Origin of the sequence: Neobacillus niacini NBRC 15566 (genome assembly GCF_001591505.1) — a bacterium.
GTDB classification, from domain to species: domain Bacteria; phylum Bacillota; class Bacilli; order Bacillales; family Cytobacillaceae; genus Neobacillus; species Neobacillus niacini.
In genome coordinates this window covers 1-57,671 of record NZ_BCVA01000010.1, presented here as the reverse complement: position 1 = coordinate 57,671, position 57,671 = coordinate 1, and the positions used below count along the sequence as shown (strand labels likewise).

The 57,671-nt window shown below is 37.6% G+C and carries 50 protein-coding genes and 1 riboswitch (1 of these 51 running past the window's edge); of the genes, 33 read left to right on the top strand and 17 right to left on the bottom strand.

The genetic code is table 11. From position 1 onward, the window contains the following. The 3 genes from BANA01_RS10765 to BANA01_RS10755 all read left to right on the top strand — a co-directional run. On the top strand, window positions 1-1,600 hold the 3' portion of the coding sequence (locus BANA01_RS10765; RefSeq protein WP_063253123.1) for an FTR1 family iron permease. The gene continues 146 nt to the left of window position 1, outside the view; only the last 1,600 of its 1,746 coding nucleotides appear in the window; the start codon falls outside the window, past its left edge; its stop codon occupies window positions 1,598-1,600. Between the two features lie 109 nt (window positions 1,601-1,709). Further along, entirely contained in the window at window positions 1,710-3,038 is a 1,329-nt protein-coding gene (locus BANA01_RS10760; RefSeq protein ID WP_063253122.1) for an oligosaccharide flippase family protein, read from the top strand. Between the two features lie 85 nt (window positions 3,039-3,123). Then, entirely contained in the window at window positions 3,124-3,642 is a 519-nt protein-coding gene (locus BANA01_RS10755) for an RNA polymerase sigma factor (protein WP_063253121.1), read from the top strand. Between the two features lie 34 nt (window positions 3,643-3,676). Here BANA01_RS10755 and BANA01_RS10750 read toward each other — a convergent pair whose 3' ends face one another. The 4 genes from BANA01_RS10750 to BANA01_RS10735 all read right to left on the bottom strand — a co-directional run bounded on the left by BANA01_RS10750 (window position 3,677) and on the right by BANA01_RS10735 (window position 7,693). Further along, complete coding sequence (locus BANA01_RS10750) at window positions 3,677-4,285, bottom strand: Bax inhibitor-1/YccA family protein (RefSeq protein ID WP_157411764.1); 609 nt, start codon at window positions 4,283-4,285, stop codon at window positions 3,677-3,679. A gap of 90 nt (window positions 4,286-4,375) precedes the next feature. After that, window positions 4,376-4,750 (bottom strand): large conductance mechanosensitive channel protein MscL, encoded by a 375-nt coding sequence (gene mscL / locus BANA01_RS10745; RefSeq protein ID WP_063253119.1) that lies wholly within the window; start codon window positions 4,748-4,750, stop codon window positions 4,376-4,378. Between the two features lie 79 nt (window positions 4,751-4,829). After that, window positions 4,830-6,062: an aminopeptidase gene (locus tag BANA01_RS10740; protein WP_063253118.1), complete on the bottom strand. Its 1,233-nt coding sequence runs from the start codon at window positions 6,060-6,062 to the stop codon at window positions 4,830-4,832. Window positions 6,063-6,421: 359 nt separating this feature from the next. Further along, window positions 6,422-7,693 (bottom strand): MDR family MFS transporter, encoded by a 1,272-nt coding sequence (locus BANA01_RS10735; RefSeq protein WP_063253117.1) that lies wholly within the window; start codon window positions 7,691-7,693, stop codon window positions 6,422-6,424. A 240-nt stretch (window positions 7,694-7,933) separates the two neighbouring features. Here BANA01_RS10735 and BANA01_RS10730 point away from each other — a divergent pair, with 240 nt between their 5' ends. Together BANA01_RS10730 and hutH are read left to right on the top strand one after the other, a co-directional pair. Beyond that, window positions 7,934-10,123, top strand: coding sequence for a DNA topoisomerase III (locus BANA01_RS10730; protein ID WP_063253116.1), 2,190 nt, complete (start codon window positions 7,934-7,936; stop codon window positions 10,121-10,123). Window positions 10,124-10,846: 723 nt separating this feature from the next. Then, the gene (hutH, locus tag BANA01_RS10725; RefSeq protein WP_063253115.1) at window positions 10,847-12,364 is read left to right on the top strand and encodes a histidine ammonia-lyase; all 1,518 of its coding nucleotides are present in this window, start codon (window positions 10,847-10,849) and stop codon (window positions 12,362-12,364) included. 26 nt (window positions 12,365-12,390) lie between these two features. Here the strand turns inward: hutH and BANA01_RS29895 are convergent, their stop codons facing one another. Further along, window positions 12,391-12,555, bottom strand: coding sequence for a hypothetical protein (locus tag BANA01_RS29895; RefSeq protein ID WP_169803681.1), 165 nt, complete (start codon window positions 12,553-12,555; stop codon window positions 12,391-12,393). Window positions 12,556-13,164: 609 nt separating this feature from the next. After that, window positions 13,165-13,252: riboswitch (cyclic di-GMP riboswitch) on the top strand. 32 nt (window positions 13,253-13,284) lie between these two features. Here BANA01_RS29895 and BANA01_RS29095 point away from each other — a divergent pair. Then, complete coding sequence (locus BANA01_RS29095; protein WP_082799481.1) at window positions 13,285-13,434, top strand: anti-repressor SinI family protein; 150 nt, start codon at window positions 13,285-13,287, stop codon at window positions 13,432-13,434. A 56-nt stretch (window positions 13,435-13,490) separates the two neighbouring features. Here BANA01_RS29095 and BANA01_RS10720 read toward each other — a convergent pair whose 3' ends face one another. Then, window positions 13,491-13,820, bottom strand: coding sequence for a helix-turn-helix domain-containing protein (locus BANA01_RS10720; RefSeq protein ID WP_063253114.1), 330 nt, complete (start codon window positions 13,818-13,820; stop codon window positions 13,491-13,493). A gap of 206 nt (window positions 13,821-14,026) precedes the next feature. On the opposite strand from BANA01_RS10720, the gene map reads away from it, so the two are divergent. After that, window positions 14,027-14,779 (top strand): type I methionyl aminopeptidase, encoded by a 753-nt coding sequence (gene map, locus BANA01_RS10715; RefSeq protein ID WP_034676341.1) that lies wholly within the window; start codon window positions 14,027-14,029, stop codon window positions 14,777-14,779. Between the two features lie 24 nt (window positions 14,780-14,803). Here the strand turns inward: map and BANA01_RS10710 are convergent, their stop codons facing one another. Continuing rightward, window positions 14,804-15,031, bottom strand: coding sequence for a DUF1128 domain-containing protein (locus BANA01_RS10710; protein ID WP_034676343.1), 228 nt, complete (start codon window positions 15,029-15,031; stop codon window positions 14,804-14,806). 216 nt (window positions 15,032-15,247) lie between these two features. On the opposite strand from BANA01_RS10710, the gene BANA01_RS10705 reads away from it, so the two are divergent. Further along, window positions 15,248-15,631, top strand: a complete 384-nt coding sequence (locus BANA01_RS10705; RefSeq protein WP_034676345.1) for a YtxH domain-containing protein — start codon at window positions 15,248-15,250, stop codon at window positions 15,629-15,631. 30 nt (window positions 15,632-15,661) lie between these two features. Further along, the gene (locus BANA01_RS10700; RefSeq protein WP_034676347.1) at window positions 15,662-16,498 is read left to right on the top strand and encodes a YihY/virulence factor BrkB family protein; all 837 of its coding nucleotides are present in this window, start codon (window positions 15,662-15,664) and stop codon (window positions 16,496-16,498) included. 206 nt (window positions 16,499-16,704) lie between these two features. Here the strand turns inward: BANA01_RS10700 and BANA01_RS10695 are convergent, their stop codons facing one another. Together BANA01_RS10695 and BANA01_RS10690 are read right to left on the bottom strand one after the other, a co-directional pair. Continuing rightward, on the bottom strand, window positions 16,705-18,621 hold the full coding sequence (locus tag BANA01_RS10695) for a heavy metal translocating P-type ATPase (protein WP_034676351.1): 1,917 nt from the start codon (window positions 18,619-18,621) through the stop codon (window positions 16,705-16,707). Between the two features lie 354 nt (window positions 18,622-18,975). Further along, entirely contained in the window at window positions 18,976-20,154 is a 1,179-nt protein-coding gene (locus BANA01_RS10690; protein WP_034676353.1) for an MFS transporter, read from the bottom strand. A 189-nt stretch (window positions 20,155-20,343) separates the two neighbouring features. On the opposite strand from BANA01_RS10690, the gene cax reads away from it, so the two are divergent. The 11 genes from cax to BANA01_RS10635 all read left to right on the top strand — a co-directional run bounded on the left by cax (window position 20,344) and on the right by BANA01_RS10635 (window position 34,058). After that, on the top strand, window positions 20,344-21,399 hold the full coding sequence (gene cax, locus BANA01_RS10685) for a calcium/proton exchanger (RefSeq protein WP_034676355.1): 1,056 nt from the start codon (window positions 20,344-20,346) through the stop codon (window positions 21,397-21,399). 343 nt (window positions 21,400-21,742) lie between these two features. After that, a complete protein-coding gene (locus BANA01_RS10680) occupies window positions 21,743-22,372 on the top strand; it encodes a YczE/YyaS/YitT family protein (RefSeq protein WP_034676358.1) in 630 nt (209 codons plus the stop codon). Window positions 22,373-22,513: 141 nt separating this feature from the next. Beyond that, complete coding sequence (locus BANA01_RS10675) at window positions 22,514-23,272, top strand: YfkD famly protein (protein WP_174524418.1); 759 nt, start codon at window positions 22,514-22,516, stop codon at window positions 23,270-23,272. Window positions 23,273-23,371: 99 nt separating this feature from the next. Continuing rightward, on the top strand, window positions 23,372-23,569 hold the full coding sequence (locus BANA01_RS10670) for an SE1561 family protein (RefSeq protein ID WP_034676362.1): 198 nt from the start codon (window positions 23,372-23,374) through the stop codon (window positions 23,567-23,569). A gap of 129 nt (window positions 23,570-23,698) precedes the next feature. Beyond that, window positions 23,699-25,243 (top strand): fumarate hydratase, encoded by a 1,545-nt coding sequence (locus tag BANA01_RS10665; RefSeq protein ID WP_034676365.1) that lies wholly within the window; start codon window positions 23,699-23,701, stop codon window positions 25,241-25,243. A gap of 464 nt (window positions 25,244-25,707) precedes the next feature. Continuing rightward, complete coding sequence (locus tag BANA01_RS10660) at window positions 25,708-26,673, top strand: nuclease-related domain-containing protein (protein ID WP_034676367.1); 966 nt, start codon at window positions 25,708-25,710, stop codon at window positions 26,671-26,673. A gap of 63 nt (window positions 26,674-26,736) precedes the next feature. Beyond that, window positions 26,737-27,543, top strand: coding sequence for a delta-lactam-biosynthetic de-N-acetylase (gene pdaA / locus BANA01_RS10655; RefSeq protein WP_034676370.1), 807 nt, complete (start codon window positions 26,737-26,739; stop codon window positions 27,541-27,543). A gap of 100 nt (window positions 27,544-27,643) precedes the next feature. After that, the gene (gene rlmD / locus BANA01_RS10650) at window positions 27,644-29,023 is read left to right on the top strand and encodes a 23S rRNA (uracil(1939)-C(5))-methyltransferase RlmD (protein WP_034676372.1); all 1,380 of its coding nucleotides are present in this window, start codon (window positions 27,644-27,646) and stop codon (window positions 29,021-29,023) included. A 207-nt stretch (window positions 29,024-29,230) separates the two neighbouring features. Next, window positions 29,231-31,153 carry an FUSC family protein gene (locus tag BANA01_RS10645; RefSeq protein ID WP_034676374.1) on the top strand — a complete coding sequence of 641 codons (1,923 nt, stop codon included), beginning with the start codon at window positions 29,231-29,233 and terminating at the stop codon, window positions 31,151-31,153. A gap of 235 nt (window positions 31,154-31,388) precedes the next feature. Beyond that, a complete protein-coding gene (locus tag BANA01_RS10640) occupies window positions 31,389-32,255 on the top strand; it encodes a GGDEF domain-containing protein (protein ID WP_052106411.1) in 867 nt (288 codons plus the stop codon). Window positions 32,256-32,597: 342 nt separating this feature from the next. Further along, a complete protein-coding gene (locus BANA01_RS10635; RefSeq protein ID WP_034676376.1) occupies window positions 32,598-34,058 on the top strand; it encodes an alanine/glycine:cation symporter family protein in 1,461 nt (486 codons plus the stop codon). Between the two features lie 114 nt (window positions 34,059-34,172). Here BANA01_RS10635 and BANA01_RS10630 read toward each other — a convergent pair whose 3' ends face one another. Then, complete coding sequence (locus BANA01_RS10630; RefSeq protein WP_034676379.1) at window positions 34,173-34,682, bottom strand: ferritin; 510 nt, start codon at window positions 34,680-34,682, stop codon at window positions 34,173-34,175. 340 nt (window positions 34,683-35,022) lie between these two features. Between BANA01_RS10630 and BANA01_RS10625 the strand changes: the two genes are divergently transcribed. The 6 genes from BANA01_RS10625 to BANA01_RS10600 all read left to right on the top strand — a co-directional run bounded on the left by BANA01_RS10625 (window position 35,023) and on the right by BANA01_RS10600 (window position 40,850). After that, complete coding sequence (locus tag BANA01_RS10625) at window positions 35,023-35,988, top strand: tRNA dihydrouridine synthase (protein WP_034676381.1); 966 nt, start codon at window positions 35,023-35,025, stop codon at window positions 35,986-35,988. Between the two features lie 315 nt (window positions 35,989-36,303). Beyond that, on the top strand, window positions 36,304-37,401 hold the full coding sequence (locus tag BANA01_RS10620) for an ABC transporter ATP-binding protein (protein ID WP_034676383.1): 1,098 nt from the start codon (window positions 36,304-36,306) through the stop codon (window positions 37,399-37,401). Further along, window positions 37,391-38,194 carry an ABC transporter permease gene (locus BANA01_RS10615; RefSeq protein WP_034676385.1) on the top strand — a complete coding sequence of 268 codons (804 nt, stop codon included), beginning with the start codon at window positions 37,391-37,393 and terminating at the stop codon, window positions 38,192-38,194. The genes BANA01_RS10620 and BANA01_RS10615 overlap by 11 nt, the downstream gene beginning before the upstream one ends. Then, window positions 38,195-38,995 carry an ABC transporter permease gene (locus tag BANA01_RS10610; RefSeq protein ID WP_063253113.1) on the top strand — a complete coding sequence of 267 codons (801 nt, stop codon included), beginning with the start codon at window positions 38,195-38,197 and terminating at the stop codon, window positions 38,993-38,995. Continuing rightward, window positions 38,992-40,068 (top strand): ABC transporter substrate-binding protein, encoded by a 1,077-nt coding sequence (locus BANA01_RS10605; protein ID WP_063253112.1) that lies wholly within the window; start codon window positions 38,992-38,994, stop codon window positions 40,066-40,068. The genes BANA01_RS10610 and BANA01_RS10605 overlap by 4 nt, the downstream gene beginning before the upstream one ends. 452 nt (window positions 40,069-40,520) lie before the next feature. Next, window positions 40,521-40,850, top strand: coding sequence for a hypothetical protein (locus tag BANA01_RS10600; RefSeq protein WP_063253111.1), 330 nt, complete (start codon window positions 40,521-40,523; stop codon window positions 40,848-40,850). A 383-nt stretch (window positions 40,851-41,233) separates the two neighbouring features. Here the strand turns inward: BANA01_RS10600 and pstB are convergent, their stop codons facing one another. From pstB to BANA01_RS10580, 4 genes are read right to left on the bottom strand one after another with little or no spacing between them, the layout of a single operon-like run. After that, entirely contained in the window at window positions 41,234-42,019 is a 786-nt protein-coding gene (gene pstB / locus BANA01_RS10595) for a phosphate ABC transporter ATP-binding protein PstB (RefSeq protein WP_063253162.1), read from the bottom strand. A 41-nt stretch (window positions 42,020-42,060) separates the two neighbouring features. Continuing rightward, a complete protein-coding gene (gene pstA, locus BANA01_RS10590; protein WP_063253110.1) occupies window positions 42,061-42,885 on the bottom strand; it encodes a phosphate ABC transporter permease PstA in 825 nt (274 codons plus the stop codon). Between the two features lies 1 nt (window position 42,886). After that, window positions 42,887-43,786: a phosphate ABC transporter permease subunit PstC gene (gene pstC, locus BANA01_RS10585; protein ID WP_235847109.1), complete on the bottom strand. Its 900-nt coding sequence runs from the start codon at window positions 43,784-43,786 to the stop codon at window positions 42,887-42,889. 54 nt (window positions 43,787-43,840) lie between these two features. Next, window positions 43,841-44,680: a phosphate ABC transporter substrate-binding protein gene (locus tag BANA01_RS10580; protein WP_063253108.1), complete on the bottom strand. Its 840-nt coding sequence runs from the start codon at window positions 44,678-44,680 to the stop codon at window positions 43,841-43,843. A 380-nt stretch (window positions 44,681-45,060) separates the two neighbouring features. Between BANA01_RS10580 and BANA01_RS10575 the strand changes: the two genes are divergently transcribed. After that, complete coding sequence (locus tag BANA01_RS10575) at window positions 45,061-46,737, top strand: M4 family metallopeptidase (protein ID WP_063253161.1); 1,677 nt, start codon at window positions 45,061-45,063, stop codon at window positions 46,735-46,737. Between the two features lie 134 nt (window positions 46,738-46,871). Beyond that, the gene (locus BANA01_RS10570) at window positions 46,872-47,822 is read left to right on the top strand and encodes a carbohydrate kinase family protein (protein WP_063253107.1); all 951 of its coding nucleotides are present in this window, start codon (window positions 46,872-46,874) and stop codon (window positions 47,820-47,822) included. A gap of 244 nt (window positions 47,823-48,066) precedes the next feature. Here BANA01_RS10570 and BANA01_RS10565 read toward each other — a convergent pair whose 3' ends face one another. The 3 genes from BANA01_RS10565 to BANA01_RS10555 all read right to left on the bottom strand — a co-directional run bounded on the left by BANA01_RS10565 (window position 48,067) and on the right by BANA01_RS10555 (window position 49,616). Then, entirely contained in the window at window positions 48,067-48,306 is a 240-nt protein-coding gene (locus tag BANA01_RS10565) for a hypothetical protein (protein WP_063253106.1), read from the bottom strand. 80 nt (window positions 48,307-48,386) lie between these two features. Next, on the bottom strand, window positions 48,387-49,094 hold the full coding sequence (locus BANA01_RS10560) for a DUF421 domain-containing protein (protein ID WP_063253105.1): 708 nt from the start codon (window positions 49,092-49,094) through the stop codon (window positions 48,387-48,389). A gap of 183 nt (window positions 49,095-49,277) precedes the next feature. Continuing rightward, a complete protein-coding gene (locus tag BANA01_RS10555) occupies window positions 49,278-49,616 on the bottom strand; it encodes a YmaF family protein (protein ID WP_063253104.1) in 339 nt (112 codons plus the stop codon). Between the two features lie 655 nt (window positions 49,617-50,271). Between BANA01_RS10555 and BANA01_RS10550 the strand changes: the two genes are divergently transcribed. From BANA01_RS10550 to BANA01_RS10530, 5 genes are all read left to right on the top strand, one after another. Continuing rightward, the gene (locus BANA01_RS10550; protein ID WP_063253103.1) at window positions 50,272-50,667 is read left to right on the top strand and encodes a VOC family protein; all 396 of its coding nucleotides are present in this window, start codon (window positions 50,272-50,274) and stop codon (window positions 50,665-50,667) included. 300 nt (window positions 50,668-50,967) lie between these two features. Beyond that, a complete protein-coding gene (locus BANA01_RS10545; RefSeq protein ID WP_063253102.1) occupies window positions 50,968-52,128 on the top strand; it encodes a C40 family peptidase in 1,161 nt (386 codons plus the stop codon). A gap of 160 nt (window positions 52,129-52,288) precedes the next feature. Next, window positions 52,289-53,554, top strand: a complete 1,266-nt coding sequence (locus BANA01_RS10540; protein WP_063253101.1) for an MFS transporter — start codon at window positions 52,289-52,291, stop codon at window positions 53,552-53,554. Window positions 53,555-54,023: 469 nt separating this feature from the next. Then, entirely contained in the window at window positions 54,024-55,934 is a 1,911-nt protein-coding gene (gene abc-f / locus BANA01_RS10535; RefSeq protein WP_063253100.1) for a ribosomal protection-like ABC-F family protein, read from the top strand. Window positions 55,935-56,033: 99 nt separating this feature from the next. Further along, window positions 56,034-57,512 carry a protein adenylyltransferase SelO gene (locus tag BANA01_RS10530; RefSeq protein ID WP_411833982.1) on the top strand — a complete coding sequence of 493 codons (1,479 nt, stop codon included), beginning with the start codon at window positions 56,034-56,036 and terminating at the stop codon, window positions 57,510-57,512. Window positions 57,513-57,671: the final 159 nt, after the last annotated feature.

The following is a 57,671-nucleotide window of genomic DNA, read 5'->3' as shown; positions in this document are numbered from 1 at the left end:
GGAAACCGTTTCGAATAACATAGAACAGTTTTCTAAGGAATGGGATAAAATCAAGAATATTAATAGTGAACAGGCAAAATTGGTTGATCAAAATTTAGTAAAGGTTCAAAGTATACTAGCAAAAGGGGAAATAGAAAAAGAGAAACTCTCTAGTAGTCTCTCAGCATTATCAAGTTCTCTGGTAAAGTATGATGCAGAACAAAACCCTATAGATCGCACAGAACAAACCGTCAAAGTAAAAAAAATGCTCCCGCTTCTAGAGAATTTGAAAGCAGCTATTTTGGATGGGAATGTAGCGGATATAAAGATTCAGTATCAAAATCTAATGGATCAATGGAATGCTTCTGAGAAAATCGTTCATGATGAAAGTATTGCTTCTTACGGAAATATTGAAAAATACATGGCTTTAATTCGAATTTCAATTACGCAAAACCCTGTGGATTTAAACAAGGCCGAGACGAATGTAGATCAATTAAAACAAGAAGTGGACAACTTTTTAGCCGGTAAATTTTCAAACCAGGTTAAAGGTGATTTTTCTTTAACTGACCTTTCGACACTATTAAAGAAAACTGAAAAAGAGATAGCCAATAAGGAGTATAAGAATTCTATTCAGCATTTAAATGAAATCCTCAACATTTGGCCAATCGTTGAAGGGGAAGTACAAACGAGAGACAGTAAGTTATATAGTGAAATGGAAACAAAAATTCCAACAGCGATCAGTATTCTAAGTTCTGATAAGGTGAATGGTTCAAAGGCATTGGCTATCGTTAAGGAATTAAATGCGAATTTAGAACCATTAATTAGTAAAACCAATTATTCTTTTTGGGATTCTGCACTTATTCTATTAAGGGAAGGGCTAGAGGGATTATTAATCATTGCTACCTTACTTGCCTTTTTAAAGAAAATGGGCCAGTCTTCTCAACAAAAATGGATTTGGACAGGCGTGGCAGGGGGGATCTTAGCAAGTGCCTTCCTAGCAGTTTTTATCAATATAATCTTTTCCAAGATAACTGCAGCATCCAGTCGAGAATATATTGAAGGAATAACTGGTATATTGGCTGTGGTTATGATGCTATCTGTTGGAGCATGGCTTCATAAAAAATCTAGTATTGACAATTGGAATAAGTATGTAAAGCAACAGATGCAGCAGGCGATTGCAAAAGGAAGCCTCTTTTCATTTGCCGTCATCAGTTTTCTTTCAATTTTTCGTGAAGGGGCCGAGACGATTATTTTTTACACCGGAATAACACCGTATATAAGCATGCAGCAACTTGTACTAGGGATTGTTCTAGCAGTAATCATTTTAGTGATTTTCGGCTTTGCCATTATTTACTACAGTGTAAAAATTCCCATTCATGTATTTTTTAAAGTGGCAACATTTGTGATTTATTTCCTAGCGTTTAAAATGCTCGGAATTAGTATCCACGCTTTACAGATTTCTAAGGTCTTTTCGACGAGCACAGTGATTAACTTCCCGTTTGTTGATTGGATTGGATTGTACCCAACCTGGGAAACCACTGTCCCCCAATTATTGTTAGTGGTTATCATCCTCTTTATGACTTGGGCAGTTAGAAAACAGACGATAGCAAAAAATGTTTAGAAAGGGCAAAGAGCCCTTTTTTTTTATGCTTTTTTTATTTCTCTCTACTATTCAAAGAACTTGTCTCATAGCTTATTAAAAGTGAGATTGTTTTAAAGGGGAGTTCGTGATGGCTATCTTTTACAAAGGAATATTATTTTTAGCTCTATCCGCCTTTTTAGGGGAAGGTGTGGAGTTCTTAGTTAATCTAATACTAGCAAAAGAACTGGGCAAGCATGGATTAGGTTTATATATGTCTATTCTTCCATCGATTTATTTGTTAGTTCTGTTGTCGAGTTTTGAACTGCCGGTTTCCATATCAAAATTTGTTGCTGAGAAAGAGGAAAAGTTTCATCGGAATATTCTTTATCATGCGATTACGATTACCATTATTTTTACTTGTATCCTCTTTTTGGTTGCTATGGTCCTCCTTCCATTTATTTCAGTTTTTAATGGATACCATCCATATACACGCTGGCTGATTATTCTGTTAGTTCCTGTCATTTCTTTTACCTCTGTAGCGCGAGGCTATTTCATGGGAAGGCATCACATGGGTAAGATCGCCATTGCTAATTTCATAAGAAAGTCTATTCAGCTAGTCTTGTTATTTGCTTTATTTCGTTTTTTCCAATTTGACTCAGAAACCGCAGTATTAATTGCGATTGCCTCTTTTATTGGCAGTGAAATAGCTGTATTTCTTTATTTATGTTACATGTTAATCATTCACTTCCAACAATTAAAACGTATGCCCTTTTCAAATTTGAATCGAAAGGCTGTCCGTAAAAATTTAATGGCTGTCTCGGTACCCACAACAGGATTGCGTTTATTCTCAGCATTAACTGGGGCAATACAACCCTTTTTAATCAAGGCAGCATTGGTTAAATCTGGACTCTCTGAAACCATTGCTACTGAACATTTTGGCATGCTTATGGGGGTTGCTGCTTCAATTGGTTTTTTCCCAGCATTTATTGCTCATTCCTTAATGACGGTCTTAATACCCGCAGTTTCTAAAACCTATTCCATGAGAGATTATTCCACACTGCAAAAAATGCTAACACAGGTAATGAGCCTGACATTCTTGTATGGAGTTCCAGCGGTAGTACTCTTCTATCTTTTTGCTCAGCCGCTTACTTCCATTTTCTTTAGTTCATCAATTGCTGCTGTTTACTTACAAATGCTATGGCCGTTCTTTTTATTTCACTTTTTTGTCATGCCCATGCAGGCATTTTTAATTGGTTTAGGACTGATCAAGGAAACGTTTATTCATGGAATTTGGTCGACAATTGTTTCCTTTTCTATTATTATCCTTCTTGCCTCGCGTCCCGAATGGAGGATGGACGGCGTAATTATTGCGATGAATACAGGATCAGTGTTATTGGCACTAATGCATTACTTAAGTATTTGTAAAAAAATCGGCGTATCTATTTTTATGAGGGGCTTAATTCAAAAAAATAATTAAAAAGGTGAGAGTAGAGTGTAGGGGTTAGGCAGTTTTCTTCCGTCTATTAATATGATAAGTGTTAATAGGAAAGAAGGTTTAAAAAATGCGGGATAGATTGACTGATTCTTTTGAATGGATGGTAAAAGAACATGGGAATGCCATCTTTAACTATATATTTTCGTTAGTTAAACAAAAGGAACTTACAGAGGACCTATACCAGGAGGTTTTGATTTCTGCCTATTTAGCGTTTCATAGTATTAAGGAACCATCAAGACTAAAAGGCTGGCTATTTACCATAGCAAGAAATAAGTGTCGGGATTATTGGCGGAAGGAAAATAAAACAAAACAGTTTTGGAAGGAAGATGTGTATTCTTATTCTGCTGCAGTAGAAGTGCCTCCACTTCCGGATGAAGTGTTTTTACATAAAGATTCAGCGGAAAAAATGGCGGAAAGTGTCAAGACGTTACCTGAGATTTATCAGTCTGCTATTTTTTTATATTATTTTGAAGACCTTACATTAATGGAGATATCAGTAAGAAGTAATATCCCAATATCCACAGTGAAAACGAGGATGAAAAGGGGAAAAGAGCACCTTAGACCGAAACTCCAATCCTTTGCATAAGAAAAAGCCGGGAGAGGACTCCCGGCTTCTATTATCAATCCCTAGATGAAAGAATTCCAAAAATCCGCAAAATGCTTACGAATAGATTGATAAAGTCTAAGTATAAGTTTAATGCCATTAAAGGAACCTCTTCAGCACTTACACCATACTGCTTCATCCGATTGAAATCGAATAATACATATCCACTAAAAACTAATACTCCTATGAAAGAGAATGCAAGCATACCAGTTGAGCTTAACGGCATGAAGATATTAAAAATAGAAATGGCAACTAAAGCAAGTAACGCTGCTAATAGGAATCCGCCTAAAAAAGAGAAGTTTCGTTTTGATACCGTTGCATAGATGGCTACGCCCGTAAACACGACTGTAGTACTTCCAAAAGCCATTAACACCACGTTTGCTCCGGCAGTCATTGCATAATAAGAAACAATTGGGTACAACGTAATCCCTGAAATAAAAGTGAAGATATAGAGGAACGTATAAGAAATTGCTTTTTTGCGTCTAAAGAAAAAGGCAATCATCAACAAAACGAATTCAAGAATGGCTAATGGTAGAAATAGTGCCGGCGGTACAAAGGTTCCTATCATAGTCCCAACGAAGGCGATGGCTAGAGAAAGCGCGAATGTCCTAATGACAGATGGCATAAATTCAGTAGATGTTTGAGTATACAATTTACTTCACCTCGAAAATAGTTTATATCTAGAATATACGAAGAAAAGGTCAAGATGTTTCATTTATCTAGAAAAATCTTTTTCTGCTTTTAATAAATCTCGTATTTCAGCAAGAAGTTCTTCTTTCTTATCAATTTGGACCACCACTTTAACTTCTTCTTCCTTCCTTTTAAAACGAGAAAGGAATTTAATAAACATAAATATAGAAAAAGCAATAATTAAGAAATCGATTATTGATTGTAGAAATACCCCATATTTTACTTCTCCAAACGCTAGGTCCGCGACACTAACTCTTCCCACGAGCATCGCAACAATTGGCATAATAATATCTGCAACCAGTGAGGAAACGATTTTACCGAATGCTCCGCCAATCACTACCCCGACAGCGAGATCAATCACATTGCCTCTCATGGCAAACTTCTTAAACTCATTTAACATGAATAAAACCTCCAATTTTTAATTTGAATAATCAGCAAAGAGCAGCTCCTATTCAGAAGCTGCTCCTGTTATTATACCATTAAAATGCCCAATTGCCTTTTCTAAATACTGGTTCGCTTGTTCCATCTGCTTTAATGCCGTCAATGTTCATGTCCTGTGAACCAATCATGAAATCAACATGTGTAATACTGTCATTAAGACCATTTTCTTTTAGTTCTTCAGAAGACATTTGCTTACCGCCTTCAATACAGAAAGCATAAGCGCTTCCGATAGCTAAGTGGTTTGAAGCATTCTCATCAAACAAAGTATTATAGAATAATACGTTAGATTGTGAAATTGGAGAATTGAAAGGAACTAGTGCTACTTCGCCAAGGTAATGTGAGCCTTCATCTGTTTCCACTAAACGCTTTAAGAACTCCTCACCTTCTTCGGCCTTATAATCAACAATTCTTCCGTTTTCAAAAGTCACAGAGAAGCGGTCAATAATATTTCCACCGTAGCTTAATGGCTTCGTACTTGCAACTGTCCCATTTACACCATCACGGTGAGGCACGGTGAAGACTTCTTCCGTTGGCATATTCGCCATAAATTCAAAACCATTTTCATTTATACTGCCTGCTCCAACCCAAAGATGGTTATGTGGAAGTTCGATGGTTAAATCTGTTCCTGGTGCTGTATAGTGAAGCTTTTGATAGCGTCTTTCATTTAAATAGTTAACCTTTTCATGTAGGGTTTCATCGTGCTTCTTCCAAGCTTCCACAGGATTTTCAGTATCAACACGAACAGCTTTGAAGATGGCGTCCCAAAGTAATGAAACTTGTTGTTCACTTGGTGCATCAGGGAAAACCTTTGCAGCCCAATCTGGAGATGGAGCGGCAATCACTGTCCAGCTCACTTTATCAGATTGTGCAGCTTGACGGTATTTAGCCAGCGCCGTTCCAGCAGCCTTTTGGAAGTTAGAAATACGTTCAGGATTAACTCCTTTTAATAAGTCAGGGGTGGAAGAAACAATCGCCATAAAAGCTGCCCCTTGGTCAACAAAGTCTTCCATTTCCTTTGCACGCCAAACAGGATATGTAGTAAAAGCTTCATCCGGTGCTAAATCATATTTTGTTCTAGATACTACATCGTCAGTCCAGTTAACTACCACGTTATCTGCACCTGCAGTATATGCATTTTTCACAACAAGACGGACAAATTCTGCTGCGTCTATAGTAGTATTTATCACCAAAGTTTGACCCTTTTGAATATTTACACCAACCTTCACGGCAAGCTCTGCATATTTCTCAAGGTTTCTTAGAAAATCACTCATCATATAATCTCCCTTTTTTCAAAATCTTCCTTTTTTATTTTAGCCCTTTTAATAGGAAAAAGAAACTGATAGCAGTTTAATACGGGCACTCTAAAATTAGAAAAAAAATCAGTAGGGATGTGAATCTCTACTGTAATTTGCTTCCATAAACTTTTATATTAAAATAAACACCTGCTGAAAATAATACGAGAAATGTAACAATTCCAGACAATGATGTAGGAGACATAAATTGGGACAATTCCATCAAAAACAACCTCCTTATAGTAGAAAACGATTTCAAATTAATTATAAATCTAAACCGCTAAAATGTGTACATTTTAGCACAATTTATTGACATTTTTTTGAACAAAAAAAGGATCCTAATGAGGATCCAATGCGGTTTTCTTTTCAAATGAATAAAACATGAGCCAATATAGCCCTGCGCTTGCAAGTGCTAGAAGGCATAATACAAAAAATGTCCACTCATACCCTATCAAAACCGTCAATGGTATAGATAATGGAGCAATGGTACGGCTGATGGTGAATCGTAAACTGGCAGCAGCAAAATATTGGCCTCTCATATGCTCAGGAGCTAGCTTCGAAACAAAACTTTGTTGAATGCCTGCCCCCATTAACTCTGCAAAAGTAAACACCGCCATCGCGATGATAAATCCCCAAATCCAATTAGTTTGACTAAAGAGGAAAATCGAAATCGCATATATAACAGAAGACAACACAAACACATTTCGTTCTTTATAGCTTCCCATCCATTTCGTAATGACTACCGTTAGCAAAGCAACAAGGAAGCCATTTTCAGCAAGCACAATTCCAAATGCCTGCTCCCCTTTAACGGTAAATGACCAGTCTCCTATTGAAAACAGAGTTTGAAGGTCGATTACATCTTTCATGTAAACAGGAAATAATAAATCCAATTGCATAAAAGTTTGACCAGCTAAGACACCCGCAATGATAAAAAGCAGGAAGGTTTTATCTTTTATGATTAAGGTGTAATCCTTCAGCTGGTTTTGGAGGAAATAGTACCACTTTCGCTCAGCTTTCAATGGATCCACTTTTTGCAACGGTGCTGTTTCCCTTGTCCATTTTGCTAAGATTAACCCAAGCAACATACAAACAATACCGGCAAAGAGCAACGTTTCAAAACGATAGTTCACATAAAAAATTGCCCCTAAAATAGGACCAATTACCACGGCGATATTAATGGAAGTGTAGAAAATGGCAAATACATTACTTCTATCTTTTTCATTAACGACATCTGCTACCATTGCTTGACTGGCAGGCCAATAAAACGAACCAAAAACACCAGCAATAGCGAATGCGATAAATCCCAGCCAAGGTGATTGAAGCCAAGGAGAACTTGCCATAGCAAAAGCTAAGAAAGAAAGACCTTGGCCAAAAGCAGAAAGAACCATCATCCTTTTACGCCCGAAGCGATCGGCACAGTATCCGCCCATTAAGTTCGCGATAACAGAAAATATCTGTGAAAATACCAATAATAAACCTGCTTTGCTTTTACCAAATTCTTCTGCGAAATAGATCGTCAGAAAAGGAAAGAACATCCAAAATGTAATGTTCATCATGGCTTCGCTAAATAAGCGAACCTTTAAATTCGGATCCCAATCTCTAATCCTCATGTTGTACCCCCGAAACCAATATGTATGATAGCGCTTTTTCATCATACTATCCATAAAGAGATAATTACAAGAAAAAAGTAGGTACATAGATATGTAACCTACCCACAAAGGTACAAACCAATGAACCTAATGGTATTTAGCCCTAATCTTTCAAAGCTTGTTTTAAACAGTGCTATTCTGTAAATGAGGTTAAAATATGCTATATTATTAATCAATGGTTCACCGAAAGGATGTTTATAAATGAAAAAAAGTGTAGTTATAGCCGAAAAGCCTTCTGTCGCTCGTGATATAGCACGAGTATTGAATTGTCATAAGAAAGGAAACGGTTTTTTAGAAGGAGATAAATATATTGTTACATGGGCACTAGGACATTTAGTTACCCTTGCAGATCCGGAAGTGTATGACGATAAATATAAATCCTGGAAATTAGAAGATTTACCGATGCTGCCAAACGAGCTAAAGCTTGTTGTCATTAAGCAAACCGGTAAACAGTTTCATGCGGTGAAAAGCCAACTACAACGCTCTGATGTCGGAGAGATTATTATTGCAACAGATAGTGGCCGTGAAGGGGAGCTGGTTGCACGATGGATACTCGATAAGGCAAAGGTTAATAAACCACTAAAACGTCTGTGGATATCCTCAGTTACAGATAAAGCAATTAAAGATGGCTTTGCCAACTTGAAGCCAGGCAAATCCTATGAAAATTTATATTCATCTGCTGTTGCACGGTCGGAGGCGGATTGGTATATCGGTCTTAATGCAACCCGTGCATTAACAACCCGTTTTAATGCCCAGCTAAACTGTGGCCGGGTTCAGACACCAACGGTTGCAATCATTGCGGCGCGGGAAGATGAAATTAAAAACTTCAAACCTCTAAACTTTTACGGGATCGAAGCACAAACAACAGAGAATTTAAAATTGACTTGGCAGGATACAAAAGGAAATAGCCGAAGCTTTGATAAAGAGAAAATCGAAGCAATAGTGAAAAAACTGGGCAAACAAAACGCCATTGTAAAGGAAATTGAGAAAAAGCAGAAAAAATCCTTTTCTCCCGGGCTTTATGATTTAACCGAATTGCAGCGCGACGCGAACAAGATCTTTGGTTATTCTGCAAAGGAAACGTTAAATATTATGCAAAAGCTCTACGAGCAGCATAAAGTCTTAACCTATCCTCGTACAGACTCTCGTTACCTTTCTTCTGATATTGTAGGAACGCTTCCAGAACGCTTGAGAGCATGTGGAGTAGGAGAGTATCGTCCGTTAACCAATAAGATCTTAAGCAAGCAAATAAAAGTATCGAAGGCATTTGTAGACGACAGCAAGGTTTCCGATCACCATGCGATTATTCCTACAGAAAGTTATGTGAACTTCTCAGCCTTCACAGATAAAGAGCGGAAAATTTATGACCTAGTGGTGAAACGATTCCTAGCCGTATTATTCCCAGCCTTTGAGTATGAACAGTTAACTCTTCGTGCAAAAATTGGTGAAGAGAACTTTGTTGCAAGGGGGAAAACCATTTTATCGACAGGGTGGAAAGAAGTGTATGAGAACCGCTTTGAAGACGAGGACGCAGCTGACGACTTAAAGGAACAGATATTGCCTCGGATTGAAAAAGGCGATACCCTTAACGTGAAGTTAATCGTTCAAACAGCAGGGCAAACCAGCCCGCCTGCCCGTTTTAATGAGGCGACATTATTATCAGCAATGGAAAACCCTGGTAAGTACATGGAAACCAATAATAAACAGCTGGCAGAAACGTTAAAATCGACTGGTGGATTAGGAACTGTAGCTACACGTGCGGATATTATTGAAAAGCTTTTTAATTCCTTTTTAATTGAAAAGCGTGGTAAGGACATTCACCTTACTTCGAAAGGACGTCAATTGCTGGATTTAGTGCCTGAAGAACTAAAATCTCCTGCATTAACTGCCGAGTGGGAACAGAAGCTTGAACAAATTGCTCATGGAAAGTTGAAAAAAGACGTTTTTATCAGCGAAATGAAAAAGTATACAAAAGAAATTGTTACAGAAATTAAAGCAAGTAATAAAAAGTATAAGCACGATAATATCTCTACAAAAAATTGTCCAGACTGTGGAAAACCTATGCTTGAGGTAAATGGAAAAAAGGGTAAAATGCTTGTTTGCCAAGACCGTGAGTGTGGACATCGCAAAAATGTTTCGCGCGTCACTAATGCGCGCTGCCCACAATGCAAAAAGAAGCTGGAGCTTCGCGGCGAAGGGGAAGGACAAATTTTCGTTTGTAAATGCGGGCACAGAGAGAAACTAACTGCTTTTGAAGCACGCCGTAAAAAAGAATCGACCGGAAAAGTGGATAAACGTACGGTGCAAAAGTATTTGAAGAACCAAAACAAGGAAGAAGAGCCCATTAATACAGCTTTGGCGGATGCCTTAAAGAAGTTGAATCTGAAGTAAGGAAAATCAATAAAAATATTTTTTAGAAAATGAGGCTTTATATACTAATTTGTATATAAAGCCTATATTGTAAAGCGAACTGTTTTCGGGTGAATTCTTATCACTTATCGGTTGGAGATCAAGTTGAATACCTGAGTCATTAAATAGGCGGAGAAATTCCGCTTAATTCGAAATTAGTAGTAAAAAAGGCATGAATAGACGGAGAAATTCCGCCTATGGGCTCTGAAAATTTGAAAATGAGGGATTTTCCTTGACTTAAGCGGAAAACCTCCGCTTATTAGCCACGTAACGAGCTCCATTCTGCACTTAACCGGAAAGTCTCCGCTTATTTTACCTTTCCTGCTTACTCGATTAAGGATTAGAAAGCTTAAAAAAATCTTATTTTTGTGCATACCGGTGAACCGTATTCCTTCGGCAAGTATTTTTAAGAATAGCACCTCAGAAAGGAACCCTTTAAATTGTAAATAGCAGCAGCCTTTCCTATATTATCTCACTAAAGTGATATCGTGCTAAAATTCTGACAATTCTATTGACAATCAAGCTTTATATCACATACAATAATTATTAATCTAATAGAATTTTAGAATGGAATGATAATTATGAGGCACCACAAAACAAAATTATATCAAAATATGTTTATAAAAGAGGCTGGACTCCAAATCTAACTGAGATGGAATCCAGCCTCTTTCTTTATTCTAATAAAGTGGTAGAGGAGCGAGAAATATGATTATGCTAACAGGCCAAAGTTTAACAATGGACCAAATGAAAGAAGTTTTATATCGAAAAGAGAAGGTTTTGGCTTCGGAAAAAAGTATGGAACTTGTAAATAGGAGCCGTGAAGCCGTAGAGAAGATCGTTTCAGAGCGCAAAGTAGTTTACGGTATTAATACTGGATTTGGAAAGTTTAGTGATGTATTAATCAATAAAGAGCACGTTAGAGATTTACAGCTTAATTTAATTCGCTCACATGCGTGTGGTGTTGGAGAACCCTTTCCGGAAATTGTTTCAAAAGCAATGGTTCTGTTACGTGCTAATGCGCTTTTAAAAGGGTATTCAGGGGTCCGACCGATCGTCATTGAAAAATTATTAGAGTTGGTTAATAAAGAAATCATCCCAGTTATTCCTCAGCAGGGGTCACTGGGTGCGAGCGGTGATTTGGCTCCTCTCTCCCATTTAGCTTTAGTACTTATTGGAGAAGGGGAGGTCTTTTACAAAGGTAATCGATTGGAATCAATCCACGCGCTTCAAATGGAGGGCATTCTTCCCATAAATTTAGAGGCAAAAGAGGGTCTTGCATTAATTAATGGTACACAGGCGATGACCGCCATGGGAGTTGTTGGCTATCTTGAAGCGGAACAGCTGGCGTTTGAAAGTGAACTCATTGCTGCTATGACAATGGAAGGGTTAAATGGAATCATGGATGCATTCGCAGAGGAAGTTCATATAGCACGGGGTTATCAGCAGCAGATAGATACAGCAGCAAGAATCCGTGGTTACTTAAGTGATAGTTTATTAACCAGCGTTCAAGGAGAATACCGTGTTCAAGATGCTTATTCCCTACGGTGTATTCCACAAGTACATGGAGCATCCTGGCAGGCTCTTGATTATGTAAAAGAAAAATTGGAAATTGAAATGAATGCTGCTACAGACAATCCACTCATATTCGATGATGGGGAAAAGGTTATTTCTGGCGGGAATTTCCATGGGCAGCCAATCGCTTTTGCGATGGACTTTATGAAAATCGCAGTTGCCGAGCTTGCGAATATTTCCGAAAGACGGATTGAAAGATTAGTAAATCCACAGTTGAACGATTTGCCGCCTTTCTTAAGCCCTGAGCCTGGTTTGCAGTCTGGAGCGATGATTATGCAATACGCTGCGGCTTCGTTGGTATCAGAAAATAAAACACTAGCACACCCAGCAAGTGTCGATTCCATTCCATCTTCTGCAAATCAAGAAGACCATGTAAGTATGGGAACGATTGCCTCTAGACATGCCTATCAAATTATTCAAAATGCCCGAAGAGTGCTGGCGATTGAACTAATTTGTGCCATGCAGGCGGTTGAAATTCGCGGAATAGAAAAAATGGCCAGCCAGACCAAGAAGGTGTACGAGATAGGAAGGGAACTGGTTCCTTCGATAAAGAAGGATCGGATTTTTTCTAAAGATATCGAAATGGCTGCGGCAGGTCTAAAAGAATGGAACTTAAGGAAGCTCCTTCAAAAAGCTGATAATGTAAAATAAGTAAAAAAGGCGTGAAATTCACGCCTTTATTCTACGTCTTTCGTTTCCACTCTATTCTTAAATGCTTCTTGAACTACAATAAACTCCTCATCCCCAATGGCATCCTTAGAATGTTTTTCAACTAAGTTATCTTTAGGCAAATTTCCAGGATGACCTTTCTTTTTATGGTTAAAATGTTCTCCACGTGCCAAATGAAACACTCCTTTCGTCTTCGAATGTATCATTCCCAAACGAAGGAAATTTATTAGTGAAGATAGAAGGAGAGAGGATTATTTATCTTCTATTTTTCATCAGACTTTGCAGGCTTGCACATACGATCTAGAAGGTAACCAAAAAACACCATAAAGGCAATTGGAATAGCGTAATTCAACACATGAATGGTTGTCATTGATCTGGATCACCACCATTATTTGAATATTTGTAATATTTAGTATATTTTAAAGGTAATAATAGAAGTTGTCAATTGTCACAAAGTAGACAAATTTCACTGTGTTTTCTTTTGTAGCATTTTAAATAAACTTCATATAGGTACAATAACCTAATTTCGACTGTAGGCCCTTCCTTTTTCCAATAAACTTCCATCTGATTAGTTGAAGTTAGAACGTATGGGAAATTTTTAATGGATTTTTTGTAGAAAATTGAATTATTTTGTGTTAAAAAATGATTAGAAAAATTGAAATATCTGACAAAAAACAACAATATACTATAAAAGTACTATATATAATAAATAAAGTAATGATGAATTAGGAATACTTGTCTATTTAATATACTGAATAATCAATGATTTATGTGTAATATGAAACAGAAAAGGGCAAACCTATTGAAAAATTGGGACGCAAAGCCGAGGATCTAAGGTATAACTTTTACTATGATGGCCGGGCTGCCTGGAATACGAATATGTATTTTGGGAGTGAGCGAGAGTGGCAATAGCTGATAGTATCAACAATGGAATGGACGCAGAATGGTTAGCTCTTATTTTAGAAGCAAAGGAGCTAGGAATATCAAAGGAGACAATTCTTAATTTCCTCCATCAGAACGAAGTCAGAGAGGGCGTACTTAAGAATCGCTGATTTACATAAAAAAAACAAAGCATACTACAAAAAAATAAGTAGTATGCTTTGTTTTATTATTCGTTATTGTTTTGACCAATTCGCCACTTATTGAATTCAATAAAATCACGGAATTGTTCCTTTGAAACACCTGATTCCATCGCTTCTTTTACAATGTTCATCCAATCACTATCTAATTCTTCTTTATTAATGTGTTCATTTATTAAATGATCAACTGGAACGTTTAATACAGAAGAAATTTTTTCAAGGAATTGAATAGATGGATTTCTTTGCAGGTTTCTTTCAAGAGAGCTTAAATAAGATTTAGCAACTCCAGCCTGCTCCGCAAGTTCTGATAATGACATCCTTTTTTCTAACCGTAGTTTTTTAACACGATCACCTATCATTGGGCTCACACACCTATTTTTATTATGGCTGTAATAATTTTATCAGAAAAGCTGAGAAAGTTCCATATTAAGAACAAGTTATTTGTACAAAAATACCCCTCAATATCGAAAACTTTTTGAAAAAATGTTAGCTTAGCGATAATATTAAAGTGTGTTTCCAATTCTATAAGAATACATAAAAATAATATAAAAAGGTTGGGAAGATCATGATTGTTCTTAAATCACAGCGAGAAATTGAGGCAATGAAAAAAGCAGGGGAAATTCTATCTTCATGCCATAAAGAAATTGCCAAACGAATAAAACCTGGTATTACAACATGGGAAATTGATGAATTTGTTGATGATTACCTTTTAAAGCATGATGCTACCCCACAGCAAAAGGGATATAAAGGCTATAAATATGCCACTTGTGCGAGCATTAACGACGAAGTATGTCATGGGTTTCCAAGAAAGGAACCATTAAAAGAAGGCGATATCGTGACCATAGATATGGTTGTCAATTATAACGGAGGGTTAGCCGACTCAGCATGGTCATATGCTGTAGGGAATGTCTCTAAGGAAACAGAGCATTTATTAAAGGTTACCAAAGAGGCACTTTATAAAGGAATTGAGCAGTCTGTTCCTGGAAATAGGATTGGGGATATTGGTCATGCTATTCAAACCTATGTAGAAGGGGAGGGTTTATCGGTTGTTCGTGATTTTATTGGTCATGGAATTGGGGCAGTTATTCATGAAAAACCCGATGTACCCCATTACGGGCTGCCTGGAAAAGGGCCAAGAATTAAAGAAGGGATGGTATTTACCATTGAGCCAATGGTTAATATCGGCATGTACCAAACAAAGATGGATAATAATGGATGGACTGCTAGAACGATTGATGGTAAATATTCTGCCCAATATGAACACACCATTGCCATCACCAAGAATGGTCCAATTATTTTAACTGAACAGGAAAAATAAAAAAACAGATCCTAGAGATCTGTTTTACTTATTTTTTCGAAGGCTTCCTAATTCCTCGACCAACGCTTGCATTTCGTTAGGGCTAAAAGAAGGTTTTTTCATAACCATCTCGTAAATTTCCTTTAATTCCTCATACATGTCTTCATCAAAGTGTGAAGGTTTTATGGCTCCGAGATTTAATACCTTTAATTTCTCTTTTATTTGTTCAATCATATACTCTACATTTTCAATTGTCTTCTCTGATAAATTCATCCCGTCACCCTTTCAGTATTGGTAACTTTATCTTTCCATTTTCATTCGTAGATGTCAATCTAAACTTGTTTTAATACATCTAATGATGGGTAATAAAATAATAGACGCTTGCATTTGGCCGCACGCATAAAGCAATATATATAGTGGAGTATATTGGTATTTTTTTCTTAGTGATGAAAACAATGATAAAAACATGTTTGAGGGAGAGGTTAAAAAATGGGTAAAAATTTATTTTTGAAGGGCATATTCTATGGTGCCTTAGCAGGTGGAGCTCTTAGTTTATTAGATAAAAAAACACGACAGGAAATGAAAATAAATGTGAAAAAAGTGTACGAGCAAGTTTCTTATGTAGTTCATCATCCAGAGGAAATTACCGAAAATGTTAAGGAAACTGCTGAAAAAATTAGGAACACGATTGAGCAGGTAAGCGAGGATATCTCTTACATTATCAGTAAAGTGGACGAACTCCGAGAGTTAACCCCGCAAGTAAAAGAAGTGGTCAAGGAAACGAAAAGTACTTTCTCAAAGAATGAAGATTCAGTACTTGTCGAAGAGTTATTAAAAGAAGTTGTTGTAGAAGAACCAATAGAGAAAAAGTAACATTAGATTGAATAAAAGGAGAGTGAGAAAATGGAGAAGGTAGTAGATGTCCGAAAATCCTTATTAAGACTGTTATGGCACCGGATTGAAGAAGATGATATACCAGGTTTATCAGCTCAACTCGCCTATTTTTTTCTACTTTCACTGTTTCCACTTCTTATTTTCATTTTTACGTTACTGCCATATCTCCCTATTCCATACCCTGATATTTTAGGCAGTATCAGAGAGTTTGCACCTCCACAAACAATGGATTTAATTGAAAAAAATGTTAACCATGTGATGAATAATCGCAATGGAGGATTACTGTCCTTTGGGATTATTGGTACAATTTGGTCTGCGTCCAATGGTATTCATGCATTGGTAAGGGCTTTTAACAAAGCTTACGACGTAAAAGAAAGCCGCTCTTTTATTGTTTCTAGAGGTATGGCAATCCTAATGACGGCAGGGATGATTTTTGTCTTTATCGTTGCTGTATTACTTCCAATATTCGGAAGGGAAATTGGAATTTTTCTTTTCTCCTATTTAGGTTTTAAAATGGAATTCCTTCGTATTTGGGAAATGTTAAGATTAGTCGTGAGTGCGTTAATATTATTTCTAATATTTACTGGATTGTATTGGATTGCCCCTAATGTTAAATTACGGTGTAAAAGTGCTTTCCCAGGAGCAGGCTTTGCGACTGTTGGCTGGATTCTTTCCTCCTATGGGTTATCTTTTTACGTAAGTAAATTTAACAACTTTTCACTGACCTATGGAAGTATTGGAGCCATTATCGTGTTACTCATATGGTTATACATATCCGGGTTTATCATCATTATCGGCGGAGAGATAAATGCTTTCTATAGTGAGAAATATAAATCAAACTGTTAAAAATTCTCTTTATGAAAAATTCTCAATTGCAAACAATATAGATGGGGAACAGATCATAAATAGGGGGGCTTATCATGACTAAACATACAAAAAAAGATGGCGGTACAAAACAAAAGGGTAAAGGCAGTAAAGGAAATAAAACTTCAGGATCTGCAAACGGAAGCAATGGATATCATTAAATAAAACCGGGCATAAAGCCCGGTTCTTTAATTTTTTAGCAGCCTTAAACTGTTTAGAATCACAAGAATTGTGCTGCCTTCGTGCCCAATTACACCAAATGGCAGATCAAGCAATTGAAAAAAGTTAGAGGCAATTAACACCATGATTACCGTGATGGAGAAGATAACATTTTGTTTAATAATACGATTCATTCGTTTTGAAAGATCAATGGCATCGGCAATCCTTGGTAAATCATTTTTCATGAGAACCACATCCGCCGTTTCAAGTGCTACATCAGAACCTTCCCCCATGGCAATTCCAACATTTGCAGTCGCTAATGCCGGGGCATCGTTAATGCCATCCCCCACCATCGCAATGGTTTTATATTTCTCCTTCAACTTTCTAAGGTGCTCCACTTTTTCTTCAGGCAGACATTCTGCAAAGTACTGATCCACATGACTTTCTTTTGCAATCGCATTTGCCGTCTTCTCACTATCACCAGTGAGCATAACCGTATAGATACCTTGCTTTTTTAAATGATCGATAGCAAGTTTTGTTTCTTGTCTAACGACATCTTTTAAGGCTATCATCGCAGCTAAACAATCGTTTACTTGCACAAATACAAGTGTATTTCCCTGACTAGCAAGGTCAGCTGCTTTGCCGTTAGCGAATGTTAGGGCAGCCTCTCTCCCAACAAAATCAGCCTTTCCTATTTTCCACTGTTCTCCAGATATTTCTGCCTTTAAGCCCCATCCAGATACATCTTCAAGTTTTTCTGGCTGAAGAAGGTCACGTTCAAAATTAGCTTTCACATATTTGACAATCGATTGTGCAAGAGGATGATTAGATTGATTTTCAATCGAAGCTGTTTTCCATAATAGATCTGCTTCAACAAAGTTCTCATTGATGATAATTTCGGTAACCTCAGGTTTTCCTTTCGTAAGCGTACCAGTTTTGTCGAAGGCAATAGCTTCCAAGTGGCTTAGATTCTCTAAGTGTACACCGCCTTTTACTAAAATCCCGCGTTTTGCACCATTTGAAATGGCCGACAAAGTTGCTGGCATAATAGAAGCAACAAGGGCACAAGGGGAAGCAACAACTAGTAAAATCATGGCACGATAAAAGGATTCATTCCAGGTCCAATCAAGTAAGAAATAGGGCAGGAACATCATCAATAAAACAACAACTAATACGGTTTTTACATAGGTGCCTTCAAAGCGTTCAATAAACAGTTGTGAAGGAGACTTTTCACTTTGAGCAGATTGTACAAGCTCAATGATCTTGTGAAAAAGTGTTTCATTACTAGCTTTTGTGGTTTGGACAGTAATAGCGCCTGTTAAATTTACTGTCCCTGCAAAAACTTCCTTCTCTAGCCCTTTTGAGACAGGCATTGATTCACCTGTAATAGCAGCTTCATCAATGTTTGTATGACCCTTCATAATAACGCCATCTGAAGGAATTCTTTCACCAGGCTTAACAAGAATGTGGTCGCCGACTGTTAACTCGGACACAGGTACTCGCCGTTCCACCCCGTTGTTAATTAGAAGAGCTTCTTCAGGCTGAAGTTTCATTAGTGAGGAAATCTCTTTATGACTTTTGTTCATTGTATATGTCTCTAAGGCCCCACTAACAGCAAAAATAAAGATGAGAATGGCGCCTTCTGTCCAGTAGCCGATAATCGCAGACCCAATTGCAGCAAAAATCATTAGCATTTCTACGTTTAACTGTTTGTTTTCATACGTTGCTTCAATTCCTTCCTTGGCTTTCGCAAAGCCGCCAATCATAAAAGCCAATAAATAAAAGATAATAGAAGCCACCTGATCATTCGTTTTGTCCGTAATCCATCCTGCTGCAATGAAAACGCCGCTTAAACCAGCAGCAATTAGTTCTGCATGCGGTTTAATTTTTTCCAACATGCCTACCTTTGGCAGCCCTTTTGATAATCTCTTAGCATCTGTGCTCATTTTCAGTTCCCTCCCCCTGTCTAGCTACAGCGCCTAGGAGCTCTGGTCATAAGCCAATCCGTCAAGAAGGTTAAAGAACAACCTTCTCGCCGGCTCGTCTTATGCCTGTCGCCCCTGTGCACTAAGGAAAGCTCCTTAGATTAATCCTCGCAGGAACAAGCTGTGCTTGTTCCGAAGGCGCTTCCGCTTTTCTACTAATTGAGAAAAATAATCAAAATCATTACCCCTAAAAAACACGAAAGCTGTCATCAATTAAGATGACAGCAGTATTCCAAAAACAATTATTAGATTAATTTATTTCTATTTTATCATATACTTTATGTTTAATATATATAAATGCTCCAAATTTATAAGTTAAGATTGGTGTTGCTCAGCTATAGAAAATGTCTTTTTCCCAAAGACATAAATGACGATGGATAAGAATAACAGCATGGTACTGATAATATAAAAGAAACTTATTCTTTCAAAAAATTGAATGAAAAGACCCCCGATAATCGGACCGCTTAAACTTCCTAAGCTAAAAAAGATCCCGCATAATAAATTTCCGGTCGCCAACAAATTCTTAGGCACTAAGTCCGTCATATAACTGATTCCAAGAGAAAAGGTTGATCCCACCACCATACCTGATAAAAGCACGGTGACAAATAAACCTATAAAAGATTGTTCGAATATACTTGCGGCTGAAAAGGTTAAGAATCCCAGTAGTAATACAATCATTAAAATATTTCTTCTCCCATATTGATCGCTTAGGACACCTAATGGCAGCTGGGTGATAATACTTCCAATGGCAAAGGCAGTTAACACTAAGGATACACTGGTTACGTCGATATCACTTCTTAAAGCATATACAGGAAAGCTGCCGTTTAAAGAGGATTCCAAAAAACCGTAGCAGAAAGGTGGTAAAAAAGCGACCCAGCCATATTTCATCGTTTTTCTAAAACGCTTGATCGTGTTGAAAAAAGAATTAATTTCTACTTCCTGTTCTGGAAACTCGTTCTTTAAGGTAAATACAAACACCCAGCCAACCAAACATAATATAGATGAAACGATAAATGGCAATGCCTGATTAATATCTACTAAAGGTGTCATCAAAGGCCCGCTGGCAAAGCCAATTCCAAAAAATAATCCATACAGGGAAATATTACGTCCTCTTTTTTCGCTTGGAGAGGAGGAAGTAATCCATGTTTGTGTGGCAAAGTGTAAGGCGTGGTCACCAATCCCGATAAGAGCCCGTAAACAAAACCAGAACCAAAAGGATTTCCACAAAGGAAACAATGCCAGTGCACAAACCACAATCCCGCCGCCGATAATAATCGTTGGTTTATAGCCATACTTTCGCAGTGGTGCTTCCATAAAAGGAGAGACGAGCAGGATACCCATATAAAGTGCAGTAGCATTTAATCCATTAAGGGAGGAAGAAACTCCGCCTTTTTCAAATATGACGGCAATGAGAGGAAGAAGCATTCCTTGTGAAAAACCAGAAATTGCAACGATGGTGACAAGGACCCAAAACCGAAAGTTATTATTATTCATACATAAACCTCGTTAGTTTTGTTTAGTATTCGATACCCATTCGATGGTATCGGGAAAATAAACCATTTGCAAGAAAAATATCTTTCAATCATGTTAGATAGAAGAAAAATAGGGAATTCTCATAACGAGAGGAATTTTTATACACTTATATCATATTTATTTGCTATGTTAGCATTTAGGAGGAAAACAATGGGAAAAATATTTATGCTGCTCACTTTTATTGGAGTCCCGCTTTCAGTAATTGGGACATTAATGCATTGGCCAACCATGATCCTCTTTATTGTTTACTGTATTACCATTATCGCTCTGGCTAGTTATATGGGAAGGGCAACTGAAAGTTTGGCGATTGTTGCCGGACCGCGAATTGGCGGACTACTTAACGCAACATTCGGTAATGCAGTAGAATTAATTATTTCCATTTTTGCTTTAAAAGCTGGATTAGTTGGAGTGGTTCTTGCTTCCTTAACAGGATCCGTACTGGGAAATCTGCTTCTTGTTGCAGGTTTATCGTTCTTTATTGGCGGCCTCAAATTTAAACGGCAGGCATTTAACGTCCATGATGCACGACATAATTCAGGACTCCTAATGTTTGCTGTTATTGTTGCTTTCGTGATTCCGGAAGTGTTTTCAATGGAAATGAATGATACGAAAACCTTAACGTTAAGTATAGGGATTTCAGTAATTCTCATCCTGCTTTATCTTGCAGCACTGTTCTTTAAACTGGTCACTCATCGCGGCGTTTATCAAAGTGAGAAGTCTGGTACCGCTCATCAGGAAGAAGAACCAGAATGGGGCAAGGGAAAGGCTATTGGTGTCTTATTGGCTGCAACACTAGCCGTTGCATATATTTCAGAGAATCTTGTTCATACGTTTGAATATGTAGCAGAATCATTTGGGTGGTCGGAATTATTTATTGGGATCATCATTGTAGCTATTGTTGGTAATGCAGCAGAACATGCCTCTGCTATTCTAATGGCCTATAAAAATAAAATGGATATCGCGGTCGAAATTGCCATCGGTTCTACTCTGCAAATCGCGATGTTTGTATTACCTGTGCTCGTCCTCATTTCACTTCTATTTACAGAAACGATGCCGCTTGTTTTTACCATGCCAGAGTTAATTGCAATGGTAACCTCAGTCCTCTTGATGGTTGTCATTTCAAATGACGGTGAATCTAATTGGTTTGAAGGACTCACTTTACTTGCTGCCTATTTGATCATGGGCATAGGATTTTTTCTGTTATAACTATGGTACGAAAAAGACTCTGAGCCAAAAGGCACAGAGTCTTTTATAATTATTTAATTCGATGTAAGGGTATATCCTTTAACTGTGCTATAATATTTAAGCATTATGTTATAACGGGAAAAAACCAATCGCGTTTCTTGGGACCATCAATCACCAACCTTCATGTTTAATTTATAATTGAAAAACACGAGTGTTGAATTTTCATATATGAGTGGAATCCCAACCTCCTTAAAGTAAATGGTTCGTCGATTGATCACTGCCCTCCTTCTTTAAAGGTTAAGTATAGTATAATCGATTTATTTAATTTTGTAAATGTTCTGATTATTTTTTTAGGGAGATAAATATGGCGTTATTTTATCGGTTTCTCTTCTTTTTGATAGGGCTAACCATTATGACTTTTGGGGTCTGCTTGACCATAAAAGCAGAACTCGGGGCTGGTGCTTGGGATGCGTTAAATGTGGCCCTAACAGAGTGGCTTGGTTTTACGATCGGTACTTGGATTATCATCGATGGGGCAGTGTTAGTTATAATAAATTCCTTATTGGTGAAGAGAAGACCTGAAATTTTATCGATACTTACCATTATCTTAATTGGATCTTTAGTTGATTTATGGATGTTCTTTGTGTTTGAGTCCCTGAAAGTCAGCGGATTATCACTTAAAATAGTTACGTTACTTCTGGGAATATTCATTATTGGTTTCGGTGCTGCAATCTATTTACAAGCAAAGTTTCCTTCGAGTCCAATTGATTCCTTTATGATGGCCATTCGAGAACGATTTCGCGTTAATTTAATGATAGCGAAGACGATTGGAGAACTGATTGCGTTGGTTCCTGCGCTTATTCTCCAAGGACCAATTGGTATTGGTACCATCATCATAACGTTTACAATCGGTCCTTTTATTCAACTATGTTTTCCTTATTTTGAAAAACGAATGAATCGACTGTTAGACAGTACATTTCAGGAGAAATATTGAAATATTTTTTGTAAATGGATAAAACTTTTCAACTCCGAAAACACTATGAGCAGACTTATTACTGCTATATTGTGAAAGGAGTTTTTCTTTGTGAAAAAATTGTTTCCTGTCGTAGTGACGCTGGCTTTACTGTTAACTTTCATGCCGACAGCCTCTGCTGAAAACAAAACTGTTAAAAAAGTACCTGTAAACTATCAAATACCTTCGTCAGTCCGTAATATTACGAAGGAAAATACGTATCCAAATTCAACTCAGGACCTGCCAACTTTGCAGCCTAGTGAATTAACGAAGAAGCTGATTGACTCTTCCAAGGTGAAAATTGAAAATCCGGATTTAATCCGTATGTTAAATGAGTCAAGCATCAATAGTACTCCATTTGCCCTCGGGTATCGAGCAATCGTATACCTAGGTCAGTGGCCATTAAATTATGAATCGACAGAAACCGCACCCAACTGGGAATATCAAAAAATTAATACGAACTACTATGACAATCGCGGCGGGAAGGTACCATACCAAATTCATTATGTTCAGGAAGCACAAAAAGTTATCCGCGGTGGATTAACAGCAAAAATTGCAAATGCCGAAGAGGTTAAGAAAATGATGTTATTGAAGGCGATGGAAAAAACACGTCTACCGCTTGCCTTTGATACGATTATCGGTGCAGGTACGAAAAACGATCATGTCTACAACATACCAGTCAACCGCTTAGGATACTTATATGCTTATGCACCGGCAGTGAATGAAAAAGGGAAAGTCACCTACGGAGAAGTGTATTTAATGCTTAAGGGAAATAAAAAAGTCATTGTTATTAAAAATGTAACGTCACAAGGAATCGGAGCATGGATTCCGGTTCAGGACCATGTTTCATTTGGTTTTGCTGCCTCAGAGAGACCAAGATAATCATGGAGAAAGAACTCCTACCAAGGTCGTAGGGGTTCTTTTTTGAAAAAGTGCTGCAGAAAGTGTAAGATAAATTGACATAGAAGGGGGAGATCAGATTTGGGTAGTCCTACTCATGATAAAAATTCACAAGTTAGTTTTTTAAAGCAGCGTTTAAACATGTTTCTAGATGTTTTGGACGCAATTGATCCAGAGGATACGGATATTGATGATATTGACAACTTAATCAAAATGATTGATGAATTAGAATCAAAGTGTAAAGAATTCAATCATCGTGAAGCACCAGAGTCTGTATAATTACAGGCTCTATTTTTTTGAAAACCTTTACCTTTAAAAGATTTGTTTATAGGAGTATAATAATAAGCGTCAAATAGTTGTAATTTTTAAATAGATTATGAAACGGACAAGGGGAAAGGGGAACTTTAGGTGAATATTGAGAAATTTCAGGAAAGCATGTACAAGTTAGTGGTTGAAACTTCTACCAAGCTTCCAAAGGATGTACGCCGTGCAGTGAAAGCGGCTAAGGAGAAGGAAAACGCAGGTACGAGTGCAGCAATGAGCCTTGCCACAATAACCAATAATATTAAAATGGCAGATGATCAAGTTTCACCTATTTGCCAAGATACCGGATTACCAACTTTTAAAATTAAAACACCTGTTGGGGTAAACCAATTAGAAATAAAAGAAGCAATTAAAAATGCAATTGTTATCGCAACAAAAGAAGGGAAGCTTCGTCCAAACTCTGTTGATTCATTGACTGGTGAAAACAGCGGCGATAATCTTGGTGCAGGTTTGCCGGTTATGAAATTTGACCAATGGGAAAAAGATTATATTGACGTTCGTCTGATTTTAAAAGGCGGCGGCTGTGAAAATAAAAACATTCAGTACAGTCTTCCATGCGAATTAGAAGGATTAGGAAGAGCAGGACGTGACCTTGATGGTATTCGCAAATGTGTTATGCATTCTGTGTATCAAGCACAAGGCCAAGGATGCAGCGCTGGTTTCATTGGAGTAGGCATCGGCGGCGACCGTTCATCTGGCTATGATTTAGCGAAAGAACAGTTATTCCGTTCGTTGGATGATGTTAATCCAAACGAGGATTTGCGTGCTTTAGAAGAGTATGTGCTAGAAAATGCAAATAAATTGGGTATCGGGACAATGGGCTTTGGCGGAGAAGCTACGTTATTAGGATGCAAGGTTGGGGTTATGAATCGAATTCCTGCAAGCTTCTATGTTTCAGTTGCTTACAATTGCTGGGCATTCCGCCGCTTAGGTGTAAGTGTGGATCCTGTGTCAGGAGACATTAATGAGTGGATGTACCAAGATGGTGAATTTATTGATTTTGAGGAGACTGAAGCTGAAAAAGAAACTGCAGCTGCGCGTGCTAATGACGTTATTACGCTTCAGGCGCCAATTACTGAAGAGCAAATTCGCAAATTAAAAGTAGGCGACGTTGTTCAAATTAACGGTATGATGTACACCGGTCGTGACGCCATTCATAAATACCTTTCTGATCATGATTCGCCAGTAGATTTAAATGGACAAGTGATTTACCACTGTGGTCCAGTTATGTTGAAGGATAAAGATGGAGTTTGGCATGTTAAAGCAGCCGGCCCAACCACAAGTATTCGTGAGGAGCCTTATCAAGGCGACATTATGAAGAAGTTTGGTATCCGAGCAGTAATTGGAAAAGGCGGAATGGGACCTCGAACACTGGCTGCGCTTAAAGAACATGGTGGTGTGTATCTGAACGCCATCGGCGGCGCTGCTCAGTATTATGCAGATTGTATCAAGGGCGTTGAAGGTGTCGACCTGATGCAATTTGGTATTCCTGAAGCCATGTGGCACCTGCGTGTAGAAGGCTTTACTGCTGTTGTAACGATGGATTCACATGGTAACAGCTTGCATGCTGATGTGGATAAGTCTTCTTTGGAGAAATTGGCACAGTTTAAGGATAAGGTTTTTAGTTAAGATTTTTTTTGGGCAGGCTCCTGATTTGGGGTCTGCTTTTTTATTTTGGGGTTGGGTGCTGGGGACTTGTTTTGTATGAACTGTATGGTTTTTTGTATAAACTGTACGGTTTATCGTATAAGCTGTTTGGTTTTTTGTTCAAACTGTACGGTTTATATAAAAGTTGGACGGTTAATTGTATAAGCTGTACGGTTTTTTGTTTAAGCTGTACACTTTATTGTATAAACTGTACGGTTTTTTGTACAAACTGTACGGTTTATATAAAAGTTGGACGGAGCTGTACGGTATATTGTATAAGCTGTACACTTTATTGTATAAACTGTATGGTTTTTTGTAAGAACTGTACAGTTATCAAGCAAATTAGGTTATAAGTTATAAAAGATTCAAAATGATTTAGTATTCTAAGCAGGGAAAACATAATTTAAATAGAAAAGTAACAACAAACAATTAGAGGAGGAACTTGTTTGTTTAAGAAAAATTTAAGCGTTCCGATCCCCTTACTTCAAGCAGAGGCTTTAGAGAGAAGATTATGTCCTAATCATGAAAAAATACCAGAGATTAAAACGAATATAAAAATTTTAAAGTCAGGGTATAATGGCGAAAAAGAATTAAATTATCAATTGGGGCAAATACCTCAGCATAAATACCACATATTCCACGATCTCCGCCTCCCTATAGGTGAAGTGTTTTTTCAAATTGACGTCATTCTTCTATCACCCAATATTCTTATTAATCTTGATGGGAAGAATCATTCCGGCAAAATAACCATTGAAAAAAATCAAATGATACAAGAAACGACTGATATAAGAGAGGTTTATGAAAATCCTGTCTCCCAGACTAATCGACACAAAATATTATTGAGAAATTGGATAGAGGAAAATAATTTACCTAATACTTTTATGGATAACTTAGTTGTCTTCACCAGATCTTCAAGTGAAATCATTATAACTCCAGGGTACAAAGAAGCAGAAAATAAGGTTTGTAAATCACATGATTTACTAAGAAAAATTGAGGATTTAGAAAGGTACAGCAAAAAGATCCATATGAATGAACAGGATTTATTCAATGTAAGCGACCTTTTATTAAAAAAACACACGCCAAAGAGAATAGATATTTTAGAAACGTTCAATATACCTGTATCGGATATTATTACTGGTGTTCAATGCCCCGCATGTTTATTGGCGCCGATGAAATATTACAGACATAAATGGATGTGTCCTATATGTAACTGCGTTTCAAAAGATGCGCATATAAGAGCAATTGATGATTATTGCTTAATTTATAAGCCGTGGTTTACTAATTCAGAAATAAGAAAATTCCTCCACATTCCTTCCCAGAGAATCGCCTCTTATTTGTTATCTGCAATTGATTTTACCCGTATTGGTTACACAAGCGACACAGTCTACCACCAACCAAATCTATTTCCTTAAAATACTAAACATGTTTCCCAATGACAAACAAATACTATAAAAAACAAAATAGGGGGAACATGGATGAAGAAATTAGTTTGCATCCTTAGTTTGCTGCTGTTAATGGTGCCTCAGGTTACATATGGGTACGTTCCCAATAAGCCAATCCATTGGGGTTTTAAGAAAGCTGTGGATGAACAGCCGCCTGATGCAGGGGCTGAGTATGAAAAAATCCTTGAGAAGTATGGTGCTTTTTATAAGGGAGATCCAAATTCAAAAATTCTATATCTAACCTTTGATAATGGGTATGAAGCAGGATATACCGGTCAAATCTTGGATGTGTTGAAAAAGGAAAAAGTTCCAGCAACTTTTTTTGTGACAGGACATTACTTATTATCACAGCCTGAATTGACGAAGAGGATGGTGGATGAAGGTCATATCATTGGCAATCATTCTTGGCACCATCCTAATATGACCGAAATCAGTGATGAGCGGATTCGTGAGGAACTTCAAAAAGTGAAGGATAAAACAAAAGAGATTACAGGTCAAAAGAAAATGAAATATTTACGTCCTCCAAGAGGCGTTTTTAGCGAGAGAACAATGCAGATTGCGAAGGAAGAAGGATATACACATGTTTTCTGGTCATTGGCCTTTGTTGACTGGAATACAAATGCCCAAAGAGGCTGGGAGTATTCTTACCTTAACATAATGAGACAAATCCACCCTGGAAGTGTATTACTTCTGCACACTGTTTCGAAGGATAATGCCGATGCACTTGAAAAAGTGATTAAGGATCTGAAAAAGAAAGGCTATAAATTCAAAAGTCTAGATGAATTCAAGCCAGAAAAGAAAGGTTTATCAAAGATTATCCCGAGTTTCTGGAGAAAATAATTCGTTAAAAAGCCGGATTCGAGAAGAATTCGGCTTTTTTCTGTTAATAATGCTATAATACGGTGAAATCAAACAGGAATCGGAATTTGGAGTGAACAAAATGAAAACAGATCAATCAATTAAAATACAAGAAAAACAGACCTTTCCATTAACAATCAAACGACTCGGCATTAATGGGGAAGGTGTCGGTTATTTTAAAAAGCAGGTAGTTTTTGTGCCAGGAGCACTTCCAGGAGAAGAGGTTGTGGTTGAGGCAACAAAGATTAATCCTAAATTTGCAGAGGCCAAAATAAAGAAAATTCGTATTAAATCACCACATCGCGTTCAGCCTCCTTGCCCTGTCTATGAGGAATGCGGCGGGTGTCAGCTGCAGCATTTAAAATATAGCCAGCAATTAAAAGAAAAGAGGGATATTGTCATTCAATCGCTTGAACGTCATACCCGTCTTGCGGTAGACAAACTTGATATTCGAGAAACGATTGGAATGGAAGATCCTTGGGGATATCGGAATAAAAGCAGTTTCCAACTCGCAGGTAGAGATGGAAAGGTTTTAGCAGGATTGTATGGCTTAAACTCTCACCAATTAATCGATATTGAACATTGTGCGGTTCAGCATTCTCAAACAAATGAAGCGGTTAATGCTGTGAAAAACATTCTTGAAGAGTTAAAAATTACGATTTACAATGAAAAAACCCGTAAAGGAATCGTTCGGACCATTGTTACCCGTGTGGGGGTGCAAAGCGGTGAGCTGCAAATTGTTCTCATCACAAATCAGAGGGAGTTACCAAAGAAAGAACAGATTATTGAGGAAATCAAAAAACGACTTCCTAAAGTGAAATCCATTGTTCAGAATATAAATGAACAAAAAACTTCGCTCATTTTTGGAGAAGAAACTTTGCCAATGGCGGGAGAAGAGTTTATCCAAGAAACATTGGGAGACCTCCAGTTTGAATTGTCGGCAAGGACTTTCTTTCAGTTAAATCCTGTACAGACCATAAAGCTCTACAATGAAGTAAAAAAAGCAGCAGCACTGACTGGCCAAGAAAAAATAGTCGATGCTTATTGTGGTGTAGGAACAATCGGCTTATGGTTAGCAGACCATGCGGCCGAAGTCCGTGGGATGGATATCATTCCGGAATCGATAGAGGATGCAAAGAAAAATGCCAAACGTCACGGATTTACCAATACCAAATATGTACCAGGTAAAGCAGAAGAGGTACTTCCTAAATGGGTGAAAAAAGGGTGGAAGCCAAACGTCATTGTGGTTGATCCGCCAAGAACCGGTCTCGACGGGCAGTTAATCCAAACGATTCTACAAACAGCACCCGAAAAGCTCATTTACATCTCATGCAACCCTTCTACTTTGGCAAAAGATATCAATATGTTAAGTGCAAAATACGAAGTGAAATTTATCCAGCCAGTAGATATGTTCCCGCAGACGGCACATGTTGAGTGCGTGTCACAGTTAGTATTGAAATAGTCTTCAATGCTATTATCCAAATAATCATAAAAAATTGAAAGGGCCAATGATTTGGTCCTTTTTACCGTTTCAATAGGAATATTTTTGCTCATTTATAATGGTGAAAACTAGGCGACAAAAAGTATATTTTGATACAGAGAGGTGGGAAAATAGAGGATATGAAGATAAACAGTTTATGGGTTTATTTTAGAAAGAAGTGATTTAGTATTGGTAGAAAGCCAAAAAAATAAAAACTCTGCAACCTTATCTATTTTAAAACAGGCTTTAAAGGTTAACAGAAAGCCTTTTCCATGGGTAAAAGCCTTTTCTGCTGGATTAGCTGCAAGTCTACCCGTTATGATTGGATTGCTCTTCGGTAATCTGGAATATGGATTAATGGCCGGATTGGGTGGCTTTACTTTTTTGTATGTGTTTGATATTCCCTATGCACAGCGGGCTAAAAAGTTATTTTGGGTTGTGATTGGAATGTCTTTGGTCACTGTATTAGGAACGCTTGCAGCTCCTTACCCTCTAGCTGTAGCTGTTTTAATGGGGGTGATTGGAGCCGCAGTCATTTTTATTTTTGGATCCTTACGTATTGCAGGGCCGTCTGCAATCTTTTTTGTTTTAGTTTTTGCGATGGTTTCAGGAATGCCAGTGGACCAGGGACTTGCTCCTTTACGGGCTGCACTCGTTTTTCTAGGAGGGAGTCTATCATGGATAATTGCCATGAGTGGTTGGTTATTTGACCCTCATGCACCAGAAGAACGTGTCGTAAAAAGGGTTTATATAGAGTTAGCGAAATTTATTGACTCTGTTGGTACGAACAATGTTCATGAATTAAGACATAATATGATGTCAGTATTAAGGGAGGCAGATGAAACGCTTGCCGCAGGGTATATACCATGGCGGGAAACGGATTTATTTAAACGGTTGTTTCTATTAAATCAACATGCAAATACTATATTTATGTACATTAACGAGTATTTTATGGATGCGGAGGAAAAATTACCACAGGAGTTAGGGCAGTCGGTAAGGGAACTTGCCGATTCGTTTGATAAGAAAAATAAGGGTGTTTATGGAAAGATTCTTCAGCCTAGTGAAATGAATAAAGAGGTAGGTCGGATATTTGCAAAAATTTATGATGCAGATGCGATTATGAATGAACCGACTGCAAAAATTAATCAAGCCATTCAACCAACCAAATTATCAATAAAGGAAATATTTGGCGGGGCTTTTGATAAAAACTCCATTATTTTTATCACCGCTACTCGTTTTGGTTTTATTACAATCATTGCTGCAATCATTGCTTTTGAACTAGAATTGGCTCGTTCTTATTGGGTTCCCTTATCTTGTGTAGCTGTAATGTCAGGTGCTACCCTTGTGGCAACACATCATCGTGCTATTCAACGAGGGATTGGTACGGTCATTGGAATTATCATTGCCAGTTTGATTCTTGCTCTAGAGCCATCCGGGTATGGTATTGCATTTTTTATACTTATATTGACATTTATTACAGAACTTTTTATCGTGAAAAATTATGGGTTGGCAGCACTGTTTTTTACTCCAAATGCTCTCTTGATGGCTGAAAGTACATCGGCAGGCAGCTTTAGCTTTTCATATTTTGCTTCAGCGAGAATGATCGATGTAATGATCGGGGGTGTGATTGGTTTAATTGGTGTTTGGTTGATGGGAAGAAAGTCTGCATCCAGTCATATTCCACATTTTATTGAAAAAACAATCCGGAGTCAGGCACAATTATTATTGATACTTTTTTCTGAACTAGGAAAAGGCTCTAATGCGAGAAAAAGTAAGGAATTGAGAAAGATGCTAATTAATTTGACCAATTTAAAAACATTGTATAATACAGCTTTGGGTGAAATTCCTGTACAACGTGATACCTTGGATTATTATTGGTCCATTGTATTTTCAATGGAGCATTTAGCTTATCTCCTGGAGGAATGTTCAAAAGTGAAGAGCCGTCCGCTTCTTTCAGATAAAGTACTTTCACAATTGCTTTACGTTTGTGAAATGATGGCAAACTCAGCTAGTCTAAAACGTTCATCCTCAAAAAAGGCAATTCCGGAAATAGAAGGATACCCAACTATAACAAAGGAATTGATGATTTTGCAGAATTCGATATATCATTAAAAGGATTATTCTTGTGTCAATAATCCTTCTTTCTGTTATGCCCAGTTAATATGACTGGGCTTTTTTACATGTCAGAAGAACATGTTTAGGACAAAAAATAACAATAGGAATCTGTTCCTATTTTTCTTAGGTTTTTATGAATTTTAAATTGAGAAGTTTTGGTACTATACAAATGTCTCGACCTATAATTACAATTAAGATACGTTCGTATGGGATTCCAAAGGAGAAGAAACTTATGAAATACAGGTATTTAAATTGGATAATTATTTTGGTTGGGACTGCTTTACCCATTATTATTGATACCATTGCAGATAACCACGGGGACCACTATCCTTTTATATGGTCAATAGCTCTAATTCCAAGTATCATCATCATCTTTAGGTATCCAAGTTGGAATGTCGTTATTGGAACAGCAATCTTTTATAGCCTATTTGAACTTACGATTGAGTTAAACCAAGAGGGTTTCACCCAGTTTTCTCTAGATTTACTAACCCTTGTTTTAGGTATAATAGTAAATTGGTCAATTCTTTTAACAGTCGGATACTTACGAATAAAAACTGAAAAATTGGTACGGAAAGTAGAAGAAATGACTATTACGGATCCATTAACAGGAGTATACAACCGAAGATATTTTGATTTATATCTTGAACACGCAATCCCCTTAAGTAAAAGGATGAGTAACTCTTTAATTCTAGTCATGTTTGATATAGACCATTTCAAAAAGGTTAATGACACTTATGGTCACGTGTGCGGTGATTATGCACTTAAGCATATTACGAACGTTATTAAAAGGAACGTTAGAGACACCGACGTGGTTATTAGAATGGGAGGCGAGGAATTTGCCATTCTGCTACTAGAAACGAGTTTAGAAGAAGGTAGTGAAATTGCGGAACATGTCCGTAAAGCTGTGGAAGATTCTAATTTTATTTACAACGATCAACAAGTACCGATCACCATTAGTTTGGGATTAAACGAATATAAATCAGAAAAAGTTGACCAATTTATTGAAAAAACAGACCAGGCTTTATACAAGGCAAAAGCGAATGGTAGAAATCAATTGGTAGTTTCGAGTGACAGCAGCAATTCTTTTTGTTTTTGCTAATCAACTTATCTATGTAAAACCTTAGGTTTGCCCACCTAAGGTTTATTTTTATTTCCTTAAATACGTGTAACGAGCTTTTCATTAAATCACATGAAAGTACGTACTGTTTCTCAATAAAAATAAACATTTATGATCAAGACTCAAGTTTCGGTAAACTAAATTTTTCCGAATTCTGGGTCTTTTTAGCTTTCTTGGGTTTATTTTCAGTAGAAAACTTTATTATAACTCGAAGGGAGAATCCGGGTTTTTAGGCTGATGTTTTGCGAAGCATTTTTTGGGTATACACAATGTGTAACCTACTGTACATATGGATAAAAAAAGTTTAAATATGAGGGAGTTTTTATGGGGGATTTAGTAAATTGGTTGAATGGATATGTTTGGAGTTCAGTATTGGTCTATACATTTTTAGGATTAGGATTGCTTTTCACCATTCTCACACGATTTGTTCAGATTAGATATATTAAAGACATGTTTAAGCTGACATTTCAAGGTGGAGGTTCAAAGGCAGGTGTTAGCTCTTTCCAGTCACTGGCAATGTCATTGGGCAGCAGGATTGGTACTGGGAATGTAGCGGGTGTCGCAACTGCCATTGCATTTGGTGGGCCAGGTGCTGTCTTCTGGATGTGGGTAGCTGCGATTTTAGGAAGTGCTACCTCTTTTATTGAAACGACTCTTTCTCAAGTCTACAAAAGTAAAATAAACGGGAAGTACCGAGGGGGTACCCCTTTTTACATCGTAAAAGGATTGAAGCTAAAATGGTTTGCAGTCTTATCAGCAGTTGTAACATTATTAGTTATGGCATTTTTATGGCCAGGTGTTCAGGCGAATACAGTAGCGTTAACGCTGAATAATGCTTTTGGAGTGTCGACTGAAGTGACTGGAATAGCAATGGCTATGCTGCTTGGTTTTATTATTTTTGGTGGTGTCAAGAGGATTGCTAAAACGGCTGAAATCATAGTTCCGTTTATGGCTATTGGCTATATATTAGTCTGTATTATTATCCTCAGCATGAATTACACCGTACTGCCAGATGTCATTTCGCTTATTTTCACCAGTGCCTTTAATTTAAACTCCACTTTTGGAGGGTTAATGGGTTCGGCCGTAGCTTGGGGAGTACAAAGAGGGGTCTACTCAAGTGGAGCTGGCATAGGAAGTGAAACATTTGAAGCAGGTGCAGCAGAAGTATCACACCCCGCAAAACAGGGTTTAGTCCAGGCATTTTCTGTTTACATCGATACATTGATTATTTGTCCGGCAACCGCTTTTATGATCCTAATTACAGGAATGTATGACGTGAAACCGGAAGGAAAAGCTCCTATTACTGAAAGACTCGGAGATGTAGAACCCTCTGTTTACACACAGCTTGCTGTGGAATCTGCATTACCGTCATTCGGAATTGCCTTTATGGCTGTATCCTTATTCTTTTTCTGTTTTACCACTTTATTATCTTATTACTATAAAGCAGAGACAAATCTTGCTTTTTTGATAGGAAGTAAAAAGGTAAAATTCGATTGGCCGAACCATATACTGAAGGTCACTTTGTTAGTTGCTACATTTTATGGAAGTATTCGAACAGCAGAGGTTGTCTGGGCAATGGGCGATCTAGGAATGGGAACAATGGCATGGATAAACCTTACGGTAATCCTGTTGCTTACGAAACCGGCACTTAAAGTCTTGAAAGACTATACAAGACAGAGAAAAGCAAACAAAGACCCAGTATTTAAACCTGCCAAACTTGGAATCGAAGGGGCTGAGTTCTGGGAAACGAAACAGAAGAAGAAGGGCGGCTCTATCGCCTCCTAAAATAAAGTTGAAGTTGTTATATAAAATTAATACTGTCCTAAAACCTTAGTTAAATATTTAATCCCTCTCAAAATCAAGTTGAAAATACGGATTTTGAGGGGGATTTGTCGTTGATTAACCTGCTGCTGGGGGAGTGACAGTAGTAGTTCTCCTGCCTAACTCTTGATCTAATAATAAAAGAGCAGATGGGTTATTTTCAGCCAATCTTAGACGATCGATGATCGTTTTAGCTTGTGCCTCCTCATCTATTTGTTCTCTTAAAAAGTCTTGTATGATAACAGCTGCTTGAGGATCGACTTGACTGACATAATTAAAGGCCTGTCTATAAGAGTTTGTAACAAATTGCTCATGTGCTAATACCTTTTGAAAAGTTTCTAATGGTGTACCGAAGTTACTTGGTTGAGCAGGAAGGTTGTTGAGTTGGACAGTTCCATCACGATCTACAACAAAATCAATTAATCTAAGCATATGGGTTCTCTCTTCTTCAGATTGTAACCTTAGCCAATGGGCCATCCCTGTAAAGTTCAGCCTTCCTAAATATGCAGACATGGCAAGATATAATGTCGTTGATACATGTTCAATTTGAATTAAACTATTGAACAATTTCTGAAGTTCTTCATTCACTTTTCTCCACCACTATTTCGAAATATCCATTCAATTTTATTGTATAAACAAAACAAAGATAGGTACCTTGGCACATTTCTATTGTGAAAAATGACAGTGAGATGTGATGTTTCAAGTTTTCTGGTAATGGTTTAGAAACAGTGGAAATACTAGTTATAGCGTGGATTTTAGCAGGAGTTAATTGCTTAATAAGAGTCTGTAAATTGAATATAAACATTCCCTCTGTTTGATAAAAGGTACTAAAGCATGGTATAAGTGTAGAAGAAGCAGAGACATTCTGCTTTTTAATTTTGGGAGAAGGGGGTTGTCCTGATCCCTTAATGAGAGGATTTGAATTAATATGAAAGAAAACTTTTGGCGTGATTTACCACGACCTTTTTTTATACTAGCACCAATGGAAGATGTGACGGATGTTGTTTTCCGCCATGTTGTGAGTGAAGCAGGAAGACCCGATGTGTTTTTTACTGAGTTTACAAACAGTGAGAGTTATTGTCACCCACAGGGGATGCAGAGTGTGCGTGGGCGTTTGACTTTTACAGAGGATGAACAACCAATCGTTGCCCATATATGGGGGGATAAGCCTGAAAACTTTAGGCAAATGAGTATTGGTATGGCAGAATTAGGCTTTAAGGGAATAGATATCAATATGGGCTGTCCCGTACCTAATGTGACACAGAATGGAAAGGGAAGCGGCCTTATCCTTCGTCCAGATGTTGCGGCAGAGTTAATACAAGCTGCAAAAGCAGGCGGATTGCCTGTAAGTGTTAAGACAAGGCTTGGTTTCAGCGAAGTAGACGAATGGCATGACTGGCTGACACATATATTGAAACAAGACATTGTCAATCTATCCATTCATCTCCGTACAAGGAATGAAATGAGCAAAGTAGATGCTCATTGGGAGCTGATTCCGGAGATTAAGAAACTTCGTGACCAGGTAGCACCAGATACACTTTTGACGATCAATGGGGATATTCCTGACCGCCAAACCGGGTTAGAGTTGGCCAATAAATACGGTGTTGATGGGGTTATGATTGGGCGTGGTATTTTTAAAAATCCGTTTGCCTTTGAAAAAGAACCAAGAGAGCATAGCACTAAGGAGTACCTTGATCTCCTAAGATTGCAACTTAATCTTCAAGATAATTATGCAGAAGAATTGCCGCGTTCAATCACAGCACTGCATCGGTTCTTCAAAATTTATGTTAAAGGTTTCCCAGGGGCAAGTGAATTAAGAAATCAATTAATGAACACTAAGTCAACAGATGACGTCCGTGCATTGCTTGATAACTTTGCTTCGAACCAATCTTGATGATATAAATAAGTCCTAAAATGAGAAAAGAACCCGAAAAAACGGGTTTTTTTTTGTAAAAAGAAATGCAAAGCGGAAAGGAGTAAGGAAATTCTCCACAAGGCATCGCCTCAAAGTCATCTCATCATTTGAGTAAATACAAGGAAAAACAATTGATTTTTTTACCTTTCTATGACTACACTCAATTCGATACCTTTCATTATAATCTACTCTTTTCGCACCTTCTTATTTTCATTAATGTTATTTTTAAAATAATTCATAAGTTACCGCTACAAATTTTTAGTAGAGAATAATTCTTATTCATAGGAGGCTTCCATGGCAAACGATATTATTATCCGATTCGATAACGTAACAAAATTTTATGACAGTCAGACGAAAGTTTTACAAGACGTGAGCTTTGAACTTGAACGTGGGAAATTTTACACATTACTTGGTCCTTCGGGTTGTGGTAAAACGACAATTTTACGAATCATTGCAGGCTTTGAAAAACCGACTACAGGGAATGTATACATTAATGGCAAGTATGTAAACGACGTACCAGCAAATGACCGTCAAGTAAACACTGTATTCCAAGACTACGCCCTATTTCCGCACTTAAACGTATTTGGAAACGTAGCATTTGGTTTACGAATAAAAAAAGTAAAAGAATCGGAAATTAAATTCCGCGTAGCAGAAGCGTTAAAGTTCGTAAACCTGCCAGGTTACGAAAACCGTGAGATTACAGAAATGTCAGGCGGTCAGCGTCAACGGGTTGCAATCGCACGAGCAATCATTAATGATCCAGAAGTGATTCTGCTCGATGAACCGTTATCAGCACTTGATTTAAAGCTGCGCACAGAAATGCAATACGAGCTGCGTGAGCTGCAGCAACGCCTTGGCAAAACATTTATTTTTGTTACGCACGACCAAGAGGAAGCTTTGGCGATGAGTGATGAAATTTTCGTTTTAAACGAAGGAATTATCCAGCAATCTGGTACGCCAGTTGATATTTACGATGAGCCAATTAACCGATTTGTTGCGGACTTCATCGGGGAGTCAAACATCGTTGAGGGTGTTATGCTAGAAGACTATAAAGTGAAGTTTGCTGGAAAAGTATTTGACTGTGTCGACGGCGGAATGAAGAACAACGAAAAAATCGATGTTGTCATTCGTCCAGAAGATCTTCAAATTACATCACCAGAAGCAGGTAAAATAGGTGTTACCGTCGATACGCAGTTATTCCGCGGCGTACATTATGAGTTATCGACATATGACAAAGATGGAAATGAGTGGCTTGTACACTCGCTGAAAAAGGCTGAAGTAGGTGCACAAGTAGGTCTTGATTTCGATCCAGAGGCGATTCACATTATGCGTCTAAATGAAACTGAAGAAGAATTTGATGCACGCATAGAGGCGTATACGAATGAAGTTTAAGTCAAAATCAGCATTCGTCCCATATATACTATGGATTGCACTCTTCGTTATTGCACCGATTGGGCTTATTTTGTATTATTCGATGCTCGATTTAAACGGAGAATTTACGCTAGTAAACTATAGAAACTTCTTTTCATCAGCATACTTAACGATGACGTTAACGAGCTTTTGGTATGCATTGATCATCACGTTTTTTACGCTGATCATCTCTTATCCAACCGCGTACCTATTAACAAAAACAAAACATAAGCACCTATGGCTAATGCTCATTATTATTCCTTCGTGGATTAATTTATTATTAAAAACCTATGCATTTATTGGTATTTTCGGTTTATACGGACCGGTCAATGCAATAGTGGAAATGTTTGGCTTCGACCCGACCCAAATTCTATTTACCGACTTTAGTTTCGTGTTCGTCGCGGTGTACATTTTTATACCGTTTATGATTATCCCCATCTTCAATGCGTTAGACAAAATGAATCCGTCATTAATTTATGCAGCACGTGATTTAGGTGCTTCACCGCTTACGACGTTCCGACGCGTCATTTTTCCTTTAACTATTGAAGGTGTAAAATCAGGGATTCAAGTAACGTTCATCCCTGCTCTCTCCCTCTTCATGATTACGCGCTTAATTGCTGGGAATAAAGTAATTACGCTTGGTACAGCGATAGAACAGCAATTTTTAGTTGCGCAAAATTGGGGAATGGGTTCAACCATTGCTGTATTTTTAATCTTAATTATGTTTGCAATCATGAGATTTACACGCACAAAGAAAAAGGGAGGCCGAGCATAAATGAGATCAACGTTAACACCTCTAGCTAAAGTATATTTAGCCATCGTGTTTATTATTTTATATGCACCGATCTTCTACTTGATTTTTTATTCATTTAATAGCGGCGGTTCAATGGGGTCATTTGAAGGTTTTACACTAGAACACTATCAAGCAGTGTTTGATGATAACCGGTTACTCGTTATCTTAATCAATACCGTGATTGTGGCACTCCTATCTGCGTTAATAGCTACCATTATCGGTACACTAGGAGCAGTTGGTATTGTTTCATTAAGAAATTACAAAATACGTAACATTGTATTATCATTAAATAATATTTTGATTGTTAGCCCAGATGTTGTCATTGGAGCAAGCTTCTTAATATTATTCACAATGATTGGGGTTAAGCTTGGCTTTACATCCGTATTAATTTCACATATTGCCTTCAGTATCCCCATCGTCGTATTAATGGTCTTGCCTAAGATATTGGAAATGAATACGAACTTAATTGACGCAGCACTTGATTTAGGGGCCAATCGCCGCGCTGTATTAACACGTGTTATTGTTCCGTATATTAAACCGGGGATATTAGCTGGTTTCTTTATGGCCTTAACCTACTCATTAGATGACTTTGCTGTAACATTTTTTGTTACTGGTAACGGATTTAGTACATTGTCTGTTGAAATCTATTCCATGGCACGTGCTGGTATTACGTTAACCGTTAATGCAATCTCAGGGCTAGTGTTTATCGTGACAGTGGGTATTGTCGTTATGTACTATTTCATTACGAAGCGGTCGAGAAAAACGGAGGGCTCTACTCGATGAAATCTTTAGTTCAAATAATGTTAGCAATCATTATAGCGTGTGGTATCCTTTCGTTTGTGGCCTCAAAACTCGAAGCAGCAAGTACAGCTGGTGGAAAGGACACTTTAATTGTATACAATTGGGGAGAATATATTGACCCGGCACTGATTAAGCAGTTTGAAAAAGAAACAGGCATTTCAGTTATTTATGAAACGTACGATTCTAATGAAGCAATGTTAACGAAAATTAGACAAGGCGGCACATCCTATGATGTTGTTGTCCCATCAGAATATACGATTGAAACAATGATTAAAGAAGATCTGTTAATTGAAATTGATCATTCGAAACTTCCCAACTTGCAAAATATTGATCCTTACTTTTTAGATTTACCATTCGATTCGAAAAACAAATATTCCATTCCATACTTTTGGGGAACGGTTGGTGTAGTTTATAATCCTAAAGAAGTCCCGAAACATATCACTTTTGATTCTTGGGACGATTTATGGGATCCTGCATTAAAGAATAAAGTATTTTTAGTAGATGGTGCACGTGAGGTCATCGGAATGGGGTTAAACAGTTTAGGATATTCGTTAAATTCACGTGATGAAAATGAATTGCGTGAAGCCTTAGAAAAATTAAAGCAACTAAATGGAAATGTCAAAGCGATTATTGGTGATGAAATTACGCCACTAATGATTAATAATGAGGCGACAGTGGCCGTAACATTTTCTGGTCAAGCAGCAGACATGATGTACGAAAACGAAGAGTTGGACTACGCCGTCCCACAAGAAGGCTCAAACTTATGGTTCGATAATATGGTTATTCCTAAAACTTCAAAAAATGTGGAAGGCGCCCATCAATTCATAAACTTTATGCTAGATGCAGAAGTGGCTGCACAAAATACTGATTATGTAGGATATGCAATTCCAAATAAAGCAGCTTGGGATTTATTAGACGAGGAAGTAATAAACGATGAACGTTTTTACCCACGAGAAGAAAGTCGCAGAAATTTAGAAGTATATGAAAACTTAGGTCTAGAGCTGCTGGGAAAATACAACGAATACTTTTTAGAATTTAAAATGTCACTAGAGTAATTCCCTCAATAAGGGGCCAAAATTCATAAAGGAATTTTGGTCCTTTTTGTACTCAAATGTAGGAAAGAAGACGTTCACAATATTGTAGAAAAGACTAACTGAATTGGAAATGTAATGTGATATTATTTTTCTGTATGTAGCTAGCAAAATCGAAATAAGACAATAAAGATATTATTCTCCATATCTCGTCATTTCTGTCCTTCATCAATTCCCACATCGAAACAAGATTTCAAATAATATTTAATAAATTTATAACCTCTTTATTAAACTTCACCTTGCTCTGCCGTATCATCTTGTTTTACTGTCCAAAAATTTTTAAAAAAATCATAATATAACAAGCTTGAAAGGAGTGATAGTCATGTAACCTAACCTTTGTCATTTATAGGTTTTCTGAGAGTTAAGTGTATCATTTATGGTTTTTACAAATTTATCTCTGAAGGAGAGGATTAAAAATGGGTCATGATATATCAGGATACAATAAAGCGGGGGAAGAAATTGCTTATGCCCGTTTTAGCATGGGGAATTATAATGCTATCACACTGTATAGTATACTTGAGGCAGATAAATTTTACGCAGGAGTTAGTGGGTCAGGAGGCTGTTCCACCTTCACAATAGAGCAAATTGAAAAGGCTTTAATTATCTACAAGGAATTATACGATAATGAGAACTCCCTGTCAGAAAGTGATTTCTTGGATTGGGATCAAAAACAAATCAGAAATTTTATACTTAACTGCTTAGCAACAGCACAAAAAGAAGAGTGTGTAAAAGTGTATTTTGGCTAATGGGTTAAAGAAATTCACTAAATCTTACATTTTAAAAGCTAAATTCCTTATAACCACTGTAGTTTAAATGTACAAGTTTCTTCCCATCTTAATTCAACCTATGAGTGCTCTTTATTCTCCAAAAGCTTGATTCAAACCTTCCAAAAAAACTCTCTTTTTTGCAAGAATCTTATATTTCAGCTAGCGTACCTATTTAAATTATAACCTCCCAAAAAAACCGCATAGAAAAACACAGAAGATACCGAAATCCCTGTGTCTCTCTATGCGGTCTTAAATATTGATTCACCTGGTTACTTTACGAATTCAAATCATACATCTGACCTTTTATTAAATAGACTTTACCTTCTGTGATATTGGTAATATGGGTACTGTTCGTTTTAAAATTAACCGAATCGGCCGGTAATATAATCTTCCGTTCTTTGATCGCTTGGCATCGAGAAGATTTTACCAGTTACATCATATTCCACGACTTCCCCGCTTAGGAAAAATGCAGTTTTATCTGAGACTCTCGCTGCCTGTTGCATATTATGGGTAACAATGACAATGGTATAATCCTTCTTCATTTTTTCTATCAGTTCTTCCACTTTTAAAGTAGAGATAGGGTCTAATGCGGAAGTAGGTTCATCCATTAGAATAATATCCGGCTTCATCGCAATGGCACGTGCGATACATATACGCTGCTGTTGACCGCCAGATAGACCAAGTGCCGAGTGTTTAAGACGATCTTTCACTTCATCCCAAATGGCTGCACCTCGTAAGCTGCTTTCAACAATTTCATTTAGCTCTTGTTTATTTTTAATGCCTTGCATTCTTGGACCATATGCCACATTATCATAAATACTCATTGGAAAAAGATTTGCTTTCTGAAACACCATACCTACTTTGGTTCTTAAATTTATAACATCAGTTGATTTGTATATATCTTCTTGATCAATCATAATATTGCCAGTAATTTTTACGCCATCAATTAAATCATTCATGCGGTTTAATGTTCGCAGGAAAGTGGATTTACCACATCCAGAAGGGCCTATTAGAGCGGTAACCTCATTTTCATGTATATCAAGTGATATGGAGTAAAGTGCCTGCTTTTCTCCATAGAACAAATCAAGATCTCTAACACTGATTTTCACTTCTTTATTTGGTTCCTGTACTAGCGTTGAATTATTCATCCTTACCTTTATCCCATTTGTATTCATGTCAACACCTCATTTTAAAAGTCAGCTTTATTTAGTTTTTTCGAGATGAACGTTGCCGATAGATTCAACACTAGGATAATGACGATTAAGACGATTCCAACGGCTGAAGCTAATTCAATGTCACCTGATTCCTGTGTAACTAAAAACGAATGAACCGTTAATGTACGTGCTGATGAGAAGATGCTTGAAGGCATGGCTGCAACCGTTCCGGCCGTTAAAAATATCGCAGCGGACTCACCGACAATTCTTCCAATCGATAGGATTATTCCGGATAAGATACCAGGCATTGCACTAGGTAGAATGACTTTATATAAAGTTTGGAGCTTAGTGGTACCCAATGCTAGTGACCCCTCCCGATAGGAGTGAGGGACTGTTTTTAGCGATTCTTCGGTTGTTCGGATAATTACAGGTAAAACGATAATGGTTAATGTTAAAGAAGCAGCTATGATTGACATCCCTAATTTTAAAGTCGTAACGAAGAAAACTGCGCCAAATAATCCATAAATAATCGATGGTATCCCTGTTAAGCTTTCGGTTGCAAAACGAATGAGATTTACCAATCGACCTTGTTTTGCATACTCTTGCATATATACTGCAGCACAAATTCCAATTGGAGTTGCAATGAGTAATGAAATCACAATGGTATAAATGGTCGTAATAATCATCGGCCAAATACCACCGCCTCCAGCAGGGGAGTAGTCACCAAAGATGAAATCAAAGCTAATTAAACGATACCCCTTGAAAAAGATATAGCCAACAATCATGACAAGTATGGCAACCGTCAAGAAAGCTGATCCCCACAGAAGTGTACGGTACAGTTTATCTTTTTGCTTTCTCAACTTACTTACCACCCTTCGCACTAATTTTTGCTAATACAAAATTTAAAATTAAGATAAACGAGAATAAAACTATCCCTGTAGCAAATAACATCTCTTGGTGAGTTCCGAATGCATAACCCATTTCTAATGCAATATTCGTTGTTAATGGCCGCACACTGTCTGTAAGGCTTGTAGGCAGAATAAGACTGTTGCCGGCTACTAAGATAACAGCCATGGTTTCACCGATTGCTCTGCCTAAACCTAAAACAATTGCTGCCATGATCCCTGACTTAGCTGATGGGACAACCACCTTAAAGATGGTCTCAATCTCAGAAGCACCTAGAGCCAATGAACCTTCACGATATGTTTTTGGGACGGCACGGATTGCTGTTTCAGCAACTGTTACAATGGTTGGAAGCATCATGATTGCCAACACTAGGATAACCGCAATCAAGCTTTGTCCTTTTACTAGGTTTAATTGATTTTGTAAAAAAGGAACGATAAGTGCAAGTCCAAATACACCATATAAAACGGACGGAATTCCAGCCAGCAGCTGTACTGCTGGAGAAATCAATTTAGCTGCCCTTTTGGGTGCAATTTCAGCTAAGAAAATGGCTGTAAACAAACCTATTGGAACTCCAATCACTAATGCACCAATAGTTGCATAGATGGAGGCTACTATCATCGGCAAAATGCCAAATTTCTCTTCACTTGGAACCCAATCCACTCCAAAAAGAAAGTCAAAAAAGCTATATCCATCTACTAAAAAGGGGAGTGATCCTTTATAAAAAACAAATCCAACGATCAATAATAAACTGATAACAGATAGTAGTGCACAAAACTGAAATAATCTTGATGACAGCTTCTCTAACATGTACTTCCTCTTATTTGATTTCTTAATCTCGACGGTCTGCCGCGGCATACGCATTCCTCCATGAATCTCTATTACTTGCTTAGTGGATCGGTATATCTGTTGTTATTTAATCGGGATAGCTCCAGTTTCACCAACAATTGCTTGCCCATCGGGACTCAAAATATAGTCGATAAACTGTTTTCCAGCGTCGGTAATTTGATCCTCTTTGTGAACAAATAAAAATGGACGTGACAGGCTATATTCTTGCTGCAAAACATTATTGGCTGTAGCCTCCACTCCATTAATATCTACAGTTGATATTGAGGAATCAATATATTCGAATGAAATAAAACCTACCGCATGCTTATTTGTTGCAACCGTCGTTTTAATATTTCCGTTACCACTCGCAATGATTGCGCTTCTTACTAATTCACCTGAAGAGTACCCTACTATTTCTTGGAAGGCGTCTCGTGATCCGGAACCATCTTCTCTGGAAACAACGACGATTTCCATGTCAGCGCCCCCTAGCTCTTTCCAGTTTGTAACCTCACCAGTAAAAATAGCCTTCACTTGATCCATCGTAAGGTTTTTCACTTTGTTGCTAGGATGTGTTACGACAACAATCCCATCATAAGCAATAATGGTCTCAACGAGCCCGCTAGCTTTTTCTTCCTCTTTTAAATCACGAGAGGACATTCCGATTTCTGATACTCCGTTTATGGCATTGGTTATTCCCGCAGAAGATCCAATTTGATTTATTTCAACCTTTACATTGCTTTTCTCTTTAAATTTTTCTGCAATTTTTTCTGCTAGAGGCCCTACTGACGTAGATCCTGAAACAGAAACGGTAGCTGAACCATCATTTGATGCTGCACCTTCATTACTACTATTTCCACATGCTGATAGAATGGCAGTTAAAAATAGTACCAATAATCCAAGCATTGTCTTTCTTTTTAACGTCATTTTTTTAACCTCCAAGGTGATCGATTGCTACATCTACTCGACATGTAAAGAATAAACGCTATTTGTAAAGATTAAATAGATGTTTTGTAAAGGTTTTGTAAATTTTATTAATTAAGTTTTAAAACAATGTAAATCCATCCATTATTACCATTACTTAGAACCCGTGAGTGTCCTTAATCTCTTTTCATTTGAGAATATATGTAGTGTGTTTGTTTTTTGATAGAGGTGTATGTATATTGGTAAATTATGCCTAGTTAAATATAGGAAATAGGAAAATGTTTTTAGTTTTCATAATATTAAAATAATTACAATTATTCATGTGGTTTAAACTCTACTAAACTATAATGAGAGATGTGGAAAATAATAGGAGGTAGAGAATGATGAAGAAAAAGTTAATTTTACCTGTAGCCTTGTCAACAGTGATGTTAGCAGGCTCTATCCCGGTTAGCAGTGTTTTTGCTCAGACAGCTGATACTAAGGTCACTAATAGTGTACAAGCTTTTAAGGCTTGGAATGAGAAAGCAAATGTTCCGTTATTTGTAAAGGAGCGTTTTTCCGAAAAATACTCATCTAGCAACTCTTCTGAAGCATTAAATTATTTGAAGAAAAACGAAGGCAAAACCGGAATAAATAATCCTGATAAGAATCTAAAAGTGAAGAGTGTACAAAAAGATAAACTCGGTATGACACACGTCCGCTTTAATCAGGCAGTTAATGGAGTGAGTGTTGAAGGATCCGAGGTTGTTGTCCATTTTAATAAGAATAATGAAGTGGTCTCGGTTAACGGAAGAGTAAATCAGACGATTGCCGATGACGCAGTTGACACGGCTGTTTCTTTAAGTAGTGAGTCTGCACTAAAGACGGCCTTATCCTCTGTCAGTGCCCCTGAAGAACTGACCTATGAGCCAACTGCTGAGCTTGTTGTCCTACCGTTTGAAGGAAAAAATTATACAACCTATAAAGTGAATGTTAACTTTATGGGGGATGAACCTGGAAACTGGTTTGTCTTTGTGGACGCGAAAACAGGCGAAGTTATCGATAAGTACAATGGATTAATGCATGCAGACGAAATGACAACACAAAAAGGTGCTGGAAAAGGTGTACATGGTGAGCACAGGGAATTACATATTACTCAAGTAAAGGAACCGAATGCAGGAACGAAGTTTGCGTTAGCTGATTACTCTCATGAAAACCTTGGTGGAATCGTGACGTATGACGCTAAAAATGATAATACATCGAGTAATGATACTCTCTATGTAGGAAATTCAGCTGCATTTATCGGGGACTATGATCGGGCGCTGGTAGACGCACACTACAATTCCGAAAAGGTTTATGAGTATTACTTAAATGAGCATGGCCGTAATTCTCTTGATGGGGAAGGAATGGCAATCATTTCAAAAGTTCACTATGGCAATAATTATAACAATGCTTCCTGGAATGGGCGTTGGATGACTTATGGTGATGGTGACGGTGTGTTCATGACCTCTCTATCCGCTGGTCTTGACGTTGCTGCCCATGAAATGACACATGGCGTAATCACTCATTCTGCTAATTTAGTGTATCGCAATCAATCTGGAGCATTAAACGAATCGTTTGCCGACGTGTTTGGTGCACTCGTTGATGATAGTGATTGGGAAATGGGCGAGGATATTATGGCCCCGGCTGCTAAAGCTGACGGTGTAACTGTATTGCGCAGTTTAAGTAATCCAAACAGCGTGGTTGTCAGTAACGAGCAAAGAAGGGCGTACAGCACAAATGGCGGGTTTTATCCAGATCATATGGACGAGTTTTATCATATGCCAACTTCTGTTGATGGCGGCGGTGTTCACGTTAACTCCTCCATTACAAATCATGCTGCATACTTGATTGGCCAAGAAATCGGAAGAGAAAAATTAGGGCAAATCTATTATCGTGCTTTAACTGTCTATCTAACTCCAAATTCTGACTTCAGCGACGCACGTCAAGCTATCGTTCAGTCTGCGATTGATATTTATGGTGAAGGAAGTGCAGAAGTGGCCGCAGCCAATTCTGGATTCGATGCAGTGGGTATAGACTAATATTTTTAGAAAATACTCCTATACTAATATTGTTTATGTTCCCTCGAACTTTAGGTTTGAGGGATTTTTCTGTACGTTAACGAGAAAAAAGAAAAAAATAGTTTATAATAGTGTTTCAAGAAGGAGGGCTATTGTTGGGTAAACAAGGAGTTATATCATTAGGAGAACCTTTTGTAGATTATATATCAACGGATAGCACGAATACGAAATTTCGACAGCTGTTAGGAGGGGCTACTGTAAACCTAGCAGTAGGTACCAGTAGACTTGGGCTGCCTACTTACTTTTTGTGTAAATTGGGGACAGATTCAATTGGTAAATTTGTAGAACAAGAATTAGAGAAGGAAGGAGTTAATCTTAAATTTTCTGTTCGTTCTGCTATAAAAAGAATGTGTGGAGTCTATGTACATCTGACAGAAAGTGGCGAGAGAAACTTCCATTCTTATTTAAACCATACACCAGAAGAAGTTTTAACAGAAAAAGAAATAAGAAGAGAGGTTTTTGAAAAAACTCAAATTTTTTATTTTGGCTCTGGTACCCTTTTTCAACAAAACTCCAAAAAGTCCACCGAGGCTGCACTAAAATATGCAAAGGAATCTTCCAATCTAATCGCCTTTGATGCCAATCTACGTTTAAAACGGTGGGAAAGTGAAGACCATTGTCGTAAAACAGTGATATCGTTCCTTAAACATGCTACTATCGTCAAGTTGGCTGAGGAGGAGTTAAATTTCTTAATGGAAACTAATTCACTTGAGGGTGGATTGGAAAAAATATCAAAATGGGACATTCCTTACCTATTTATCACAATGGGAGGGGAAGGTGCTTGTGGAGTAATGAATGGTAACAAAGTTACCAGCCTCGCTCCGAAGGTGGACGCAGTTGATACAACCGGTGCAGGGGATGCTTTTATGTCCGGACTTTTATATTGCTTTCACGAAAAAGGAATGCCTTCGGGGAAAACGGAATTAACGGAGTATCTTCAGTTTGCCAACTGTGTGGGTGCTCAAGCAACAACTCAAATTGGATCTTTATCTTCCAGAATGGATTTAATGGAGTTGAAAAAAATTTTTATGCAAGGAAGCATTTAAGAGGAAGCACCATTTTTCTGTATATCTTTCATTCATTGTGTCTCTGAACTCGTTTTAAACGGAGGCAAGCGGCAGAATCCGATAAGGGAGTTCTGTCGTTTTTTTTGCACTAAGCATGATACAGTCTATGGGTGCAAATACCGAACTGTGAAAAGAGAAGAAACCATAGCATAATGTAAATATTACCCCGGGACGAAAAATCTAAACCCTTGAAGACATCGCTCCAAGGGTTCCATTTTGAAAGTTAACAACAGGACCCGTGATGGAATCCATGATGATGGTGAAATGGATAGCCACCATAACCCATGCCGTGACCAGGAAAACCACCATAGCCCATGCCGTAACCAGGAAAACCGCCATGACCCATGCCGTAACCAGGAAAGCCACCATAGCCCATACCGTAACCAGGAAAACCACCATAACCCATGCCATATCCAGGAAAACCACCATAACCCATACCGCTGCCAAAGAATTGTCTATCCATTATTTTTCTCCTCCTCAAATTGTTTCAAAGTAGTGTATGTGTCCATATTCAAAGAGGAATGGATATTTGCCTATTTCATGTTAGTTATCTTTCCCTGGATTGTAGTAAAAAGGATTACTTTTATGGTCCTTTTCTTCATTATTATCAATAAATAACTTTCCATCTCCTAAAAGAGTTGCCAATGTAATATTTTCTACTAATTCTCCCTTGTTTTCAAGCTCATTCATTAGCCATCCACGGTCTAATTGCAGATATTTTAAATTATGGTCTATGATCTGTCCATCCATGATTAATGGTATTGGAATAAATTCTTTCTTTACTTGTAAATTTAAATCATTAGGTTGAACAGGCCGATATTCTGACTTAGGGATCACACTAATATCTCCTGTTTCCTCCATTACTGCAATAGATATACTTTGAATGTCTGTGTACCCTTTTACTCTTAGATGTGATAATAATTCGTTCATAGGCATTCTTACCTTCTTTAAGCCTTTTCTGTCAATATTACCATTTTGAATTAACACTGTAGGACTTTCATATATAATCCATCTCAATTTATTATGTAACGATAATCGAATAAAAATTTTATATAAAATTACTGTTATTCCAGCATAGATAAGGGCTTTACCCATATTATGATCTTCAACAGGAGCACTAATGATATTGGTAAGAATGAGGATATAGATAATATCAAATGTATGCATCTGAGCGACTGCTTTTTTTCCAGTAAATCTTATAAACAAATATCCTACTATAAAAACCAAGAAAGTACGGTAAAATGCTTCCAAATTTGCACTCCCTTTAAAGAATGTTCTAGAAATAATATATAGTATTTAACATTTATTCCGAGTCTAAACCAGAATAAAAAAACTACACTCCTTATTGTTAGAAAGTGTCCAACAATAAGGTTGCAGTTCAATGTTAAGTAAAAAATACTTTATGTTTTCCTAACTGTTCCAAATCTACATTATTCATCTATTACCTGGCGCCGGCTGGTCAACCCCTCTTACATGATGCCTATGCCCATTATCTTCGGAGGTGTAAAAATCATAATAATGAACATGCATCCCATTCCCTACTGGTATAGCAGGACCTGAATATGCCTGATAATGATGGGTATGCCCATCTTCAAAAACAACATATCCCTCTGTGTAATGAATATGATTTTGATCCTGCGTTGGTATTGGAGGTGAAGTTACATCTAAACACTGGTGGACATGACCCGCTTCCACCGAAGTATAATCAACAGACCCATGATTGTGATGTGGTACAAAGCCATTTACAAAATCATCTTTTCCTACATTAGCCATAATAAACTCCCCCTTTAATTCATTACACTCATCTTTTTTGCAAGTAACCTCTCTTTAAGTCATGAAGCAGGTATAAGAAATGCCTAACATCTTTAATACCTGGTCTGCTAATAACGGATTAATAACATTCCTGATTTGGCATGACTTAATTAGGTCAAGTACGGTCAGCTTAAACTCCCAATTTCTTGGGCAGCATTTTTACCATCTTTATTCATTTTTCCGATTATTGACTTCCCCCTCCTTACTTCCCCTTCTTTACTCATAATATTTTCTCAACTATTCAGTTATGTTATAGACTTGTGGAATATTCATAAGATATAAAAAAGTCAACTTTTTTAGAATGGGAGATTATTTCTAAGGCGGTATTCTCCAAGGTAAAAGCAGTCTTTGAAACAATTACTACAGGTACATTTGCAGTATTTAAAAGATTGGAATGACTCTTTTTACTTCCTAGAAAAAAACCACTAATAATACGTTCGGGGTGTTAAATACTCTGAACGTTTTATTTAGAAATTACTTCGATTTAAACTCCGAAACATTGTTGATAAAATTAAAAAGGAGTCCATCAATAAATAGAGAAATACTTAAGTTTGAGAATACCTAAATGATAATTGGGAATAATGGGGTATTATTACTTGGCAAATAGGAGGAAATTATGGGAAGATTAGTTCATTTCGAAATTCATGTAAGTGACATTGAACGAGCGAAGAAGTTTTATGGAGAGGTATTTGGATGGTCATTTCAAGATTGGAGTGAATATGCGGGAATGCCTTATTTTGGTGCAGTTACGGGGGGTGAAAATGAACCAGGAATAAATGGTGCTTTAATGCAGCGACAAAGTGTTCAGCCAGAAGCAGGCCAAGCGTTAAATGGATTTGCTTGTACAATGGGAGTGGAAAATTACGATGTAACGGAAGCTAAGATTCTTGAAAATGGCGGTAAGGTCGCTATGGCCAAGTATGCACTGCCTGGAATGGCGTGGCAAGGATACTATACTGATACAGAAGGAAACGTATTCGGAATTCATCAACCCGATGTGAATGCAAAATAGAACTTATATAAGGGTGAAAAATGTTGAGGAATGGAATGTATTACATAATCGATTAAAGAAAGGCGGATTCACCTGCCTTTCTTTTTTTTAATTCGCTTTATAGACACTTAACGACAAAAATACCCAAGAGCATGTTTACCTTTAGTGAATTCTAACTGTGTATTTAATAGATTATTCTACAATAAATTACAATTTAATTACATTTCCGACTATATCATTGTTTTTTAGTCCTCTTGCAATATAAACTAGTAATATATTAAAAGTTTAAATAAATGTGCCCTAACAAGAGGAGATTCTGTGATGTTAAAAAAATACATAAAATATCTAGTAGCCGCTTCCATCCTTGCTGCCACAATACAAGTAACACCTACTTATGCCAATCCAATAACAAACGGACAAATCGAGGCTACCAAGGAACAAATTAATGACTTTGAAACAAAGATTCAACAATTGGACAACTCTATTAGCTTAGCAATGGAGAAAAGTCGAGAACTAAATGAAAAGATTGTAAATCAACAAGGTAAAATTGAGGAAACCGAAACGGAAATTGTCAAAGCTGAAACTGCTTTAGAAAATCATAAAGAAGTTTATTCAGAGCGCCTTAAAAGCATTCAATTAAAGGGAAATCAATCTGTCATTACCTACGCAGAGCTATTGCTTTCATCTGGCAGCGTTTCTGACTTTTTTAATCGGTTTACAGCCATTTCGCAGTTTATCGAAAGTGATACTGAATTACTAAACGGCTTAAATCAAAAAGAACAAGCTCTAGTAGAAGCAAAGGAACAGCTACATAATCAGGTCAACCAATTAAAACAGAGCCAAGTGGAATTAGCCGCTAAACAACAACAGATTGAAATAGATAAAGAGCAAATTCAAAAAGATTTAGCTGACGCACAGGGTATTTTACAAGCTCAACTGGCACAACAAGCAGTTGAACAACAGGCTTTATTAGCTCAGCAGGCAGCAGAACAAGCCCGACAACAGTCGGAACAGCAATCTTTGGTAGCCGCCACGGCAACATCTGTACCGGCAGTATCACCAGCGGCAGCGCCAGCAGTATCACCATCACCATTAACACCTTCTGTTGTTGCTCCAAATGCAGTAAGCCCGGCAAGTGCAAATGCACTAATTGCCAATGCTAAACAATATTTGGGTGTTCCGTATGTATGGGGTGGATCAACACCAAGCGGATTTGATTGTTCGGGATTTACTTCATATGTCTATCGTTCAGTTGGCATTAGTCTTCCAAGGACGTCAAGCGCTCAGCAAAATGTTGGAACAAGAGTCCCATTAAATCAACTACAGCCAGGAGATTTAGTATTCAGAGGTTCTCCTGCCTATCATGTCGGGATTTATATCGGGGGCGGACAATATATTCATGCGCCTCAAACGGGTGATGTTGTGAAAATTGCTACTTTTAAGCCGTCTATGTTTTCAACTGCTTCTAGAGTTTTACGTTAAGCTCAGCATTTGTGATAAGTGAATTATACTGATAAAGGCAGCTTCTTGATATGGGAGCTGCTTTTTTTGTTTTAGCTTTTAACTATTCCCTGCAATTCATAATCCTACTTTATAAAGTCTTTCATATATATAGGAGTAAAAGCCATCAGGAGAATAAACATTGGATAAACAAAATAGCAAATTCAGATGGATTGTATTTGTTTCTGTATTGTTTACTTACTTTTTAATGGCAAGTCAACGAACCGCACCAGGATTGATTACAGACCAGGTGATGAGGGATTTTCACGTTACAGCGTCAACAATTGGATTACTGACAAGTATACAATTTTTTGTTTACACTGGTTTACAAGTTCCAATGGGGATATTGGCTGACCGTTATGGGCCTAATTTTTTTCTAATTATAGGGGCTATTCTTACGGGCGCAGGAACCATTATTTATAGTCTTGGGACCCATGAATCTGTCCTGTTTTTCGCAAGGATACTAACGGGAACAGGCGATGCGACCATCTGGGTTAATATGGTGTTAATTCTTGGTCAATGGTTTAAGGTAAAGGAATTTGTACGATTGATTGGAATTGCAGGAATGACAGGGAGTCTAGGTTTCTTACTGGCAACCGTCCCTTTCTCTTTATTGATTGACTTTCTTGGCTGGAGAGGGGCGTTCCTTTTAGCTGGAATACTATTATGTTTATGTGGAGTACTTCTTTATTTTGTTCTGATAAAAAAACCAAATCAAATCTTTGTTAATGAAATAGTTCCTTTGAAAAAAGTGGTTCAACATGAAAAGACTTTGTTTTTAATAAAAAGAATCTTTTCAAATCGGCAGGCATGGGCTTTATTTCTTTGTCACTTTGGAATTGTAGGTGCGTATGTTGGATTTATCGGTTCATGGGCAGTGCCGTATGGGATGGATGTATATGGAATGACACGTTCCACCGCAAGCCAACTCATCATGATTGGACTTATTGGAGCACTTATCGGCGCTCCAGTATCTAGTTGGATTTCAAGCCGGTTGGGAACCATCAAACGGCCCTATGTGGTTATTCATTTTATTATTTTATTGTGCTGGGCAGCTTTTCTTTTATTTAATGGGACTCCTCCATTTGTCATGCTAATCATACTTTTCTTTATTATAGGCTTTGGATATGGAGCAAGTGCCCTCACCTTTGCTGTCGTTCGTCAATCCTTTCCTTTAAAAGAGTCTGGTATTGTATCTGGGTTTGCAAACACAGGTGGATTTTTGAGTGCGGTCCTGTTGCCGAGTATTTTTGGAGTGGTATTGGATCAATTTCAAACTGCCTCAGGCAGCGGGGTGAATGGATACTTCTTCGGATTTATGACACCAGTTATCTTCTCATTACTTGGTTTGTCAGGCGTAATATCTATTAAGGAAAAGCGCAGGCAAACTTCAGAACAAACAGAATAAATGAAAAACATAAAATCAGTATTTACAAAATGATGAAAAAATGAGATAATAAGGAAAATTTTGAAGGGGGAAAGTAAGTATATGGAACCAACTAATTGCTAATATTAATTTATTTTTAAAATTAATATTAATTTTGTATGGAGTGTCAATTTGCCTATAAAAATTAGGTTTATTTGTTATGCTCTTTATGGAATTATGGCAATTTAGAAGGTAACTTACTTTACTGAATCAAGATGATCATTTATTTGGAGTTCACCGCTTTTTTAAGGCGGGGCATTAACATGCGCTTTTTTGTGTGCGCACGTTCGATTAAACACCTTCAAATAATTTAAATCACTGATATCTAGACTGTAAGAAGAAACATCTTCTTATGGTCTTTTTTATTTTACAAATAAATAGGTAATGCAGGTTCTTCTTTGCCTTATCCATAAAAAGTGTAACTGGATTATGGATGAAAGAAGGAGATCGTATGTTAGAAATGAAATTGCATGGCATTAAAAAATTTATGGAAGCCACTCTTGTGGTTGAAAATATAACATTTGAAGCTTATGAAGGAGACAAGGTAGGAATTGTCGGTCCCAATGGAAGCGGAAAGAGTACGATTCTTAAGCTGATAGCAGGAATCGAAAAGATGCATTATTATCCAGGCTATCCTCAAACCTCAAGTCCTGGATACGATGAAGGTTTAATTAACCTGCCTAGAGGAGCGACTAAGGCATATCTTGAACAATCTCCTATGTATCCGGAAGGATTAAAAGTGATAGATGTACTTAATTTGGCCTTTGAAGAGATTGTGGGCATTGAGAGTCAAATGCGAGAATTAGAAAATCAAATGAAAACGCTTGAAGATAAGGCCCTTGAGAAAGCCTTAAATAAATATAGTGAGTTGGTCCAGCATTTTGAAGTGAAAGGTGGATACGAACGAGAAGAGAAATTAAGCAAGGTTTGTACCGGACTTCATTTTTCCGAAAGCTTTTTAGACAAGGATTTTGATTTATTAAGCGGCGGTGAAAAAACGACTGTAGTCCTTGGAAAGCTTTTGATTCATAATCCAGATATATTGCTATTGGATGAACCAACCAACCATTTAGATATGGAAGCCATTGAATGGCTTGAAGGATACCTAAAAAGCTACAAGGGAATTGTCATTATTGTATCCCATGACCGATACTTTTTGGATCATGTAGTAAATAAAATTGTGGAAATAGAAGATATGGAATCCATATCCTACAAGGGCAATTACTCCTCTTTTGTAAGTCAGAAAGAAGAGAATATGCGGATTCAATATGAGCACTTTCGAGAACAGCAGAAAAAGATTAATAACATGGAAAATCAAGTGACTAGTCTGAGAGATTGGGCGATGAGAGCTGATAATAATAAGTTCTTTAGAAGAGCCGCAAGTATTCAAAAAAAACTCGAAAAAATGGAGCGTATTGATAGACCTGTTTTTGAGCGGCGGAATATGAGACTTGATTTAAAGGTTGCCGGAAGGTCGGGAAATGAAACCATCAAGGCAATTGGACTTTTCAAAAGTTACCAAGATAAGGTGATTTTTAAAGATGCAAACCTTATGATTCATTATGGTGAACGCGTCGGACTGGTCGGTCCAAATGGAAGTGGCAAAACCAGCTTCTTAAAAATGCTTTTAGGAGAAGAACAGACAGATCAAGGTGTGGTGGAATTAGGTGCTAATGTAATGGCAGCCTATTTACCTCAAAAAATTACGTTCAAAAATGAAGAGCAAACAGTGCTGGAGGCTTTTAGAGAAGATATATCAATACCCGAGGGAAAAGCTAGAGAATATTTAGCAAAATTCATGTTTTATAAGAAAAGCCCATTTAAAAAAGTAAAGCATTTATCAGGCGGTGAGCGGATTAGACTTAAGCTTGCTATGCTGTTATATCAAGACATTAATTTATTGATCCTGGATGAGCCAACGAATCATCTTGATATTGACTCCATCGAAACTCTTGAGGAAGCACTCGAAGACTTTAAAGGTACAATATTCTTCATCTCTCATGATAGATATTTTATTAATAAAATCGCAGAAAAAGTTATTGCTTTGGAGGATTATCGCTTTAATAGCTATCCGGGAAATTATGATTATTATAAAAGTCAGCAGCCCAAGGAGGAGCAAATTGTAAAGCGTGAAAAAAGCAAGAAACAGAGCCGTAATTCTCAAGATGAAAATGTGGAGGTTGAATTGTCAAAAGTACTCGCTAGGATTGATAGTCTAGAGAAAGAACTCCTAATAGTCGATTTAGCGATGGCCCAAAACTCAATTGAGTACGAAGAGCTTAATAAACTTTTCATCCGGAAGAGAGACTTAGATCAGGAACTAGATACTGCTTTAGAATGGTGGGTAAGCATTAGTAATTAATAGGAGTATCTAATTGGGTATAATAACTATGCATGGGCAGATAGTAAAACTTAGCCGTATTTGCAAAGCTTTTTTGAATCGGCATAAGGGGATTTGGAAATGGGGGATACAATGACTAAAGATTTAAGTGAAACTGGATGGAATTTTGATAATAGTTACGCTCGTTTGCCACAAACGTTTTTTACTAGCCAGAATCCAACACCTGTGCGTTCACCGAAGCTAGCTGTCTTTAATAAACCGTTGGCAGCATCACTAGGTTTGAACGTCTCAACCTTGGAAAGTGAAGATGGGGCAGCTGTGTTAGCAGGTAATAAAATCCCTGAGGGGGCGTCACCACTTGCCCAAGCTTATGCAGGCCATCAATTTGGGCACTTTACGATGTTAGGTGACGGTCGGGCTGTACTTCTGGGAGAACAGATTACACCACAGGATGAACGATTTGATATTCAGCTAAAGGGTTCAGGAAGAACACCCTACTCACGTGGGGGAGATGGCAGGGCTGCGCTAGGTCCTATGCTTCGTGAGTATATTATCAGTGAAGCGATGTTTGGATTAGGTATTCCCACCACACGCAGTTTAGCAGTGGTAACAACCGGTGAAGAAATTGCCCGTGAATCCTATTTACCAGGTGCTATTTTAACAAGAGTAGCTGCTAGCCATCTTCGCGTTGGCACCTTTCAATATGCCGCAAGGTGGGGAAGCCCAGAGGAACTTAGGGAGCTGGCGGAATATGCCATAAAACGCCATTATCCTGAAATTCAAGATGATGAGAACCGGTATCTCATGTTCCTAGAAGAAGTGATTAAGCGCCAAGCAATGTTAATTGCTAAATGGCAGCTTGTTGGCTTTATTCACGGAGTTATGAATACAGATAACATGACCATAAGCGGAGAAACGATTGATTACGGTCCTTGTGCCTTCATGGATACCTTTGACCCGGCTACTGTATTCAGTTCTATTGACAGAGAAGGTCGGTATGCATATGGGAATCAACCAAATATAGGTGTCTGGAATTTAGCAAGGTTAGCTGAAGCTCTTTTGCCGCTGCTGCATGAAAATCAGGAACAGGCAGTTACGCTAGCACAAGATAAACTGTCCGACTTTGCTCAGTTTTTTGAATCGAATTGGCTTGAGGGAATGAGAGCGAAACTAGGATTATTTAATGAGGAGGAGCAAGACAAATCCCTTATTAAAGACCTCTTAGACATGATGCAGAAGCACAATACTGACTATACAAACACATTCAGAGCGTTAACTTTGAATAAACCAGAAGAAATTATTCTACATGGAACACCAGAATTTACTGAGTGGCTGGAACGGTGGAATACCAGACGGGACAGACAGGAGGAATCGAAGGAATCCTCCATTCAATTAATGAGAAACAGTAATCCTGCTGTAATTCCACGGAACCACCGTGTTGAGGAAGCACTGGAAGCAGCAAATAATGGGGATTATAGTGTGTTGGAGAGGCTTCTAGAGGTTTTATCCAATCCATATGCTTACTCGGAAGAACAGCTAGAATATACAATTCTGCCTGGACCATCGCCACGTCCTTATCGAACCTTTTGTGGAACTTGAGAATGCAATATGAAAAGCAAAAGCCTTTCAGAAGAAGGGCTCAGATTGTCGAGAAAGGTATCTTTCTCGGCAATTTTTTACTTTTATGTGCAATGAGGACAAATCGCTTGAATACCAAGCAAGGATGTCCTCAATACAGGGTCTTAAGGACAAATCGCA

Excerpts from the sequence above, each read along its gene's own strand:
- BANA01_RS10620 (WP_034676383.1), top strand. The coding sequence starts at position 36,304 with ATGGCAAACGATATTATTATCCGATTCGATAACGTAACAAAATTTTAT.
- mscL (WP_063253119.1), bottom strand. The coding sequence starts at position 4,750 with ATGTTAAATGAGTTTAAGAAGTTTGCCATGAGAGGCAATGTGATTGAT.
- BANA01_RS10740 (WP_063253118.1), bottom strand. The coding sequence starts at position 6,062 with ATGAGTGATTTTCTAAGAAACCTTGAGAAATATGCAGAGCTTGCCGTG.
- BANA01_RS10695 (WP_034676351.1), bottom strand. The coding sequence starts at position 18,621 with ATGAGCACAGATGCTAAGAGATTATCAAAAGGGCTGCCAAAGGTAGGC.
- cax (WP_034676355.1), top strand. The coding sequence starts at position 20,344 with ATGGGAAAAATATTTATGCTGCTCACTTTTATTGGAGTCCCGCTTTCA.
- BANA01_RS10635 (WP_034676376.1), top strand. The coding sequence starts at position 32,598 with ATGGGGGATTTAGTAAATTGGTTGAATGGATATGTTTGGAGTTCAGTA.
- BANA01_RS10610 (WP_063253113.1), top strand. The coding sequence starts at position 38,195 with ATGAGATCAACGTTAACACCTCTAGCTAAAGTATATTTAGCCATCGTG.
- BANA01_RS10625 (WP_034676381.1), top strand. The coding sequence starts at position 35,023 with ATGAAAGAAAACTTTTGGCGTGATTTACCACGACCTTTTTTTATACTA.
- BANA01_RS10755 (WP_063253121.1), top strand. The coding sequence starts at position 3,124 with ATGCGGGATAGATTGACTGATTCTTTTGAATGGATGGTAAAAGAACAT.
- map (WP_034676341.1), top strand. The coding sequence starts at position 14,027 with ATGATTGTTCTTAAATCACAGCGAGAAATTGAGGCAATGAAAAAAGCA.
- BANA01_RS10605 (WP_063253112.1), top strand. The coding sequence starts at position 38,992 with ATGAAATCTTTAGTTCAAATAATGTTAGCAATCATTATAGCGTGTGGT.
- BANA01_RS10600 (WP_063253111.1), top strand. The coding sequence starts at position 40,521 with ATGGGTCATGATATATCAGGATACAATAAAGCGGGGGAAGAAATTGCT.
- BANA01_RS10545 (WP_063253102.1), top strand. The coding sequence starts at position 50,968 with ATGTTAAAAAAATACATAAAATATCTAGTAGCCGCTTCCATCCTTGCT.
- BANA01_RS10615 (WP_034676385.1), top strand. The coding sequence starts at position 37,391 with ATGAAGTTTAAGTCAAAATCAGCATTCGTCCCATATATACTATGGATT.
- BANA01_RS10760 (WP_063253122.1), top strand. The coding sequence starts at position 1,710 with ATGGCTATCTTTTACAAAGGAATATTATTTTTAGCTCTATCCGCCTTT.
- abc-f (WP_063253100.1), top strand. The coding sequence starts at position 54,024 with ATGTTAGAAATGAAATTGCATGGCATTAAAAAATTTATGGAAGCCACT.
- BANA01_RS10580 (WP_063253108.1), bottom strand. The coding sequence starts at position 44,680 with ATGACGTTAAAAAGAAAGACAATGCTTGGATTATTGGTACTATTTTTA.
- BANA01_RS10680 (WP_034676358.1), top strand. The coding sequence starts at position 21,743 with ATGGCGTTATTTTATCGGTTTCTCTTCTTTTTGATAGGGCTAACCATT.
- BANA01_RS10700 (WP_034676347.1), top strand. The coding sequence starts at position 15,662 with ATGGAGAAGGTAGTAGATGTCCGAAAATCCTTATTAAGACTGTTATGG.
- BANA01_RS10720 (WP_063253114.1), bottom strand. The coding sequence starts at position 13,820 with ATGATAGGTGATCGTGTTAAAAAACTACGGTTAGAAAAAAGGATGTCA.
- pstB (WP_063253162.1), bottom strand. The coding sequence starts at position 42,019 with ATGAATAATTCAACGCTAGTACAGGAACCAAATAAAGAAGTGAAAATC.
- hutH (WP_063253115.1), top strand. The coding sequence starts at position 10,847 with ATGATTATGCTAACAGGCCAAAGTTTAACAATGGACCAAATGAAAGAA.
- rlmD (WP_034676372.1), top strand. The coding sequence starts at position 27,644 with ATGAAAACAGATCAATCAATTAAAATACAAGAAAAACAGACCTTTCCA.
- BANA01_RS10705 (WP_034676345.1), top strand. The coding sequence starts at position 15,248 with ATGGGTAAAAATTTATTTTTGAAGGGCATATTCTATGGTGCCTTAGCA.
- BANA01_RS10675 (WP_174524418.1), top strand. The coding sequence starts at position 22,514 with ATGCCGACAGCCTCTGCTGAAAACAAAACTGTTAAAAAAGTACCTGTA.
- BANA01_RS10710 (WP_034676343.1), bottom strand. The coding sequence starts at position 15,031 with ATGAATTTATCAGAGAAGACAATTGAAAATGTAGAGTATATGATTGAA.
- BANA01_RS10690 (WP_034676353.1), bottom strand. The coding sequence starts at position 20,154 with ATGAATAATAATAACTTTCGGTTTTGGGTCCTTGTCACCATCGTTGCA.
- BANA01_RS10565 (WP_063253106.1), bottom strand. The coding sequence starts at position 48,306 with ATGGATAGACAATTCTTTGGCAGCGGTATGGGTTATGGTGGTTTTCCT.
- pstC (WP_235847109.1), bottom strand. The coding sequence starts at position 43,786 with ATGCCGCGGCAGACCGTCGAGATTAAGAAATCAAATAAGAGGAAGTAC.
- BANA01_RS10555 (WP_063253104.1), bottom strand. The coding sequence starts at position 49,616 with ATGGCTAATGTAGGAAAAGATGATTTTGTAAATGGCTTTGTACCACAT.
- BANA01_RS10730 (WP_063253116.1), top strand. The coding sequence starts at position 7,934 with ATGAAAAAAAGTGTAGTTATAGCCGAAAAGCCTTCTGTCGCTCGTGAT.
- BANA01_RS10735 (WP_063253117.1), bottom strand. The coding sequence starts at position 7,693 with ATGAGGATTAGAGATTGGGATCCGAATTTAAAGGTTCGCTTATTTAGC.
- BANA01_RS10530 (WP_411833982.1), top strand. The coding sequence starts at position 56,034 with ATGGGGGATACAATGACTAAAGATTTAAGTGAAACTGGATGGAATTTT.
- BANA01_RS10550 (WP_063253103.1), top strand. The coding sequence starts at position 50,272 with ATGGGAAGATTAGTTCATTTCGAAATTCATGTAAGTGACATTGAACGA.
- BANA01_RS10750 (WP_157411764.1), bottom strand. The coding sequence starts at position 4,285 with ATGCCATCTGTCATTAGGACATTCGCGCTTTCTCTAGCCATCGCCTTC.
- BANA01_RS10575 (WP_063253161.1), top strand. The coding sequence starts at position 45,061 with ATGAAGAAAAAGTTAATTTTACCTGTAGCCTTGTCAACAGTGATGTTA.
- pdaA (WP_034676370.1), top strand. The coding sequence starts at position 26,737 with ATGAAGAAATTAGTTTGCATCCTTAGTTTGCTGCTGTTAATGGTGCCT.
- BANA01_RS10640 (WP_052106411.1), top strand. The coding sequence starts at position 31,389 with ATGAAATACAGGTATTTAAATTGGATAATTATTTTGGTTGGGACTGCT.